General features: G+C 59.9%; 45 protein-coding genes, 1 tRNA gene and 5 pseudogenes (1 of these 51 only partly in view). 14 read left to right on the forward strand and 37 right to left on the reverse strand.

What is annotated here, in order from left to right:
* Positions 1–484: 484 nt before the first annotated feature.
* Entirely contained in the window at positions 485–1,057 is a 573-nt protein-coding gene (locus tag QF045_RS20875) for a nucleotidyltransferase family protein (RefSeq protein ID WP_306493820.1), read from the reverse strand.
* Positions 1,058–1,165: 108 nt separating this feature from the next.
* Here QF045_RS20875 and QF045_RS20880 point away from each other — a divergent pair, with 108 nt between their 5' ends.
* Positions 1,166–1,522 (forward strand): hypothetical protein, encoded by a 357-nt coding sequence (locus QF045_RS20880; RefSeq protein WP_306493821.1) that lies wholly within the window; start codon positions 1,166–1,168, stop codon positions 1,520–1,522.
* Between the two features lie 140 nt (positions 1,523–1,662).
* On the opposite strand, the pseudogene QF045_RS20885 reads toward QF045_RS20880, so the two are convergent.
* Positions 1,663–2,626, reverse strand: a pseudogene (locus tag QF045_RS20885) (LysR substrate-binding domain-containing protein).
* A 140-nt stretch (positions 2,627–2,766) separates the two neighbouring features.
* On the opposite strand from QF045_RS20885, the gene QF045_RS20890 reads away from it, so the two are divergent.
* Together QF045_RS20890 and QF045_RS20895 are read left to right on the forward strand one after the other, a co-directional pair.
* Complete coding sequence (locus QF045_RS20890; RefSeq protein ID WP_306493822.1) at positions 2,767–3,162, forward strand: RidA family protein; 396 nt, start codon at positions 2,767–2,769, stop codon at positions 3,160–3,162.
* 316 nt (positions 3,163–3,478) lie between these two features.
* Positions 3,479–4,423: a hypothetical protein gene (locus QF045_RS20895; RefSeq protein ID WP_306493823.1), complete on the forward strand. Its 945-nt coding sequence runs from the start codon at positions 3,479–3,481 to the stop codon at positions 4,421–4,423.
* Positions 4,424–4,521: 98 nt separating this feature from the next.
* Here the strand turns inward: QF045_RS20895 and QF045_RS20900 are convergent, their stop codons facing one another.
* The 10 genes from QF045_RS20900 to QF045_RS20945 form a co-directional block, all read right to left on the reverse strand.
* The gene (locus QF045_RS20900; protein ID WP_306493824.1) at positions 4,522–5,322 is read right to left on the reverse strand and encodes a GNAT family N-acetyltransferase; all 801 of its coding nucleotides are present in this window, start codon (positions 5,320–5,322) and stop codon (positions 4,522–4,524) included.
* A gap of 151 nt (positions 5,323–5,473) precedes the next feature.
* Complete coding sequence (locus QF045_RS20905) at positions 5,474–5,956, reverse strand: GNAT family N-acetyltransferase (protein ID WP_306493825.1); 483 nt, start codon at positions 5,954–5,956, stop codon at positions 5,474–5,476.
* Between the two features lie 152 nt (positions 5,957–6,108).
* Positions 6,109–6,549 (reverse strand): SRPBCC family protein, encoded by a 441-nt coding sequence (locus QF045_RS20910; protein WP_306493826.1) that lies wholly within the window; start codon positions 6,547–6,549, stop codon positions 6,109–6,111.
* 93 nt (positions 6,550–6,642) lie between these two features.
* The gene (locus QF045_RS20915) at positions 6,643–7,029 is read right to left on the reverse strand and encodes a nuclear transport factor 2 family protein (protein ID WP_306493827.1); all 387 of its coding nucleotides are present in this window, start codon (positions 7,027–7,029) and stop codon (positions 6,643–6,645) included.
* Between the two features lie 58 nt (positions 7,030–7,087).
* A complete protein-coding gene (locus QF045_RS20920; RefSeq protein ID WP_306493828.1) occupies positions 7,088–7,468 on the reverse strand; it encodes a nuclear transport factor 2 family protein in 381 nt (126 codons plus the stop codon).
* Positions 7,469–7,499: 31 nt separating this feature from the next.
* Complete coding sequence (locus tag QF045_RS20925; protein WP_306493829.1) at positions 7,500–8,243, reverse strand: SDR family oxidoreductase; 744 nt, start codon at positions 8,241–8,243, stop codon at positions 7,500–7,502.
* Positions 8,244–8,307: 64 nt separating this feature from the next.
* Entirely contained in the window at positions 8,308–9,411 is a 1,104-nt protein-coding gene (locus QF045_RS20930; protein WP_306493830.1) for an alkene reductase, read from the reverse strand.
* A gap of 55 nt (positions 9,412–9,466) precedes the next feature.
* A complete protein-coding gene (locus QF045_RS20935; RefSeq protein WP_306493831.1) occupies positions 9,467–10,048 on the reverse strand; it encodes a TetR/AcrR family transcriptional regulator in 582 nt (193 codons plus the stop codon).
* 58 nt (positions 10,049–10,106) lie between these two features.
* Positions 10,107–11,348: a cation:dicarboxylate symporter family transporter gene (locus QF045_RS20940; protein ID WP_306493832.1), complete on the reverse strand. Its 1,242-nt coding sequence runs from the start codon at positions 11,346–11,348 to the stop codon at positions 10,107–10,109.
* Between the two features lie 116 nt (positions 11,349–11,464).
* Positions 11,465–11,890 (reverse strand): VOC family protein, encoded by a 426-nt coding sequence (locus tag QF045_RS20945; RefSeq protein ID WP_306494932.1) that lies wholly within the window; start codon positions 11,888–11,890, stop codon positions 11,465–11,467.
* Positions 11,891–12,086: 196 nt separating this feature from the next.
* Here QF045_RS20945 and QF045_RS20950 point away from each other — a divergent pair, with 196 nt between their 5' ends.
* Complete coding sequence (locus QF045_RS20950; protein WP_306493833.1) at positions 12,087–12,965, forward strand: LysR substrate-binding domain-containing protein; 879 nt, start codon at positions 12,087–12,089, stop codon at positions 12,963–12,965.
* A 49-nt stretch (positions 12,966–13,014) separates the two neighbouring features.
* Here the strand turns inward: QF045_RS20950 and QF045_RS20955 are convergent, their stop codons facing one another.
* Positions 13,015–13,470 (reverse strand): helix-turn-helix domain-containing protein, encoded by a 456-nt coding sequence (locus tag QF045_RS20955; RefSeq protein ID WP_306493834.1) that lies wholly within the window; start codon positions 13,468–13,470, stop codon positions 13,015–13,017.
* Between the two features lie 151 nt (positions 13,471–13,621).
* Here QF045_RS20955 and QF045_RS20960 point away from each other — a divergent pair, with 151 nt between their 5' ends.
* The 3 genes from QF045_RS20960 to QF045_RS20970 all read left to right on the forward strand — a co-directional run bounded on the left by QF045_RS20960 (position 13,622) and on the right by QF045_RS20970 (position 17,027).
* Positions 13,622–14,878, forward strand: a complete 1,257-nt coding sequence (locus QF045_RS20960; RefSeq protein WP_306493835.1) for an MFS transporter — start codon at positions 13,622–13,624, stop codon at positions 14,876–14,878.
* Between the two features lie 96 nt (positions 14,879–14,974).
* On the forward strand, positions 14,975–15,871 hold the full coding sequence (locus QF045_RS20965; RefSeq protein WP_306493836.1) for an EamA family transporter: 897 nt from the start codon (positions 14,975–14,977) through the stop codon (positions 15,869–15,871).
* Positions 15,872–16,142: 271 nt separating this feature from the next.
* Complete coding sequence (locus tag QF045_RS20970; RefSeq protein ID WP_306494933.1) at positions 16,143–17,027, forward strand: DMT family transporter; 885 nt, start codon at positions 16,143–16,145, stop codon at positions 17,025–17,027.
* 48 nt (positions 17,028–17,075) lie between these two features.
* On the opposite strand, the gene QF045_RS20975 is transcribed toward QF045_RS20970, so the two are convergent.
* The 10 genes and pseudogenes from QF045_RS20975 to QF045_RS21020 form a co-directional block, all read right to left on the reverse strand.
* Complete coding sequence (locus QF045_RS20975) at positions 17,076–17,306, reverse strand: hypothetical protein (RefSeq protein ID WP_306493837.1); 231 nt, start codon at positions 17,304–17,306, stop codon at positions 17,076–17,078.
* Positions 17,307–17,462: 156 nt separating this feature from the next.
* A complete protein-coding gene (locus tag QF045_RS20980; protein WP_306493838.1) occupies positions 17,463–18,191 on the reverse strand; it encodes a hypothetical protein in 729 nt (242 codons plus the stop codon).
* 157 nt (positions 18,192–18,348) lie between these two features.
* Positions 18,349–19,803: an MFS transporter gene (locus tag QF045_RS20985; RefSeq protein WP_306493839.1), complete on the reverse strand. Its 1,455-nt coding sequence runs from the start codon at positions 19,801–19,803 to the stop codon at positions 18,349–18,351.
* 110 nt (positions 19,804–19,913) lie between these two features.
* On the reverse strand, positions 19,914–21,320 hold the full coding sequence (locus tag QF045_RS20990; RefSeq protein WP_306493840.1) for an amino acid permease: 1,407 nt from the start codon (positions 21,318–21,320) through the stop codon (positions 19,914–19,916).
* Positions 21,321–21,454: 134 nt separating this feature from the next.
* Positions 21,455–23,179 carry an OPT family oligopeptide transporter gene (locus QF045_RS20995; protein ID WP_306493841.1) on the reverse strand — a complete coding sequence of 575 codons (1,725 nt, stop codon included), beginning with the start codon at positions 23,177–23,179 and terminating at the stop codon, positions 21,455–21,457.
* A gap of 84 nt (positions 23,180–23,263) precedes the next feature.
* Positions 23,264–23,890 (reverse strand): glutathione S-transferase family protein, encoded by a 627-nt coding sequence (locus QF045_RS21000; protein WP_306493842.1) that lies wholly within the window; start codon positions 23,888–23,890, stop codon positions 23,264–23,266.
* A gap of 142 nt (positions 23,891–24,032) precedes the next feature.
* Entirely contained in the window at positions 24,033–29,756 is a 5,724-nt protein-coding gene (locus QF045_RS21005) for a membrane-targeted effector domain-containing toxin (protein WP_306493843.1), read from the reverse strand.
* A 91-nt stretch (positions 29,757–29,847) separates the two neighbouring features.
* Positions 29,848–31,905, reverse strand: coding sequence for a methyl-accepting chemotaxis protein (locus tag QF045_RS21010; protein ID WP_306493844.1), 2,058 nt, complete (start codon positions 31,903–31,905; stop codon positions 29,848–29,850).
* Positions 31,906–32,155: 250 nt separating this feature from the next.
* Positions 32,156–32,852, reverse strand: a pseudogene (locus QF045_RS21015) (tRNA (adenine(22)-N(1))-methyltransferase TrmK).
* Positions 32,853–32,865: 13 nt separating this feature from the next.
* Positions 32,866–33,576 (reverse strand): FadR/GntR family transcriptional regulator, encoded by a 711-nt coding sequence (locus tag QF045_RS21020; protein WP_306493845.1) that lies wholly within the window; start codon positions 33,574–33,576, stop codon positions 32,866–32,868.
* A gap of 338 nt (positions 33,577–33,914) precedes the next feature.
* On the opposite strand from QF045_RS21020, the gene QF045_RS21025 reads away from it, so the two are divergent.
* Both QF045_RS21025 and gudD read left to right on the forward strand, forming a co-directional pair.
* Positions 33,915–35,276 carry an MFS transporter gene (locus QF045_RS21025; protein ID WP_306494934.1) on the forward strand — a complete coding sequence of 454 codons (1,362 nt, stop codon included), beginning with the start codon at positions 33,915–33,917 and terminating at the stop codon, positions 35,274–35,276.
* An 18-nt stretch (positions 35,277–35,294) separates the two neighbouring features.
* Positions 35,295–36,621, forward strand: a pseudogene (gudD, locus tag QF045_RS21030) (glucarate dehydratase).
* A 68-nt stretch (positions 36,622–36,689) separates the two neighbouring features.
* Here gudD and QF045_RS21035 read toward each other — a convergent pair.
* Both QF045_RS21035 and QF045_RS21040 read right to left on the reverse strand, forming a co-directional pair.
* Positions 36,690–37,067 carry an addiction module antidote protein gene (locus QF045_RS21035; RefSeq protein WP_306493846.1) on the reverse strand — a complete coding sequence of 126 codons (378 nt, stop codon included), beginning with the start codon at positions 37,065–37,067 and terminating at the stop codon, positions 36,690–36,692.
* Positions 37,068–37,273: 206 nt separating this feature from the next.
* Positions 37,274–37,618 (reverse strand): annotated as a pseudogene (locus QF045_RS21040) (aliphatic sulfonates ABC transporter substrate-binding protein); the annotation flags it as partial.
* A gap of 49 nt (positions 37,619–37,667) precedes the next feature.
* On the opposite strand from QF045_RS21040, the pseudogene QF045_RS21045 reads away from it, so the two are divergent.
* Both QF045_RS21045 and QF045_RS21050 read left to right on the forward strand, forming a co-directional pair.
* Positions 37,668–38,902, forward strand: a pseudogene (locus tag QF045_RS21045) (acyl-CoA dehydrogenase family protein).
* Between the two features lie 184 nt (positions 38,903–39,086).
* Entirely contained in the window at positions 39,087–39,257 is a 171-nt protein-coding gene (locus QF045_RS21050; RefSeq protein WP_306493847.1) for a DUF2986 domain-containing protein, read from the forward strand.
* On the opposite strand, the gene QF045_RS21055 is transcribed toward QF045_RS21050, so the two are convergent.
* The 6 genes from QF045_RS21055 to QF045_RS21080 form a co-directional block, all read right to left on the reverse strand.
* Positions 39,229–40,224, reverse strand: coding sequence for a GlxA family transcriptional regulator (locus QF045_RS21055; protein ID WP_306494935.1), 996 nt, complete (start codon positions 40,222–40,224; stop codon positions 39,229–39,231). The genes QF045_RS21050 and QF045_RS21055 overlap by 29 nt on opposite strands.
* 4 nt (positions 40,225–40,228) lie before the next feature.
* Entirely contained in the window at positions 40,229–40,771 is a 543-nt protein-coding gene (locus QF045_RS21060; protein WP_306493848.1) for a cysteine hydrolase family protein, read from the reverse strand.
* A 126-nt stretch (positions 40,772–40,897) separates the two neighbouring features.
* Complete coding sequence (locus QF045_RS21065) at positions 40,898–42,109, reverse strand: YeeE/YedE family protein (RefSeq protein WP_306493849.1); 1,212 nt, start codon at positions 42,107–42,109, stop codon at positions 40,898–40,900.
* Between the two features lie 154 nt (positions 42,110–42,263).
* Positions 42,264–42,803 (reverse strand): GNAT family N-acetyltransferase, encoded by a 540-nt coding sequence (locus QF045_RS21070; protein WP_306493850.1) that lies wholly within the window; start codon positions 42,801–42,803, stop codon positions 42,264–42,266.
* A gap of 139 nt (positions 42,804–42,942) precedes the next feature.
* Positions 42,943–43,018 (reverse strand) — tRNA-Asn (locus QF045_RS21075).
* Between the two features lie 54 nt (positions 43,019–43,072).
* A complete protein-coding gene (locus tag QF045_RS21080; protein WP_306493851.1) occupies positions 43,073–43,975 on the reverse strand; it encodes a LysR family transcriptional regulator in 903 nt (300 codons plus the stop codon).
* A 100-nt stretch (positions 43,976–44,075) separates the two neighbouring features.
* On the opposite strand from QF045_RS21080, the gene lldD reads away from it, so the two are divergent.
* A complete protein-coding gene (gene lldD / locus QF045_RS21085; protein WP_306493852.1) occupies positions 44,076–45,215 on the forward strand; it encodes an FMN-dependent L-lactate dehydrogenase LldD in 1,140 nt (379 codons plus the stop codon).
* Between the two features lie 302 nt (positions 45,216–45,517).
* The gene (locus QF045_RS21090; protein ID WP_306493853.1) at positions 45,518–46,444 is read left to right on the forward strand and encodes a GGDEF domain-containing protein; all 927 of its coding nucleotides are present in this window, start codon (positions 45,518–45,520) and stop codon (positions 46,442–46,444) included.
* Positions 46,445–46,465: 21 nt separating this feature from the next.
* Here QF045_RS21090 and QF045_RS21095 read toward each other — a convergent pair whose 3' ends face one another.
* The 6 genes from QF045_RS21095 to QF045_RS21120 form a co-directional block, all read right to left on the reverse strand.
* Positions 46,466–47,239, reverse strand: a complete 774-nt coding sequence (locus QF045_RS21095) for a TenA family transcriptional regulator (protein WP_373424493.1) — start codon at positions 47,237–47,239, stop codon at positions 46,466–46,468.
* Positions 47,240–47,315: 76 nt separating this feature from the next.
* Positions 47,316–49,778, reverse strand: coding sequence for an EAL domain-containing protein (locus tag QF045_RS21100; RefSeq protein ID WP_306493855.1), 2,463 nt, complete (start codon positions 49,776–49,778; stop codon positions 47,316–47,318).
* A gap of 71 nt (positions 49,779–49,849) precedes the next feature.
* A complete protein-coding gene (locus tag QF045_RS21105) occupies positions 49,850–51,667 on the reverse strand; it encodes an ABC transporter ATP-binding protein (RefSeq protein WP_306493856.1) in 1,818 nt (605 codons plus the stop codon).
* Positions 51,660–52,295: a DsbA family protein gene (locus QF045_RS21110; RefSeq protein WP_306493857.1), complete on the reverse strand. Its 636-nt coding sequence runs from the start codon at positions 52,293–52,295 to the stop codon at positions 51,660–51,662. Before QF045_RS21110 ends, QF045_RS21105 begins: the two co-directional genes overlap by 8 nt.
* A gap of 3 nt (positions 52,296–52,298) precedes the next feature.
* Entirely contained in the window at positions 52,299–53,240 is a 942-nt protein-coding gene (locus QF045_RS21115; protein ID WP_306493858.1) for a rhodanese-related sulfurtransferase, read from the reverse strand.
* Between the two features lie 153 nt (positions 53,241–53,393).
* On the reverse strand, positions 53,394–56,303 hold the full coding sequence (locus QF045_RS21120) for an RHS repeat-associated core domain-containing protein (protein ID WP_306493859.1): 2,910 nt from the start codon (positions 56,301–56,303) through the stop codon (positions 53,394–53,396).
* 218 nt (positions 56,304–56,521) lie between these two features.
* Between QF045_RS21120 and QF045_RS21125 the strand changes: the two genes are divergently transcribed.
* Positions 56,522–57,671, forward strand: the beginning of a protein-coding gene (locus tag QF045_RS21125) for a Tc toxin subunit A (RefSeq protein ID WP_306493860.1). 1,685 nt of this gene lie beyond the right edge of the window; only the first 1,150 of its 2,835 coding nucleotides appear in the window; the start codon lies at positions 56,522–56,524; its stop codon lies beyond the right edge, outside the window.

The raw sequence follows: 57,671 nt of genomic DNA on the forward strand, positions 1-57,671 counted from the left end.
CCTCGCTAAAGCTCGACAGCTCCCACAGGGGATCGGCGGTGTTAAGGAGATCTTGGTTTACAGCGCCATCGAGACGAGCACAGTTCTGACCCGCAACACCGCTCGAATGTGGGAGCTGTCGAGCCCCGGCGAGGCTGCGAAGGCGGCAGCACAGTCAACCTCTTCATCGCCAGACACACCGCTTTCGCAGCCTCGCTAAAGCTCGACAGCTCCCACAGGGGATCGGCGGTGTTAAGGAGATCTTGGTTTACAGCGCCATCGAGACGAGCACAGTTCTGACCCGCAACGCCGCTCGAATGTGGGAGCTGTCGAGCCCCGGCGAGGCTGCGATGGCGGCGGCACAGTCAACCTCTTCATCGCCAGACACACCGCTTTCGCAGCCTCGCTAAAGCTCGACAGCTCCTACAGGGTACCGGCGGTGTCAGCGGGATCTCGGTTTGCAGGGCCATCGTGACAGGCGCAGTTCTAGACAGCGCTCGGCGGGTTATTCGGCTGGCCCCGGTGGCACGATCCTGAGCCAAGGCCAGCGCGCCTGATAACTTCGGGCCTTGTGCAAAAACAGCTCTGGCTCTGCATGCACGGGGTTAATGCGCAGCACGCCCTGCTCCACGTCCGCCAGCCCATACGGCGCATACACCTCCCCCGTGGCAATGTCCAAGGCGATGCACGTGCCCGCCACCAGGTAACGGTCCACCCCTTGCCTGGCCGAATGCAACTGAGGGTATGGCCGGCCAAATCGCTGCCCATACCAGAGGTGAACCCGCGCCTGATTTCTGACCTCCACGTTGACGCCCAGGTCCTGGAACAACTGCTCGGCTTTACGGATCACCGCATCCTCAGCCTCGTAGGACAGGTCCTGATCAAAGTAAAAAACGTCATAGTCCTTCACCCCCTCGTCCACCGGGCGATTCGCCTGATGGTTCCACACCGCCTGAAACAAACAGCCCGCCGTGAGCAGGCACTGCTGCACCCCGAGCGACGGCAAGCGTGCGGTAATCTCAGCGTTGACGGGGTTGGTCATGGCCAGCTGGAGTAATGTGTCGACGGTCAATGTCATGAAGATTCCTGGGGGATCTGTTCTACGCGCCTCGACTCTACCGCAGATCAGCCGCACCCACGACTCCAGTATGATGGGTGCCTGCACTCACAAAAACCGGAGCCCCAGATGCCGCTGACCCAACGCGACAGCGCCCGCCTCGACCGCCAATTGATCGCTACCCTTACTGAAGCCTGCGAAACCGCCAAGGCCGAAATTCCAGGCTTCGACTGGCTGACCCACACCGTCGACTACAGCGCCTTCCCCCAAAGCCTGCGCGTGACCTGGGTGTTCGACACCCGCGCCAACAAGGCACTCGCCCTCGCCACCGGTGCCGACCAACGCATGCGCGAGCTGACCGCCACGGCTTTGCATGCCGCCGATGTTCCAGCCGTGGCGATGGAGCGTTGCGTGCAGTTTGACTCCGAAGAAGAGTGCCGCGTGCAACAGGGGGGTGACTGGCGTGCGAGGCTGGCGCGTCGATAACCCAAATGCTCGAGACGACTGAAACCGATTCGAATGGCTAGTGATTGAATCGAATGATTCGGCGATGACTCCAGGCCAGAGGCGGTCATTCATGAGATACAGATCGCACCAGGCTCGCGCGCATGGCGGTTGCGCTGATTTCACTTTGACGTTTCTTGTTCGAGGGGCTTGGTCATCGAGCCCGTCCTTGCTCGAGCCACCGGCGCATGCTCGGCCATCAACTCTATCACCCAGTCAATAAAGACCCGCACCTTGGCGCTGACATGGCGATTGGGCGGGAATGCCAGGTACATGGGCATTGGCGTCATGTGCCAGTCCTCAAACAGCGGCAGCAACTCGCCGCTGAGCAGGTGCGGTTTGGCCATGTACTGCGGTAGCCAAAGCATGCCCAGACCCGCCAGGCCGGCGGCGAGGTACGCATTGCCGTCGTCGACCGTCAGTTGCGGGCGGCCCTGGGTCTCGATGCGTTCCTCACCACGCTGCATCGCGTAGGGCAAGGATTTGCCCGTACGAAACCAGAGGAAGCCCACCGTGCTGTGCCCGCCCTCCTCGATTTCATGGGGGTGCGCTGGCGTACCGGAGCGCTGCAGATAACTGGGCGCGGCATACATGCCGATGTTCAGATCGCCCACATGCCTTGCCACCAGGGACTGATCGATGATTTCGCCGCCACGCACCACGCAGTCGATGTTTTCGCCAATGATGTCGACAATCCGATCGCTCACGCCCAGGGTCAGCTGAATTTCCGGATAGCGTGCAAAGAAGCCCGGCAAGGCGGGTATCAGCAGCATGCGCGCAAACGGGCTCGGCACATCTACCCGCAGGCGCCCGCGCGGTGTCATCGACGCGCTGGACAGGCTGGTCTCGGCGTCGTCCATATCGACCAGTAACCGGATGACGCGCTCGTAGTAGGCCGCGCCATCGGCGGTGACGTTGACCTTGCGTGTGGTGCGGTTGAGCAAGCGCACGCGCAGCCCTCGCTTCCAGTTGCTGAACGAGCTGCGTCACGGTGGTCTTGCTCATGTGCAGGGTGGCTGCCGCCTTGGTGAAGCTGCCGGTTTCCACAACTCGGGCAAAGGCCTGCATTGCATCGAAACGGTCCATTTCACGCCTCACTGGGGTCTGGATAGTTTGGATTCTACAAACAGTCATGACCAGTGTTGCGCGTTTATTCAGGTGGCTCGTCTTTTTACACTGACTCCATCATAAACAGCGGGCCGCGTTGGCCCCGAAGGAGGTATGCAATGACCGGTAAACGTGACGTCGTGTTCCCCCCTGACCGCCATGCACTGTACGAGCTCCACCGCTACTCGCCGGCGATTCGCTCCAACGGTTTTCTGTTCGTCTCCGGTCAGGTCGGCAGCCGCAAGGATGGTTCGGCCGAGCCGGACCTCGCGGTACAGGTTCGCCTGGCCTTCGCCAACCTCAACGCGATCCTGGCCGAGGCTGGCAGCAGTTTCGAAGATGTGGTCGACACGACCATCTTCATGGTCGACCCCGCCTCGACATTCGAAACGATCTGGGAAGTCGTGGCCGAGTACTGGGGCGAAGCGCCCTACCCGACGGCGACCGCGATCGGCGTGACCTGGCTGTCCGGCTTCGACTTCGAGATCAAGGTGATTGCCAAATTACCCCATTAAACTCGGCGCAGCCGTTCTCCGGCCGTGAAAGGGAACCCTCTCGTTTTCAGGCGCTTTGAAGTAATGGGTATGAGGAAAATACTGACATCCCGCAAATGACAGTAGCGTCAGAAAACAGAGGGTCAGGCGAGCCCGGAAACCTCGCCTGGTTCGGGGTATTGGCACCGATGGTGACCGCATGGACGGAGGCGGTTATCTGGATGGGTATGCGTTCTTAGAAAGCAGGCCCTGCATAAGGTATTCTGCGCTGCATCAACCTCGCCCCCAGCCTACCGGCCCCTGAAGCGGTATTGAGCCGGCGCCTATGGATCTCTACATGCTAATCGGCCACCGCTTCGAACACCTCGCCAACGGCGATCTGCACATCCACTCACGCAACCTCGTGCAAAGCGCATTTTTGCTGCTGACCGGCGCAATCACCTTGATCCTGCCGGTGGCCTGCGTCGGTTTCTGGCTTACCGAATGGCAAGCGCAGCTGGCTGATCTGAATCCCTTGTCGACCCTTCTGTTAGTACTCACGCTGCTGCTGATGCCTGCCTTGGGCCTGTCACTGATGGTGTACATGGGCTCGCGCGAGTCGTTGTGCTTGTCACGCGTCGGCGGGAAAGGCGAGCGCCGCACACAGAACTTTTTCGGGCGCCGAGAGCGTGTGAAGTCGGTATTCAACCTCGATAACCCGCGTGCCCTGGAACTGCGTCGCCGCGAGCAGGCCGAGCCCAACTACACCCAGCTGTGGCTGGCAACGCGCGATGGCGGCGAGCACCGGTTGACCACCGATAACGTCCCGGTGGTGCCGGGCAGCAAACGCACCGACCTTTGGCTACGGACACTGGCCGACTACCTCGACGTGGCCGTGCCTGGCGAGGTCGTCATTGAATCGGCGGTCGGTAAGCCGGCACCCTATCGGCCGGCGCCAACGCCGGCGAAGATCGCCAGGCAGCGCAAAGCCAAAGGCCCCGTGCCTGCGGCTGAGTCGACCGAACAACTCGGCATTCCCGCGCGCGCCCTGCTCGCGCTGATAGGCACTTTCCTCGCAGTGCTGGAGCTGAATCAGGTCGTCGCACTGGTGCCGGCGGTGATCAGCGGGCGGTTGCGGATCAGCGGTTTCAGATCGGGATACACGACGTTCTACTGGGCCGAACAACCGGTCGCTTTTTCATTCAATGTGTTTTTGGGTGTGATCGAGGTGCTGATTATCGGGTTTATCGCCTGGCAGTGCCTGCGCACGGCGGTTCTGGGGCGGATGAAAGCCGATCCTTGAAAACGCGACAGATGGAACTGGTGACTGGCGCGTGGAGAGCCAGACGCAAAGAAACTCAAGCTGAAGGAAAATTCCCCACCGCCCTTTTTGCTTTTTGATCAGATAGTTGCCAAGCGATACAGCGCTTGAACATGGGACGTCGCTAGCCCAAAACGCTGCAAATTACGGCGACTTTGCGAGCTGGCGAGCGCAGTTGCAGCGATCACAACACTGCCATGTTTTTTCGCTTGCGCTATTCGATGACCGATCAGGGCTGCGTGATAGCCCAAACCTCGCGCACTTTTTTGTGTAGCCGCCGTCCCAAGGTAGGCAATTCCATTGCTGGCCAGGTACATCAGCGCTCCAGCAACAATCTGCCCATCCACTTCAAGCACGTAGATTTTAAGACGGTCATTTGACATCAGTCCCGCGAACGAAGCCTGGCTCATCTGACGATGCTCTGGTTTGGTATGAAACCCACTCGCATGAACGGATGCGAACTCAGGAAGCGTGTGTGAGGTGGCCTCTTCGATTTCGAATGAGTGTTGGTTCAAGATGACGTCATCGATAGAGCACGCAAGTTGCAGATGTGTCCACCCCCTCAGGCGCTCCAATCGCTCGCCGCCCACATGAGCGTGCTGCCCCAGCGTCGAGGCCGTTCCGATTAGAGGTGTTACGGTCGAATACGCTGCCGACTTCTTGAGTAAGCTCAGCAGTACCTCAGGACTTTCGGCACTGTCGCCGTAGATGCGATTGAGCATCGGGCTAGGTGAGGCCTTCACTTGAAAGCATGGAAAAGCCTCGTTGAAAAACACACGAGCACCAAAAGGGTTTCCACTTACCTGAGACAAGCTCTCAACTCGAGCACACAAATACTCGCTTTCTGCAGCCTCGATCGCTTTGGCCATCTCAATATCCACGTGCAGAGTCCTTTTCGCGTGATCATCAGGAGGTAGCGGTAAATCATAGAGACACGTCACTGACTAATGACGTAAATAACTGCCCTCTCCCGATAAGCCGCTATCGGCACCATGGCGCGTTAAAACCTACATCCCAGTGCATCGCATCCAACTACCGAGCGGGGCCAATCGGCGCAACGCTCTGTCGAACATAATAATTGTCGAATTCGCTGCTCTCGACGAATTGGAAGCCATGGCGAGTATAAAAGCGATTCGAAGCGCTTTCTTTGAGAGCACCCACTTTAACAGGGAGTGCAGCCGCATCCGCCGTTTTGAAAATCTGCATAAGAACAGCAGCGCCTATTCCCAATCCTTGCGCGCTGGGTCTCACATATAAGTGGTCGAGCAACAGTTCATTGTGGTGATGCTTGAGCACAACAAACCCAACCCTCTCTCCCGACACCTCGATGTGGTGTGTGCTGTGGGCTTCAAAACCGCTAAGAAACCGCTCGCGTGCGCGCACTGGATCAAATCGCCCAACACGCTCCAGGCTTTCGCGCATCGCCTCAATTCGAATGGCTACGAGATTGTCCAGGTCGCTCTGTTGGGCTCGGGCCAAAACAACCGGGAAATTTTGAGTGGGCGTAACGGGCATATTTTTGGGCTCGAACTACCGTCCTGGGCGGCCAGTATAGAGCTGCTGCAAAGCGAAAACGACGCACAGTGGTCATGCCACTGACGTCGCGATGCTGGTCCGTTGCATGTGACCACGGCTAAGCGACATACCCCACTGAGTCAGTTGTTTATTCAGCGCTGCTCAAGAAACAGCTGAAGGCTGTTGTGACCATCAACGATCAGTTGTCGAATGAGCGCTTGATAGTGTTCGCCAGTATTCAGGTTTTGCAGGTCGAAGCCTGCAGACCACTTGATGAACGTCTTGGATTGTCCTGTCAGAGATTCCAACTTCACGGTGGCAACATAGTTGTCCAAGGGCAATGGGGCCTCCTCGAAACAGTAGGAAAGCATTGTGTTGCGGTCATCGACCGCCAGCAGGCGCTCCCTGACAACTGCGCCATCGACCAGTTTGAGCTGGCGGATGCAGCCAACCATTCCATCAGGCTGATTGTCCTCAATACTGCTTTGGACAATTGATGGATGCCATTTATGAATCTCGCCAAATTTCTTCAATACGCTCCAGGCATGTCCTGTATCGCTGTCCAAGACAGCGGAAAACTCAACGACAGGCATTTTGTAGTCCCTTCAAATTGTCTATTTGTGAAAACATCCAGGCCCTCCTCAAATGCACCGTTCGAAGGGAAATGACGTGCAATCGGCGAACACTCACCCTTCGAACTGGTGATAAACCTTGGCGATGATCTTCCAGCCACCGTCAATTTTGATCAGGGTCAGGTAATCGTTGTAGTCGGCGCCGATGGCATCCTTCTCCATATCGACACGCACCACAGCTGTCGTGGGGGTGATAGCCAGCACGTCGAGTCGGGTGGTGATTTCGGGGGCATCACCGTTCTTTTCAACGAAATCAAACAGGTTCTTGATCGGGCCACCGAGCAGTTCGCCATTTGTAAACCCGTACATCACGGCATCTTTATGGAAGGCTTGGGCGACGTTTTCTGCGCTACCTGCACGTAGTCCTTCAACGTACTGATTCGCGGTGGCGATGACAGCGGTGTATTCGGACGTGGGTACTGCTTTGATGTTCTTTGACACGAGTCTCTCCTTTGGGCGAGGGCGAGGTACAACGCACCTCGCCAATGCAGTGGCGCGATTAAACGCTTGTATGCGTGTGGTAGATTTTGCTGACAATCGTCCAGGCGCCATCCACTTTCAGAAGGTTGAAGAAGTCGGTGAAGCGAAACCCTGAAATATTGTCGGTATCAACGCGAGCACTGGCTGCAGTGCCCACGATGTCTATGCGAACGATAGCGGCGGTGGCTTCGGGGGACGGACGAAAAGAGCTGTCGATAACGTCGTACAGGTTTTGGATCGCGCCGCCGACAAGATTGCCTCCATCGAGGCCAAAAATAGTCGCCTGTTCATTAAAGGCAGGCTTCATCAATGCGCTATCAGCTTTGGCGCCACCTTCGTTGTACTTGTTCAAAACGGCAATGATTGCGTTGTATTCCTGAACGTAAGTTGGGTTGCTCATGATCTACTCCTAATGAATGATTCCAATGACCTCACCAATCCTGACGAGTCGGTGAAATGATCAAATCGTTTACGGTGACGTTTTGGGGCTGGTTGAGCGCGTAAATCACCGCGCGGGCTATATCGTCAGGCGCAATGGCAATCCGGTTGAGTTCCTGAGCAGCCTTGCACCCTTCAGGATCGCTGACCTTGTCCGCCCAGCCGGTATTTATGACGCCGGGACTGACAGTGTTCACGCGGATGCCATGCTGTACGCCCAACTCCTTGCGCATGGATTCGGTCATGGCCTGCACGAAGAACTTGGTAGCGCTGTAAACCCCTGCCGAGGGCCCAACTTGGTGACCTGCAACAGAGTCCATATTGAGAATCTGCCCGGACTTCTGCTCCAACATGAACGGAAGTACCGCAGCAGTAGCGTTGAGGTAACCCTTGATGTTTACATCGATCATCTTTTCCCAATCCTGCACGGCCAGATCGACCCAATTGGAAAACAGCATCAAACCGGCGTTATTGACCAGAATGTCCACGGCGCCATAAGTGTCTTGCGCAAACTTGGCCAGCGCCCTGGTTTGATCCAGCTGGGTAACATCCGTGGTGTAGGCGACCACGTCACTGCCGGACTTTCGCAGTTCTGCAACAAACGCTTCCAACCCTTGCTGATCAAGCGCTGCAGCTACCACGCGAACCCCCTGCGCGGCGAGCGCGCGAGTGGTGGCGGCGCCGATGCCCGAAGATGCGCCTGTCACGATGGCAACTTTGTTTTGCAGGTAGTTCATGCTCAGAATCCTTCGTACTGTGAATGCTTTCGCGACGCAGCCGCGCCGACGCAGGGAGAACGACTCAATAGTGGGCGGTTGGCCAATCGGTATAACCCTTGGCGCCTCCGCCGTAGTAACTCTCACGTGGTGCAATGGTAAGTTCGGCGCCACGACGCAGACGCTCTACAAGGTCCGGGTTGGAAATGAACAAGCGGCCAAAGGCAACTGCATCGATTTTCCCTTGTGCGCGGCGCTCAATAGCCATCTCCAGGTCGTAGTTGTTATTACCGATGAAAGCCCCTTCAAACTGAGCACTCAGTGCGTCCAGATCGACACCTTCAGGAACCGTGCGGGAGGTTGCGGTGGCGCCTTCAACAAAGTGCAGGTAGGCCAGGTTGAATCGGTTGAGCTGCTGGATCAGGTAGCCGTAGGTAGCCATAACGTTGCTGTCAGGCGGCGTATTGCCTGCATCCGGTGTCACCGGTGATAAACGAATACCCACTCGGCCACTGCCCCAGATCGCGGCCACAGCTTGGGTGACTTCAAGGGTCAGCCGCGTTCTGTTCTCGATGGATCCGCCATACTGGTCGGATCGGTGATTGGTTGAATCACGCAGAAACTGGTCGAGCAGATAGCTGTTTGCAGAGTGGACTTCCACTCCATCAAAACCCGCTCGCTTGGCATTTTCAGCCGCATGCGTGTATTGCTCGATAATTCCCGGGATCTCTGAGGTCTCAAGCGCCCGAGGCATGGACACTTCCACCATGCCATTGTTGGTGTAGGTGGTACCTTCAGCCTTGATTGCAGAGGGTGCTACGGGGGCCTCGCCGTTTGGCTGTAACTCGACGCTGGAGAAGCGACCCACGTGCCAAAGCTGGCTGATAATTTTGCCGCCTGCCGCATGTACCGCGTCAGTGACTTTTTTCCAGCCTGCGACTTGTTCTTCTGACCAGATCCCCGGCGTCATTGCGTAACCGCGCCCTTGCGCCGAAATGTTCGTGGCTTCCGCAATGATCAAGCCTGCGCTTGCACGCTGGGCGTAATAGGTGGCGTGCAGTTCGTTCGGAACGCCATCATCGGCCATCCGGCTACGTGTCACCGGAGCCATGACAATACGATTTGCCAACTGGATGGCGCCCATCTGCGTCGGCGAAAAAAGATCGGTGTTAAGACTGTTATCAATCATGTTCAACCCTTAAATATTAGACCGGTCGTCTATAAAAATACTTAAAAAAAACGCCCTACCCCAGAAGGCGTTTACTTGTGATCAGTGCGGTTTCAAACGGAGCCGTAGTCTTCTTGACCTTGACCAACAGGGAAGCGCCAAGCCAAAGCTGGTAGAGCGACTCGGCCAAGGTCGCCGCGTTCTGCCCAGCCAGAATCGAACCATCCGCCATGCCCTGCTCAACACATCGCATGATGCGCTGGATGATCAGCGCGGTGCCTTCTTCCAGCACTGTGCGCATGTCCTCGGACAAGTCGCAGACTTCGGCACCCAGTTTCACCACCAGGCATTTCTCATCGGGATGATCGAATGCCTGGGTCTTGGCCCAATAATTCAGGTAGGCCAAGAGCCGCTCGGCGCCAGTGCCTTCTGCCGCCATCACGATGTCGACGCGACCGATGTATTCCTGAAAGTATTCTTCGAGCAGCGCCTGGCCGAATTCTTCCTTCGAGCGAAAATAGTGATAAAACGACCCTTTGGGCACGCCGGCGGTTGTCAGGACTTCCGACAAACCAACGGCGGTGTAGCCCTTGTTGGTCATCAGTGACTTAGCCACATCAATGATGTGCTGTCGCATATCTTGCATAGGTTTCTTCATAGGGAAGGCACTCTACACAAAACTAGACCGGTCGTCTAGAAAATCCGCTTTATCCCGCTCACCTGATCCTTGCAGGCTCCAGAGCTTCCCTTTCCCATTTGGCGATAACCAATGGCGCTACGGCATTACCCAGCACGTTTAGCGTGGTGGTTCCGCTGTCAATAATCCTGAAAATTCCAGCGATAAGTGCGACCCCTTCCAATGGAAGGCCAGCAGACGCCAATGTCGCGGACAGGATAATGATGGCAAAACCAGGCACTCCAGCAGCCCCTTTAGAGGTCAACACCATCGTGACCACAAGCAGGATCTGCTGAGAAAGGGACAAATCAATACCGTAGAGCTGAGCCACGAAAATGGTCGCCACGCCGAGGAAAATCGATGCACCATCAAGATTGAACGCATAGCCCACCGGCACCACAAAACTGACGATCCGACGTGGCGCACCGTAGCTCTCCAGTTTGCTCATAAGCTGCGGCATGACGGCTGCAGAGGCCGCGCTGGAAAACGCCAGAATCAGCTCGTTCCGAAAGTATTTGATCAGCTTGAATATATTCTCGCCGATCAGATAGCAGACCCCGCCGAGCACCACCAAGGCGAAAACAATCAGTGCCAGGTAAACCACACCGATCAGCTTGAGCAATGGCAACAGCGAAGCAAAACCAAACGTCGCAACCGTGGCGCCAATCATGCCGAACACACCTATTGGTGCATAAGCCATGACAATGGAAACCACTTTGAACATCGCGTCGGAAAGGCCCTGCACTACCGCGACTACCGGGGCACTCTTCTCGCGGGGCAGTGAGTTGAGCGCCATGCCCAATAATACGGCGAAGAACAACACCGAGAGTAATTTCGCTTCCGACATCGCCACGAACACGTTGTCCGGGACAATGTTCTGCACAACGACCAAGGCCCCCTTTGATGGCTCCATCGTTAGCGACGCCGCGCTATGAGTAATACCGGAAATATCGGTACCGTTGCCCGGCTCGAAGAGGTTGGCGAAACACAGCCCCAGTACAATGGCCAGACCCGTAATCGCGAAGAAGTAACTCAGCGATCTAATGCCCATGCGACCGAACGATTTGTTATCGCCACCACCGGCAATACCCAAAATCATGCAGCAGAACACAATCGGTACCACCACCATCTTCATCATCTTGATAAAGATATCGCCCAGCGGTTTCAGAATTTCCGCGCTGACCCACGCTTGATAGTGAGGATGCGTATTGAAATACCAACCGACGAGCACGCCAAGCAATAGCCCGGCAACGATTTGCCACACCAAGGGAATACGTTTCATGTCTAGCCTTCTTGTTGGAATGAAAGGTCTGCGTTTATTGGCAGTTGCTAGAGTCATGAGCTTCCAGCTCACTTGAGATCAAATGGCACAACACGGTTGTGCCATGGGTACTGCGGTTATTTGGCAAAGAGTTGGCTCATATCCTTGAAGGCCTTGAACTCGAGTGCGTTGCCGCAAGGGTCAAACAGGAACATCGTGGCCTGTTCGCCGACCTGGCCTTTAAAGCGTATATAAGGTTCGATCACAAACTCGGTGCCAAATGACTTCAGGCGTTCCGCCAGCGCTTCCCACTCTGCCCAGCCGAGAATGATGCCGAAGTGCGGAACAGGCACGTCATGCCCGTCGACCGGATTACTGTGCACACTTTCCTGAGACGCGGTTTTCGGGTGTTCGTGAATGACCAGTTGATGACCGTAAAAGTTAAAGTCGACCCATTGGTTGCTGGAACGACCCTCTTCCAGACCAAACACTTTTCCGTAAAAAGTGCGTGCGGCGGCGAGGTCGTAAACAGGGATTGCGAGATGGAAAGGTGAGAGGCTCATGAGAACTCCAAAGACTTTATTGTTGTGGTGGGCGTCGGGTGGCGTCATATCGCTCACCCTGGTATCGCATGACGTCCGCGTTTCACGACATTGGCATTCGTGCAGCACCAGTTGCCGGGAATGGGTCCATCGTAGTCCGGGTTTTCCAGCAAAAAAATCAATATAATTTTCTTAGAAACACAATTATTATTTGTGAATGATCAAAGAACTCAAAACACTTGTCGCCGTAGCGCGGGAAGGCACCTTCGCAGCGGCGGGGAACAAGATCGGCCTTACCCAGGCGGCGGTGAGCGCTCAGATTCAGCGCTTGGAGGCCGAGCTCGGTTTTGAAATATTCGACAGAAAAGGTCGCTCGGCCAGCCTCAATAGAATGGGCCACCAGATACTCCTGCAAGCGCAGGAGCTGCTCAGGCTCTACGACAGTCTGGGTTCCACTACAGTTGGACTTCCCGCCAGCGTCCTGGTGAATATCGGCGCTATTGCTTCCGTTCAGCGATCCTTTTTACCTGACGCGCTAGCCAAGTTTCATCAACAGTGCCCGCAATGCCGGACCCGTGTGATCCCAGGGCTTTCCATGGAGTTGGTCAACATGGTGGATGCGGGAGAAATCGATATGGCGGCGATCATTCGCCCGCCGTTTTCGCTGCAAAGCGATCTGCGTTGGACGACTTTGGCGCTGGAGCCCTACCGTCTGGTTATCCCGCGCGAGGTGCCTGGGGAGGATTGGTCAAAGCTGCTTTCCAACCAACCGTTCATTCGATACGACCGATCATCCTTCGGAGGCAGGCAGGTCGACCGATTCCTGCGGCACATGCATTTCACCCTGCGTGAAGTGTGCGAACTGGATGAACTGGAAGCGATTATCAAGCTGGTTGCAAACGGTGTGGGTGTCGCTTTAGTGCCGCAGACAGCAACTCATGAAGAGTGGCCAGCCGGTGTGCGGGTTCTTGATCTGGGACAGCACACCTTTCACCGTGACATTGGGCTTGTCCATCGAGCCCGGCAAAGCTTCACGGAACCGGTGCGGGTATTGGCTCAGCTGATTACTGAGCAGGTTTCATCAAGTTCGAAATAAAACCAGAAAAAAGATCCGTTGCTGTCGAGCCGCCGTTTCGACTCGCCTCTCAACCCCGGCGCTTGACGACCCGTCGATGGCAGTCGGCCGGGGCCAACACCTTGCCCGCCTTGGAACGCACGGCGATGGTCTCTACCGGCTCCGACAATTCACTGTCGAGCAGCACCGAGTAGCTCTCCCCTTTGTTGAACAAGTAGCGCTCCCCCCACTGGCGCATGCTGACGACGATGGGAAACACCGCGCGCCCACTGTCAGTCAGCACATATTCTTTGTAGGCACTGCCGTCGGATGCCGGCTGGATGTCGAAAATGCCCAACTCGACGAGCAGTTTGAGCTTGACCGTGAGGATGTTCTTGGCGAGACCAAGACGTTTCTGAAATTCACTGAAGCGGCGAACGTCATCGAACGCGTCGCGGATGATCATCAATACCCAGCGATCGCCGATTGCTTCGAGCGTGCGGGCGACCGGGCATTCGCTCTGCGCCAGTAAGTGCTGTCTGGCCATGGGTCTCCTGGAAGCGAGTCAGTAGGAAGTGGGAAAACGTTCTAACGTCAGACGAAAACGCTTTGCAAATGTGGTTGCATTTAACAACTTCGTTTGTTAAAAATCAACAAACTGGTTTTTATTCAAAACCACAAATCCCAAGGATGGAGTGATGCCGTTCAAGTCTCATGCCCCGGTAAAGATGGACATCGAAGCTGAAAAATCCAGCGGTGGGCACCCGCAAGCTCCGCAACCCCGGGACACCTCCACCCTCAGTCGCTATCAGACTTTTCTTTTTGCCATTACCTGCGCCATGTCGGTCGCAAACGTCTACTTCGCCCAACCTTTGCTGGAATCGATGGCTGCCAGCCTGTCGGTTTCGCCGGGGACGATTGGTGTTGTAGTCACCGCGACACAAGCCGGTTACGCCGTCGGGTTGTTGTTCATCGTTCCGCTGGGTGATGTGCTCAATCGCAAGAAACTTATCCTTACGCAAATGCTGCTGTCGGCGCTGGCCCTGTGCGCCGTTGGCCTTTCGCAGGATTGGGGCATGTTGCTCGGCGCGATGGTGCTGGTGGGCCTGATGGCGGTCGTGGTGCAAGTGGTGGTTGCCTACGCCGCTTCGCTGGCGAGTCCCGAGCAGCGTGGCGAAACCGTCGGCACCGTGACCAGTGGCGTGGTGCTGGGCATTCTGCTGGCCCGTTTCGTCTCCGGCGCAGTGGCTGATTTGGCCGGTTGGCGCGGCGTTTATTTTGTCTCGGCGGCCCTGATGATCGGCATGGCGCTGGTGCTGATGCGCACCCTGCCTGCCCCCAGCACGCCACCGGCGAACGGTGGCTACTGGCAATTGTTGCGCTCGGTGTTCCAGTTATACCTGACCGAACGCACATTGCGTGTGCGGGGCACCTTCGCCCTGCTGATCTTCGCCGCGTTCAGCGTGTTGTGGACCTCGATGGTGCTGCCGCTCAGCGCGCCACCGTTGTCGCTGTCACACACCCAGATTGGTGTGTTCGGACTCGCCGGTGTAGCCGGTGCCCTGGCAGCGGCACGCGCCGGACGGCTCGCCGACCAAGGGCTCGGCAATCGCACCACGGGCGTCGCGTTGGCACTGTTGACCGTGTCCTGGCTGCCTACGGCGTTCGTTGAACATTCATTGTTCGCCATGGTAGTGGGTGTGGTGTTACTGGACTTCGCCGTGCAAGCCGTCCATGTCACCAATCAGAGCCTGATCTTCGCCGCACGCCCCGATGCCCAAAGCCGACTGGTGGGCGCCTACATGTGCTTCTACTCGGTGGGCAGTGGCCTGGGTGCAATAGCCGCAACGTTTACTTATGCACACTTTGGCTGGGTTGCCGTTTGTGTATTGGGTGCGGCCATCAGCGCAGTCGCCCTGTTGTACTGGATTTACCTGGAGTTGACCCGCAAATAACTTTCCAACGTCAATCAAACTTCCTGCGTCCGCAAGTAATGGACGGCTCGACTTCTATGGCGTGACACCGACCTTCTTTATCAAGGCAGATAATCCATGAAACCACTGCACGTAATATTGGCTGTACTGATAACGGCAATCTGGGGTGTGAATTTCTCGGTGATCAAACTGGGTCTGGCGACCGTCGACCCGTTTATCCTGGCGGGTATCCGCTTCAGTCTCTGTGCGTTACCGGCGATGTTCTTCATCCGTAAACCCGACGTGCCGTGGCGCTACATCATCGGCTATGGCCTGGTGTTCGGCATCGGTCTGTGGGGCGTGGTCAATCTGGGGATCAAGGCCGGGCTGTCGGCGGGCATCGCGTCGCTGGTGCTGCAGTTCAGCGCGTTCTTCACCCTCCTGCTCGGCAGTTGGGTGTTCAAGGAAGCGCTGACCCGCTTTCAGGTGCTGGGCATGTTGATCGCCCTCGCGGGGCTGTTGTGCATCATCACGATCAGTGACGGTTCGGTGAGCCTGACCGGCGTGTCGCTGGTGCTGGTGGGCGCAGCGTCCTGGAGCGTTGCCAACATCATCAGCAAGAAGGCGAGCACCAGGGATGTCTTCGGCTTTCTGGTGTGGTCCAGCGCGTTCGCACCGATTCCGTTGTTCGCCCTCGACTACGCGGTAAACGGCAGCGCCGGCTACACGGCGTTTGTCAGTCAGGTGAACACGACTACCGTGTTGTCGATCCTGTTCCAGGTCTATCCCAACACGCTGTTCGCCTACTGGGTCTGGAACTCGCTGCTCAAAACCTATCCGGTCTCCACAGTGGCGCCGCTGTCTCTGCTGGTGCCGATCTTCGGCATGCTCGGCTCGGTCGTGGTGTTCAACGAAAGTGTGCCGGTGAGCAAGGTACTGGCGGTGGTGCTGATCGTACTTGGCCTGGCCGTCGGCCTCTATGGTCAGCGCATTTTCAACGCTGTTTTCGCGCGCCCTGCGCGTACCTCAATATGAATCGCCTCGATAACTCATACGACAACCCGAAGATTTGCCGCTTGGCCGGCTTTCGAGCGCCTGCCCCTTAAGGGCAGGTATTTCAGTCGATGTTCACACATCACCTTGCGCCTCCAAACCAAACACGTTACAAATCCCATCACCAAGTTGTACGACAACCTAAAAATAATCCCCATCCCTCGAGGATGGCGCCAACTGTTCGAGCCCCGCCATGACTCCCCCTGCCCCCGCCCCATTCTCCCGCCACATCGCCGTCCTCATCCTGCTCTGCATGGGCTCTGCCTTCGCCGGCAACCACATCGCCGCGCGCGTAGCCTTCGACGACGGCGCCGGTGTCCTGCTGGCTATCCTGATGCGCTCAGGTGGCACCCTGCTCGTGCTGGCCATTTTGGTCCTGTGGCAACGCCAAAGCCTGCGCCTTCCCCCAGGCGCATGGCGCTGGCAAGTACTTCTGGGCCTGCTGATCGCCACCCAAAGCCTCTGTCTCTATTCTGCCGTCGCCCGCGTTCCGGTAGCGCTGGCCCTGCTGGTCGCCAACGTCTTCCCGATTCTGCTGGCGCTGCTGACCTGGGCGCTCGGCGGCCCACGCCCCACCGCGCGCACGGCCTTGCTGATGGGCCTGATTCTGGTGGGCCTGGTGTTCGTGCTTGACGTACCCGGCCGCTTCGCCACCCACACCAGCCTCGGCCCGCAATGGCTGCTCGGCGTCACCCTAGCCTTTTGCGCCGCGTTCGTATTCGCCTGTGCGCTGTGGATCACCGACCACAAGTTGTCTCAAGTACGCGGTTCTGTGCGCAGCCTGCTGACGATCTTCATCGTATTCAGCAGCGTCAACATCGCGGGCTGGACCGGTGCGCTTGCCGATGGCTTGAACCTGCCGGCAACCAGCACCGGCTGGCTGGCACTGGCCACGCTGGTGGTGCTGTATGGCACCGGTTTTATCGTGCTGTTCATTTCAGTGCCGCGCCTGGACATGCCGCGTAATGCACCAGTGATGAACATCGAGCCGCTGGCAACCTTGTTGATGGGCTGGATCGTGCTCGACCAGATGCTCAGCGCCGGGCAGATGGCAGGCGGGGTTATTGTGGTCACGGGGATTGTGTTGCTGACTTATCGCACGTCGCCCGGGCCGACCGCCAAGGCGCAGGTGGCGTAATGCCTGGGTTTCGTATAGGGCACGAGTGATACCCCGCTGCAGCGGGCGCTACTTCAACTCGCTGGCCCGATTGCTCGCCGCATCATCGTAAGCCACATACAGCGACTCGGCGATCTGGCTTTTGATGGCCTTGGTGGACTCCAGGCCCAACACAAAACCTTCAGCCTTGCCGCCGGCGCGGTTGAGCTCCTCGTGGGTGGACGCGCCGGTGATGGCGTCGAGGAGTTTGGCGGCGTGGGGGCCGACGCCTTTGGGCAGGGAGATTTGGTCGATGGACATGGCGATACCTTCAGAAATGAAATCGGTAGCGCTTTTAACCACTGCCGGGAGCGGGCATGGTAAACCGGTTGGCGCAGAAAGGGGCTGCTTTTGGTCGTAGGCCAGTTCAACAACGGCCTACACCCCTGAATGCTTGTCTCCCCCTTACCGTAGCCTTCAGACCGTCACGTTGATCACCTCGCCCCCGCGCCGCTCAAACATTGCCCGCTCCGTCTCCTCAGTCGCCCGTTCGCCCTTGTAGGCCAACTGAGTGATGAACAGCCGGTCCTGGGCGCCCTTCAGGTTCGACGGGTCATGGGGCCTGAGCAAGGGCGCCAGATCAATAGTACTGGCGAAATTCTCGTTGGTCAGGCTGCGAAAACCCATGAGGCTGCCCGACGACGGCGAGCCGGCGTCGACCATGTCGATGGCGGCGTTGCGGTAGGCCACGGCGGCCGCTTGCAGGCCGGGGGCGCGGTTGAGCAGGTCGGTGAGGCGTTGGACATTCGCATCGCTCAGTTGGCCGGCCTTATCGAGTACTTTCAGGCGGCCGTCGGCTTGCACGGTAAACCCGTAATCGGTTCCAGCCAGGTCGGGCGCGGTGCTGGCCAGGGAGGCCTGGAATGCGTTGAACGCGCTTTTCAGCACGCCGTGTGCGCCATTGAAGCGGTCGACGAAGCGAGGCAAATCCGGCGAATCGGACCGGCCGACCCAGGTGTTGACCACCTCCAGTGGCGCGCTCAGGGTCTGGGCGGCTTCGCTGGGGTGGTAAATGGCCGCCGGGCCGGCGTTTGCCAGGGCTTGGGTGGCGACGTCCGACGGCGCCTGGGGCACGCGTTTCTGGTCGGAAGGCGCCAGGCTGATAGTGGCCGGGGCGAGATGGGCAGCGCTGACGGAAAGTGCCATTTTAATCGATCCATGATTGGCGGGGTCATACAGGTTATCGACGCGGATGAGGCAATCTTTAGACGCCCCCATTTGAACGTCGTTGCTGCCCAAAGCTACGCGTGTGGCGATGGCTCGATACCCACACAGCGCGATCATTTGGCGCTGGCACCCACCTTCAATCAGCCGCCTGCGACAACGGCCGCGCCACCCGTTCCAGCGCCTTGCGCTCCGCCGCCACGCCCCAGATCGCCTGCACTATCGCAGCGGCGCACATCAGCGCTGCCCCGATCAAATACCCCACGAACAAACTTCCACGCTGTTGCGTCTGTATCAATTGCCCAAACAGCGTTGGCCCGATGATCCCGCCTAGCCCCGTGCCGAAGGCATAAAAGACTGCAATCGCCAGCGCGCGTATCTCCAGCGGAAAGGTCTCCGCCACGGTCAGGTACGCCGAACTCGCCGCTGCCGAGGCGAAGAAGAAAATCACCATCCATGCGATGGCTTGCTGGGTCACGTCGAACCAGCCTTGCTGGAACGCGTAGCCGCTGAGCGCCAGCAGCACGCCGGAGATCGCGTAGGTAGAGCTGATCATCACGCGCCGGCCGACTACGTCAAACAACCGCCCCAGCAGCAGCGGCCCGCAGAAGTTGCCGAGGGCGAGCGGCAGCACGTACCAGCCGACGCGCTCGGCGGGCACGTCGTAGAAGTCGGTGAGCACCAGCGCATAGGTGAAAAATATCGCGTTGTAGAAAAACGCCTGGGCGGTAAGCAGCGTCATGCCCACCAGGGCACGACGGCGAAAGCTGACAAACAGAGTATGGAAAATCTCCGCCAGCGGGGTGTGGTCGCGCGCATGCAGGCGCAAGGCTGGGCCGTTGACCGGGGCCAGTGCGTGGCCTTGTTCGCGCAGGCGCGCTTCGATGCCCTCGACAATGCGCCGCGCTTCGTCCTGCTGGCCGTGGATCAACAACCAGCGCGGGCTTTCCGGTAACCACAGGCGCATCACCAGAATGATCAGGCCCAGCGCGGCACCGATGCCGAAGCACAGGCGCCAACCGAGGTCGCCGCCGACGATGTGCGGGTCGAGCAACACGATGGCGCCACCGGCACCCAAAGCGGCGCCCAGCCAGAAGGTACCGTTGATGGTCAGGTCGACCCAGCCGCGATAGCGCGCCGGAGTGAATTCCTGGATGGTCGAGTTGATCGCCGTGTATTCGCCGCCAATGCCCATGCCGGTGAGGAAGCGGAACAGCAGAAAGGTTTCCAGGTTGAAGGAAAACGCCGTGGCCGCGGTGGCGCCCACGTACAGCCAGAGGGTGATGAAGAACAGCTTGCGCCGCCCCAGGCGGTCGGTGAGCCAGCCGAACAACAGCGCACCCAGCACGGCGCCAGCGATGTAGACGCCACCGGCGAGGCCGATGTCGAAGTTGCTGAGGTTAAGGCCAGCGCTGCTTTTCAGCGCCCCGGACACCGAGCCGGCCAGGGTCACTTCCAGCCCGTCGAGCAGCCAGGTGATACCCAGGGCAAACACCAGCAAGGTGTGGAAGCGGCCCCAGGGCAAGCGGTCCAGGCGCGCGGGCAGGTCAGTCTCGAACAGCGCCCCTTGGGTGTCGGCGTGTGGTTGGGTCATGGTCACCTCCGTCCTTGTGCAGTGCCTCGTCAGTTATGAGTGAGCCTTTGGCGGGGGAGTTCAAAGTCGTCGCGCTGGTGTCCTTGATCCTCAGGGATTGGCGAGGCTTGTCAGGATTGCTCCAGCGCCACCGGCTTGACCGCCTGCCCCTGCTGACGCGAGGTGACCAGGCCAATAAAGGAAATCACCAGCGCCAGGCCAATCGTCGAGGACACTTCTGCGCGGTGTTCCGGCGTCACCATCATCACGGTCAGCGCCGCGCAGATGAACGCGATGACCAGATAGGTCAGCCAGGGAAACAGCCACATGCGCAAGGTCAGTTCGACGTTCTGCCGGAGCAGCAAACGCCGCATACGCAATTGCGAGACCGCGATCACCAGATACACCAGCAACGCAATAGCACCGGAACTGGCGAGCAGAAACTGGAACAGCCCGGCAGGCATGAAGTAGCTCAGCAGCGTCACCCCGGCTCCGATGATGGTGCTGGCAATCACCGCCGCCCTCGGCACGCCCGCCACTGACGTGTGTTTGAGGGCACGTGGCGCATCGCCGCGTTTACCCAGGGAGAACAGCATGCGCGAGGAGATGTAGATCGAGGAGTTCATGCAACTGGCGACGGCGATCAGCACCACCACGTCGACCATGAACTTGGCGTTGGGGATGTTCATCAACTCCAGCGCACGCTGGTAAGAGCCCACGGACGCCAGCAGCGGGTCGTTCCACGGCACCACGGAGATGACGACCGAGATCGACAACAGGTAGAACACGCCGATGCGCCAGATCACCGAGCGTGTTGCCTTGGCGATGTTCTGCGCCGGGTTACTCGACTCAGCCGCGGCAATAGTCACCGCCTCGGTACCAATGAAACTGAACATGATGGTAATGAAGGCCCCCACCACCGCCGACAGGCCGTTGGGGGCAAAGCCGCCGTGCTCTTGCATCAACCGGCTCAAGCCACTGGCTTGGCGATCAGGAATCCAGCCCATCAGCACGTTGAAACCCAGGCCGATAAACCCGACGATGGCGATGACCTTGGCCATCGCGAACCAGAACTCGAACTCGCCATATTTGGCAACGCTGAACAGGTTGGTGATCACCAGCAAAATGATCGACAGCAACGCGAACAACCAGGCATCGATCTGTGGAAACCATTGATTGAGCACATGCCCGGCAGCCAGCGCCTCGATCGGAATCACCAACACCCAGAACCACCAATACAACCAGCCGATGGTGAAGCCTGCCCAGCGTCCAATGGCCTGGTCGGCATAGGTGGAAAACGAACCGGTGTCCGGGCGCGCCACCGCCATTTCGCCGAGCATGCGCATCACCAGCACCACCAGCAGGCCGGAGCACAGGTAAGCCAGTAAAACCGCCGGCCCCGCTGCCGCGATGGCATGCCCGGAACCGACAAATAACCCCGCGCCGATAATGCCTGCGATGGACAACATGGTGACGTGCCGCGGCTTGAAACCCTGCGCCAGCTGACCGTTGGAATCGTTGCAGTTGAGGCTATTCATTGTTTTTGTTGTTCTCGGGCGACTAGTGCCCTTCACCTTAAGTGCGCTGGACACGGCCAAAGTAGCCTGAGCGCGCCATCATCGTGTCTGATCTCGACATTTGCCCACACTCATAGCGCGTGTTTCTCACGCCATTAATGGATCATCTGCCACAACGACGCGCCGACTCCGGTAATGCTCTCCCCCGCAATCAAACCCGCCGCTGCGGTAATTGCGAAGCGCTCCGTCACGCTTGGCCAACGACAGCTGACCAACCAGGTGATGACCGCACCCAGCGCCATCATCAGCGACACCGACGCCGGCAATACAAACGCCAACCCCAGGGCCGCCGCGCTGGGCAGGTAGCGGCTGCGATGGGCGGGCAATGTGCTGTCGAGCACGCCCAGCACGACGCCGATCAGGGCTGCAATGCCGATGGCCCAGCGAATGCTCGGCGACAGTGAGTCCAGCCCGTGGGTCAGGGTTTGCGCCACGGCTTTCCAGGTGGCGACGGCCGGCGCCGGCCACTCTTCGGTGAGCAGCATGGTCTGTGGGTCGGGGATCAGCGCCAGGTAGGCGAATACACCGACGATGCTGCCGACAAAAATCCCCAGGATCTGCGCGATCACCTGCTTGTGGGGCGTGGCGCCAATCGCCTTGCCCACCTTGAAGTCGTTCATCAGGTCCGTGCATTGCCCGGCCGAACCGCCGGCCGTGTTGGCGCTCATCAGGTTGATCGGCACCTGCCCCGGCGCGGCGATGCCGAAACTCAACTGGGACAGTTGCCCAATCGCGCCGATCGGCGGAATGCCAGTGGCCCCCACCACCCGCGCCGCCACGGCGGCCAGGCAGATCGCCAGGGGAATGGTCAACAGCGCCATCCACAGGTTGATCCCGAACAACAGCGCCTGCAGGCTCACCACCAACCCGATCGCCAGCACAAAGCCTGCGGCTGGACCGGGTTTGGGAACTGTCCATGGCGTGCCACCGTCAGCCTGAGTGGAGCGATGCAACGCCCACAATCGAATCGCCAAGGAGGCCAGGGTGGAACACACCATCAAGCTCACCCCTGGCCAGAGCAGCCACTCCACCAGCGCGGCGAATTGCGGGCCGCTGCTACCGGGCGGGAGGTTCACCAGCCCTTGGGCCAACAGCCATGGGGCCAACCCGCCCCAGGCCAGCAAGGCGCCGAGCAGCAGGGTCAGGCCCACGCGGATGCCGATGATGCCACCAAACCCCAGCAGCAACAGCGAAGGGTCGGCGGTAAACGTCAGCCTTTCAAGCTGCGCGCTCGGCGACCAGCGTGGAAAGGCCCAGAGGAAGGTGTCCACCCACTTGACCAGTCCTGACAGCACGGCGGCGCTGAGCAGCACTTTCAAGCGTGTCGCGGCTTCGCGCCCGTGGTTGTAGATATGCAGCAAGGTCTCCAGCGTGGCCATGCCTTCGGGAAACTTCAGTGCCTTGTCATTGAGCAATGACGGCCGCAGGTACCAGGCGATCCAGATGCCGAGGAAGCTCACGGAAAACACCCAGGCGATCATCGGGATCGCCTCCAGCTGGTTGCCGGTGAGCAAGGTGTAGGCCGGGATGGGCGCGACCAGCCCGCCGGAAATGATCGACGCGGCGGCCGAGGCGACGGTCTGGTTGATATTGCTTTCGTGCAGCGTCCACGGCAATGCAGCCGACGAGCGCTTGGCCAGGCCCTGCCAGATCGCATAGCCGATCAGCAACGCGATGATCGACATGTTGAACGACCAGCCGATCTTCAGGCCGGCGTACACATTAGAGGGGGTCAGCAGGATGCCGAGCAGCACCCCGGTGATGACGGCTCGCCCGCTGAGTTCGCGCTCTACGGGGTTGGTTGACGAGATCGGATGCATGCAGATTCCTTTCGACCAGAAGACAGCGTCACTTGATAAGTGAACGCTGCCTGGCGTGAAGGTTCAGCCGCGCTTCAAGTGCCTCTATTTTGCAAACGCATACTCGCCGCCCTGCTCCACCGCCTTGCGATAAGCCGGTCGTTGCTGGAGCGTGTCCACCCAGGCCGCCAGGTTCGGATACGCCTGCAACTTGCCCTGGGCCTTGGCAATCTCGCCGATAAAGCTCATCTGAATGTCCGCACCGCTGAGCTCCTCACCCGCCAGGTAGGCGGTTTTGCCGAGCACGTCATTCAGGTAGCCAAGGTAGTTGGCCAGCTCCGATTCAATGCGTGGATGCAGCGGCGCCCCGGCTTCACCCAGGCGCCCGACGTAGAGGTTGAGCATCAGCGGCAGCATGGCCGAGCCTTCGGCAAAGTGCAGCCATTGCACGTATTCATCGTAGGCGGCGCTGGCCGGATCGGGTTGCAGTTGACCGTTGCCGTGGCGGCGGATCAGGTAGTCGATGATGGCCGCCGACTCGATCAGTACGCGGGAGCCGTCCTCAATCACCGGCGATTTACCCAGGGGGTGAATGGCCTTGAGCTCAGGTGGCGCGAGGTTGGTTTTCGGGTCGCGCTGGTAGCGCTTGATTTCGTAGGGCAGGCCCAGTTCTTCGAGCAGCCAGAGGATGCGTTGGGAACGCGAGTTGTTGAGATGGTGAACAGTGATCATGGGCGCTCCGCTGAACAGGTGTGGGTTTGTGTAAAGGAAGACTACACCGTCACCGACGCGTTCAGGTTAGTCATGATGATTGTGTCCACCCAAAATTCCGGCCCCCCACAACGTAGAGGGCAGGACCAAGAGAGACCGGCGTTTAGGCGACGGCGGTCAACTTCACTTCCAACGTAAGTGCGTTGCTCAGCTCTTCCAGCGTCAGATAGGCTTTATCCTTCAGTTGCGGCCAGCGCTCAATGAAAAACAATCCCCTGTCGTTGATCTGAATAGGCGTGGTGATAAGTTCTCCACTATTGGAACGGTGGACCAGGTTGGCCTGGGTCCTGGAGGGCTGTTCGATATGGAAACTGCCGATCGCCCTGAGCCGCGTGCGGTCTGGTAGAACCCTGGCTTGAGGAGGCGGAGTACCGGCAATGCCGACGTCTACTTTGAAATCACTGCGCGCGGCCGGGGTGCCACTTTCGCCGCGAACGGCATTGAAGATTTCCCAACCGCCTGGATGCAGGGGGCGCGCACTGTCGGGAGCGACGTCACGAACCGTCAGGCTGACCGCATCCTGCAATTGGGCGATACCTGGCACGCCCTGGAACATATCGGAGTGCGCGCTGCCCATAAACGCAACCCATCGATGAGGGCCCAGTGCCGCCTGATCAGCTTTGATCACCTCATTGGCGAAATAACTGAACATGCTTGCACGAGGGTCCGTTCCAGGCATACCTCTAAGGTGATAGCTGGCAATGCAATCAAGTGCCCTGACGCGTATGCCGTACTTGTTTGCGACACTGACCACATGGGTGTAATTGGCCTCGCCCGCATAGAGGTGCATATGCCCTATATCCTGGGACCTCAAATAACCTTTCAGGCTTTCCGGCATTTTCTGTGTACTGAAAAAGCTCTCCAGTTCTGCCTGATGCAGATCAGTCAGCAGGTGTTCCATGTACAAGGTCTTTACGCCCTGCTTCTTCAGTAATTTCATATGGTTGATCAGGAACTGTTTGCTCGAACTGTGGCTGTGAGATTCGCCAATGATTAGCCCCCACTTCTGCTTGTAGAGTTTCTCAATAAACATCTCCTCACTGGTCGCCGTGGCAAGGTCGGAGAAATCGCCGCGCGCCGGTGGGACGTAAGCAGCAAAAGCCTTTTTGGCGGTTTTCTCCAAGCGAGCGCGGGTCCGTATGAACGCCTCGAACGCCTCTTTATCCTGGCTGTCGTGTAGCGGGACGTACTCGGGATCGAAGCCTTTCCTCGACTGCCTTATGTCTTCCAGATTGCGTTTGTAGATCGCGGGCAGATCAAACTCACTGTAATGGGACACTGCAGCGGGGGACCGTACCGTCATCGAAGGGCCGGCAGTGGGCAGCGTTTGAGAGGCCGGGGCCATTGTCAGCTTGTAGTCAGCTCGGGACTGCGCGGCGGAAGCGGTATCGAACTGCACACCGACGGTTTGGCCCGGCGCAACGTCGTCCACGCGCAGGGCAATGACGTTCTGCAGATCAGCCAGGCCTGGTATCTCTTCAGCACGCCCTATGCGGTTGTGATCGACCAAGGCGATCCAGCCTTCATCGGGATCGCTTGTCGCAAGCGCTTTGTGGGAATAGAAGTTTCTGAGTTTGCTGCTGCGCGGGATAAATCGTTCTCCGCCGCGCAGTTCCAACACGTGTTCCATATGATAGGAACTCGACGCGTCCACGCCGTCGATTGCAACCTTGTGCTTGCGCGCTTCCAGCATCAGCTTGCGGTAGGTGAACGGGGCATCCTTGCCCCAGCCCAGGGCTTTATCGACCCGCATCAGATGGTCTGTGACGCGTCTCAAGGCGTGGGCGACATCGCCTTTGACTTCCCCGTTGATAATAGTGAGTTTGCTGCGAAAAACATCGGCCGGCAGGTTTTCGATGTACACACGCTTAAGCCCCTGCTCGGTCAATGCCTGCATATTTTCGATCAGCAACTGCTTACTGGCGACGCCAGCGTTGGAAGCACCAATGATCAGACCTTTTTTAAGGGGGAACACAGTGGCAAGCACGGTGGCCGGGCTGGCGTCGGGCGCCAGTACCGGCAAACCTTCGCGACTCGGGCGCGCCGGGGGTGAGGCGTAGAAGGCTTCGGCATCCTGGGTCAGTTGTTTCACCTGGTTGGGGTAGCTGTCGCGCAGCGGCTTCAAGTCGAGATAGGCCCCTTCCCGGGCGCTCCGCGCAATGACTTCGTCCGGGTAATTGGCGAGGCTTTTGGCGAAATCAGGGTCAAGTGCCGCTCTGAAGTATCTACCTTGCGCAGGTGAACTCTCGTACAGGGCCAGTGGCTGTTCAACGTCCTGGGAGAGTCGCTGATACTTCCTGCGCCCTCCGCCCGCAACACCGGAACGTATCCAACGGCCTTTGGTATTGCGGTTGACCAGACGTGCGGTTGAACGCATCTGCCCAGTGAGTGGGTCATAGCTGTACAACACGTAACGCCCCAAGGAATCCGGGGTGTTCTTCACCCAGAAATCCTTGGCCTCAAATAGCACGGGTTTCATATCGACAGGGATGCGCGGCTGAAGCTCTTTGAGCAGCGCGGCGTGTTTTTGCGCTTTAAGGGTCGGCCTGATGGAAAGGGCGTTGAACGGGCCTTTAAAGGCTGGACGGAAGTCGAACAACAGGGCGCCCCCCAGATTGGTCAGGTAGCCGATGAAGTGTTGCAGGGCACCGTCCTTGTCGCCTTGCTCAAAGGCACTGATGGCGAGCATCGCATCCTTGAACGCCAGCAGGCCACCCAGGCTCAGGCTCAACACCGGGAAGGGAATGGTGGCAATGGCGGTGACCAGTTCTACGCAAGTCCAGAGAATGCCCATGATCATTTGAGTGCGGTTAACCGTGGTGGCGACCACATCATCTATTTTGCGCTGCAGCACGCTGTTGTAGAACTCATGACGCAAGTCGCTCAGAGGTGCAACGCGGTCTATCGGCTCATGGCGGGCGGGGCTTGGCGTCGTGCGGTTTATCGTCTCCGGCAGCCCCTTGCGGGCAGCGTCCAGGAAGCCGGTGACGCGGGCCTTGCCTCTCACCGCCACCCGGTCAATCAGATAACCCGAAACGCCATCGACTTTTTTCAGCCAATAGTTGAACAGCTTCGCCTCACGCACCTCGATGCCGTCGGGGGCGTTAGGGGTGTACAACAGCACCGGATTGTCCGCATGACTGAACAGATAAATGCCCATCACCCATTCACCGTCGATCACCAGCCGATGGACCTTATAGCGGTTGCGCGTCGCGACGGTGGTATCGCCAAGGCTGTCGATGGCGCGTTCCAGCCAGGCCAGGTCGATACGGGCGATGTGGCCGCGCAGGCAGCCGTCCAGCGCCGCATATTTTATCTGCAGTTGGTTGATCGCCAGCGTGGCATTGCGCCGTTCGGCGTAGCCGGGGCTGCTTGCGCTTTGCAAGCGGCTACGTACTTCGTCGGTGTAGCGCTGGCCGATCCACACGCCGGTGACCGAGCGAGCAACATTCTGCGGGGTCAAGCGGCTCAGGTCGACGCCGTCAGGCCCGCTGAAGGTGGCCGAGGTGGAGAACTTCGAGTCGATGAAGCCGACGTTATCCTCGTAGCCGTCTCTGTACAGCCTGGTATAAGACAGGGCACGCGGCCTGCCGCCCAGCAGCGGCCAAGGGGCTGTAACGTAAACAGTGTCCGGGTCGATATAGTTCTGGCGGCGCCCCAGCAGTCGGTTCAGGCTGAGCGTGGCTTGTTCATGCAGATAGGCGTTGAAGGTGATGAAGTTCGCTTCGGAATCAGGCCTGGCGTTGTAGACGCGCAACGCACCCACGGCGTCCTCGCTCAGGCTAGTCAACCGCGCCCGGTCGGCCGCCGGGGCCGAGCGATACCACAGCGGGGTACTGTGTTCATAGTCGTCCATTGCTGCGTTTTGCGAATGAACAACCATGGCATCCAGGCAAACCGCATGGGCGCACAAAGGCCCGAAGGTCACCTCTTCGTGTTCCTTCATGTCGGGCTTGAACCCCAGCCCGGCGAGGAACGCCCCCATCTTCGGGCGAAAGCGCAGAGGGCACTGCTCAAGCAGGTAATCAATCATGGTCCGGTCGTTGTAACGGGTCTTGTCATCGGCCCAGGCGATGATATGCGCCTGGCATTCGCGCTCAGTGGCGAATGCGATGAACTGCTGTTCGCGAGGCGAGCCGGGGGTGCACAACAGCAGACGTCGGGGTTGCTTCCCGTCTTCCTGTTCGCGCAGCAGCCACAGGTCTTTGAGTTGCGCACCATGCAGCAGCACGGTTTGTGCGCACACCTGTGGATTCGTACCGGCTCGCAGGTCTTCGAACAGCTGGTAATCCGCCTGGACCAAGTCGCCTCGCAACCTCGCGACGTAGGCCAGCAATACCAGGCGCTGATCGAACAGGTCACGGGCCGCCTGCTTGATGGCCGGCTTGACCTGCATGTCTTTTTGCAGCGCCCCAAACTCCAGGCGCGGCCGCAGGTCCGGCTCGCGGAGCATGTCGAGCAGGCTCTGCGCATTCAGGTCGGCATGCTCGCCTTGGAGTGCAGCCCCCGCATACGTGAGCGTGGTATTGGCCAGAAAGTCCGAGCCGGGCAGCTCGTCACGGCTATGCAATCCCCAATAGCACAACTGCACGAGGCTGTGCTGTTGCTCGTAGGTGCCGACATTGGCGACTTTACGTCGGGTGGTGACGTGCAGATGCTGGGGATCCAGGCCATGCATCTCCAGTGCTTCGTCCAGGTACTCTGTGAGCTGAAAGTTGGCCAGTGCCTGGGGCGAAGCGGCAGGGCCCAGTAAATCGACCAGGGTATTGCGGGCCTGATTGTAAGCCTGGATGTATCCACTCAGGGTCTGCTGGCCCGTCGCGTCTGCGCTGCGGTACCAGTCAGGCAAGCTGTTGTACACGCTGCGCTCCAGCAGCCGTTGCTGCCTGAACGCCAGGCGCAAGGACAAATCCGGGAGCGCGGCTTTTACCGCAGTGTCCAGCGCGGCCATCAACCGCGCGGCATCCTGCATCGGGTTGTCGATTAGGCTCAAGGCCAGGTCGATGTCCTGGCGGCGTTTGTCGAGCAGCGCATCGTAGGTGTGCTCAAACAGTGGCTCGCCTTCGAGCGCCCGCAATTGCAAAGGCCAGATACCCGCTGCGTCCAGCGCCTGGTAACGCACCGGCAAATGGCGGCAGACCTCTTCGCGCCCCGCCGGCACTTTCATGATCGCTTTCAGACCCATGTCGAGTTCTGCCAGAGAAGCGAAAGGTTCCAACCCTCGGTTCGGCGTGAACAACAGAACCTGACCCAGGTCCTGCCCTGACGTGAGGTCATCCACGACAGGGCTGGATTTGCGTGTGAGGACGAAGGCCCCGGCAAACTCCACGGTTTTGTCCTGGTAACTGAAGGTCAGCGAATACATGCCAGGCCGTAAGGACGGGCCTCGAGAGCAGTCTTCAATCATGCGTTGTTCGGCGGGAGACAACAGGTAATCACGTACGTCCAGGGCAACCTGCTGTTCCAAGGCAGCAAGGCCGGCCGTCTGCGCGAGATAGCTCCGACGGCCCAGGCCGTCGACCGTACTGGTCTCGTCCAGTTTTTGCAGGTCGTTGTTCAAGTTGGCTTTAAGCCTGGCGAGCAGCGCTTTGCCGGTCTCGTGGGTGAGGTCTGTCTCGGTCAAGGCCTGGAACAGGCTGCGTGACTGGCTCAAAAGCTGTTCATTCGCGGCAATCAGGGTGGTGTTGAGCTTTTCCAACGCCAGCAGTTCTGCGGGCAATTGGACGGGTAGTCGGGTTTGGCTGCGCAGGTCAGGTTCGATTTCAAACAGGTGTGTGCGCAGTTCCTGAAGCGTCAGTTTGGGTAACGGATCATTTGGCGTACTCATGGACGCTGTCCTCATGCTGATGGGGTGAACCCTCAGCATGAAGCGCGGCCCGTGCGTGGCAGCGGTAGATATTCAAGGGGGTGATTGAACGTCAGCCCAAGCGAAACCGCGCCGTATTGTCACTCAGCGCCTTGCTGCCTTTACTCAAGGTATCAGCCGCCTGGTTGACCGCCCGCGCGCCTTCCAGCAAGCGCCCTGCCGCCTGATCCACTTGCTGGATATTGCCGCTGACCTCATCGGCAGTCGCGGCTTGCTCCTCCACCGCCGCCGCAATGTGCGCCAGCGTGTCGGTGACGTTTTGCACCGCGCCGGCGATCTCGCCCAAGCGTGTGCCCAGGCCGGTGACGGACTCGGCGTCGGTCAACGCCTGGTCGCAGGCTGCGCCCATCAGCGTGACGGCCTGGCTGACCGTCGCGCGCAGGCTGTCTACCGTGCTGGCGATTTGCGCGGTAGAGGCCTGGGTGCGTTGCGACAGGCTGCGCACTTCATCGGCCACCACGGCAAAACCCCGGCCCTGTTCGCCAGCACGGGCGGCCTCGATGGCGGCATTGAGCGCCAGCAGGTTGGTTTGTTCGGCGATGCCACGAATGGTGTCGACCACCGATTGAATCTGCTGGCCCTGCTGGCTGACCTGTTCCAGGGCATTGGCGGTGTCGGTCAGGCGCTGGTTGAGTTGCTGGATGCTCGCCGTGGTGCGCTGGCTGTCGCGGCTGCTGTCTTCGGCGATACGCCGGGTGTGCTGCGCGCTGCCCGAGGCCTGTTCGCAGCTTTTAGCGACGCCCATCGACGTGGCGGCCAATTGGGTGGCAGCGGCGGCGATCTGGCTGATCTGGTGCTGCTGGTCTTCAACTTCGGTGAGGGTGCTGCCCGATTGTGCGTTGAGGGTGAGCACGGTGGCGCTCAGTTGCTGGGTTTCATGATTGACCCCGAGCAGGCTGGCGCGCAGTTGCACCACGGCAACGTTGAGCGCCGTGCTGATGGCGGCCAGTTCGTCGCGGCCTTCCACCGCCACTTCGACGCGCAGGTTGCCGTCACGCAACGACTCGGCGAGCGTGGTAATGCCGCTGGCGCTGCGGCGGATCGACGCTTGCAGGCAGATGAACAGGTACAACGCGGCCAGCGCCAACAGGCTGAACGTCGCCGCCACCGGGACGAAGTGTTGCAGCGAACGTTCACGGTAGTAACTCAGGCGTGCGTCGAGCGAATGCAGCGACTGGCTGCGCAATGCGCCCAGTGCTGCAAGCATGGCGTCGACGCTCTGGTCGAAGGCCGTGGCGTCGAGCTTGATGGTGCCGCCGAATACGCCGTCGTCCAAGGCCTTCAGCTCGCTGTCCAGGCGTTGCAGACTGGTTTCGTATTGCACCATCCAGGGTTCCAGGCCGGGATATTGCCTGGCTTTGAGCGCACCGGCTGCCTTGACCAACTGGTCCCGCGCATCACCGATGCGGCCGCGCAGATCGCGCATCTGCAAGCGGCTTTGCAGGGTGAACTGGCCCGAGGCAATCGAGGATTGGCCGACGCTGGCCGTGCGCCCGATACGCTCGATCAGGTCCGGTGTGTGCTGGGTGGAAATCTGCATCAGCAGGTAGGTTTCCAGCCATGGGTCGAGGATCAGGCCGGCGTCCAGGGTGATCTGCTCCCGCAACGATTGCATCGCGGTCAGGGCGGCGGTGAAGCGGTCGTAGCCATCCGGCCACCAGCCGACGGTGCGCAGGGCCTGGGTGTCCATGCCCTTGACCGCGGCCTGCAACGTGTCGAACCGCGCCAGGGTGTCGGCGCTGGCGTTATGGGTTTTGAGCGCATCGCCCAGGGTTTGCAGACCTTGCTGAATCAGTGGGCTGCCGGCATCCACCTTGTCCATCGCGGCCTGGGCGGCAGGGGTTGGAGTGTGCAGGATGTCCACGGATTTCCAGCGGGCGGCCAGGTTGCGTTGGGCGCCCAGTTGCGCATCGAGCTGGTCCAGCGCCAGCAGTTGGTACACGCCGGACTGTTCGCTGGAAATGACCGCGAGTTTGTCGTGGTAATCCTGGCCAATCATCCACAGGCTCCCAGCCAACGGCAGCATGAACAGGCAGAACAGCACCTGGAACTTGCGCGCGAAACCGAACCGTCCAAGCAGGCGGATACCCGGTGATAAAAGTCTTTGCATGCCCTGCAGCTCCCCTGAACGAACCCATACTTCACAGCCTGGAAATGACTAACGGCAAAATGCCATGTCATTGATTAGTCTGGCTCTAGCAAGATATGGGCCGTGAGGTGCAAGCGCGGCGACACGCGCCATGGCGCCGCGAAACTGGCCAGAAGTGCGCGAAAATGGGGCAAAAGCACTCAGTGTCGGGCACGTCCTGTAACCGCCGGGGACACAACGCCTGGGAGGCGAATGCAGGACATAGCGGTTTTCAGGCCAGCACGTGATTAATCCATTGGATGTGCCGGGCAATCTCTTGCAGCTTTTCTTCCGGCACCGACTGCCTGGCCTTCTCGAAACTGGCCAGTGTCTTTTGTTTCTTGCGCAGCAGGCGTTGCCACTTCGCCACGAACACCGGGCTGCGCACCTCTAGATGCAGCGGCCCGAAGTACAGTTGCTCCTCGGTGTAGGTCACCGGCCCGGTACGCTCGGCGACAATGATTTCGTAATAGAAGCGGTTTTCGTGCAGCAGCTCTTCGTGGACGATTCGGTAGCCGTTATCCATCAACCAGTGGCGCAACGCTTGCTCGCCGCCGTTGGGTTGCAGGATCAGGGCGTTCCTCGCCGCTCAACTGCGCGTTGCCGCTGTCGAGAATGTCGCGAATCGTCTCGCCGCCCATGCCGCACAGGCTGATGGCGGTGATGGCGTCGTCCGGCTCGATGGCGGCCAAGCCATTGGCCAGGCGTACCTGAATACGCTGCTCCAGGCCGTTATCACGCACGGTGCGCTGAGCCGCATGAAACGGCGTAGCCGCGACCTCCCCCGCCACCGCCAGGGCAATCACGCCACGACGCAACAATGCCACGGGCAGGTAAGCATGGTCCGAGCCGATATCGGCCAGGCGCGCGCCGGCCGGTACCAGCGCCGCCACACGCTCCAGGCGCATGGACAAGGTGTGTTCGTTCAACGGTGGTTCCTTTTCATTCTCCGGAAAATCGGTCCCGGCTGTTGGTCAGGTGCAGCACCATTGCCGCCCGCGCGGCATCCGGGTCCTGACGCTTGATCGCATTGAAGATCGCCTCATGCTCAAGGTTCGCCAGTTGCCCCAGCTTGGCAAAATCCGCCCCGCCGCGCTCGGCGCCCACCACCAGGGTACGGGGGATCATCGCAGTGCCCAGGTGCTGCATGATTTCGCTGAAAAACGTGTTGCCGGTGGCCTCGGCGATCAGTTGGTGAAAGCGCTTGTCTTCTTCCACACAGCTGTCGTTACTGGCAAGCGAGGCCTGGTAATCGTCCAGCGCCTGGCGCATGTGCGCGAGTTGCGCGTCGGTACGGCGCAGCGCGGCCAGCGCCACGGCTTGCACCTCCAGGCCCAGGCGCAGTTCGAGCATGTTGCGCACGCTGGCCACCGTGTCCACGTGCAGGCGCAAGCCTTGCTGGGGGTGCTGCGCCAGCACGAAGGTGCCGATGCCGTGGCGCGTCTCCACCAGCCCGGAAGCTTGCAGCTTGGAGATGGCTTCGCGCACCACCGTACGGCTCACCCCGTGCTCGAGCACGATGGTGGATTCGGACGGCAATTTTTCACCGGGCTTGAGCTGCCCGAGCAGGATGCACTGGGTCAGTGCGTCGACCACGCCCTGGGCCAGGTTGGTGGAGCGTTTGCGCACGGCGGGTGCGTTTTCAATGGGCATTGCTAGGGTCCACGGGGTTGGGCTGAGGGGAGCTTAACACCCTGCTGATGGATAGCGCCGAGTTGATTCATAGCGGCATCAACTTGTATGACAACCAACCTATATGCCGATGATGCCGGTCGCGTATCGCAATTTTTTTACCCAGCAGCCAAGGCCTTAAAGTGCCTTAAAAAAGAGCTTAACCCTCGATTAATAACTAAAAATCGTAGCTGTGTGGCGTCTTTATAAGAACAAATACACGCGCCAGTGCATTGCGATTTCTAAAAGCTCACTTGTATGATGTCTGGCAACAAGACACACCAACCCGCATAAAAACAAATCAGGGGGAGTTTTGAATGGTGAACACTTCAAGCCATGCACCTGCCGCACCAGAAACTGATTCGGTGCTCACCCGCGCCGTGAGCAAAGTGAAGGGCCATGTGCTCCCACTGTTCGTGATCATGTTCATCCTCAACTACATCGACCGGGTCAACATCGGCTTCGTGCGCACACACATGGAGCATGACCTGGGCATCGGCGCGGCGGCCTATGGCTTCGGCGCCGGGCTGTTCTTCATTGGCTACGCCATCTTCGAAGTGCCGTCCAATATGCTGCTGCAGAAAGTCGGCGCGCGCATCTGGCTGACCCGCATCATGTTCACCTGGGGCATCGTCGCCACGCTCATGGCGTTCATCCAGAACGAAACCCACTTTTATATCCTGCGCTTCCTGCTCGGCGTGGCTGAAGCGGGCTTCTTTCCGGGGGTGATCTACTACTTCACGCGCTGGCTGCCCGGGGTGGAACGCGGCAAAGCCATTGCGATCTTCCTCAGCGGCTCGGCGGTTGCATCACTGATCTCCGGCCCGCTGTCGGGTGCGCTGTTGCAGATCGAAGGTTTCGGCTTTCACGGCTGGCAATGGATGTTCGCCATCGAAGGCCTGGCCTCGGTGGCGCTGGGCTTCTTCGTATGGTTCTGGCTGGACTCCAAGCCTCATGACGCCAAATGGCTCAGCCGTGAGGAACAAGACACGCTGGTGGAAGCTATCGACCAGGAACAGCGTGATCGCGAAGCCCTGACTACGGTCAAGCCAACCCTCGGCAAGCTGCTCAAGGACCGGCAGATCCTGCTGTTCTGCGCCTTGTATTTCTGCATCCAACTGACGATTTATGCCGCGACATTCTGGCTGCCGAGCATCATCAAGAAAATGGGGGACCTGAGCGATGTGCAGGTCGGGTTTTTCAACTCGATTCCTTGGCTGATCTCGATCATCGCCATGTACGCCTTCGCCTCGCTGTCGGGCAAGTTCAAGTTCCAGCAGGCCTGGGTTGCCGCCGCGCTGCTGATTGCTGCCGTCGGCATGTTCATGTCCACCACTGGCGGGCCGATCTTTGCCTTCGTGGCGATCTGCTTTGCCGCCATCGGTTTCAAGTCAGCCTCTTCACTGTTCTGGCCAATCCCCCAGGGCTATCTGGATGTGCGCATCGCCGCCGCCGTGATCGCGCTGATCAACTCCATCGGCAACCTCGGCGGCTTTGTCGCACCGACCACGTTCGGTTTTCTGGAGCAGACCACCGGTTCGATCCAGGGCGGGCTCTACGGCCTGGCGGGCACCTCAGTGCTGGCGGCGATCCTGGTGTTTTTCGCCAAGACTTCGCCTTCTGCCGTGCTGACCTCGCCTGACGCCGCACCCACGCGCGCCGCCATCAGCAAACCTCTTTAAGTCACTCAGGACCTTGCCATGACCACTCCCATCGTCACCGATTTCCACGTCATCCCCGTCGCCGGCCACGACAGCATGCTGTTGAACCTGAGCGGCGCCCATGGGCCTTTTTTTACCCGCAATATCGTGATTCTCAAGGACAGCAGCGGCAATACCGGCGTGGGTGAAGTGCCCGGTGGCGAACGCATTCGCCAAACCCTGGAAGACGCGCGCAGCCTGGTGATCGGCCAGCCGATCGGGCAGTACCAGCGCATCCTCAATCAAATGCGCACCACCTTTGCCTCACGGGATGCCGCGGGTCGTGGGCTGCAAACCTTTGACCTGCGCATCACCATTCACGCCGTGACCGCGATGGAGGCCGCCCTGCTCGACCTGCTCGGCCAGTTCCTTGAAGTGCCGGTGGCAGCCCTGCTCGGTGAGGGCCAGCAACGCGATGCGGTGAAAATGCTCGGTTATCTGTTCTACGTCGGCGACCGCAGCGCCACCGACCTGGCCTATCGCAATGAAGCCGACGCCGATGACGACTGGTTTCGCCTGCGCCATGAAAAGGCCCTGACCGCCGACGCCGTGGTGCGCCTGGCCGAAGCCGCCAAAGCGAAATACGGTTTCAATGACTTCAAGCTCAAGGGCGGCGTACTGAGTGGTGACGAGGAAATCGAAGCCGTCACCGCCCTGGCCGAGCGCTTTCCGGATGCGCGTATCACCCTCGACCCAAACGGCGCCTGGTCACTCAAGGAAGCGATCCGCCTGTGCCGCGACCAGCATCACGTGCTCGCCTATGCCGAAGATCCCTGCGGTGCCGAAAATGGTTACTCGGGCCGCGAAGTCATGGCTGAATTTCGCCGCGCCACGGGCCTGAAAACCGCCACCAACATGATCGCCACCGACTGGCGCGAGATGGGCCATGCGATCCAGTTGCAATCGGTGGACATTCCCCTCGCCGATCCGCACTTCTGGACGATGCAAGGCTCAGTGCGCGTGGCGCAGATGTGCAACGAGTGGGGCCTGACCTGGGGTTCGCACTCCAACAACCACTTCGATATTTCCCTGGCAATGTTCACTCAAGTGGCGGCCGCCGCGCCGGGTGACATCACGGCTATCGACACGCATTGGATCTGGCAAGACGGCCAGCGCTTGACCAAGGCGCCACTGCAGATTGAGGGCGGTTACGTGAAGGTGCCCGCCAAGCCTGGCCTAGGCGTGGATATCGACATGGACGCCGTTTGCCCGCGCCCACGAGTTATACAAAGGCATGGGGCTGGGGGCACGGGATGACAGCGTGGCGATGCAGTTCCTGATTCCGGGCTGGAACTTCGACAACAAGCGTCCTTGCCTGGTGCGGTAGGGCTGGATGTGGGAGCCATCGCAGCCTCGCAGGGGCTCGACCGCTCCTGCAGTCAGCGCCGTGGTCGCTTATTTGCCAGCGGCCACGGGTTTTGCTACCGACGCTTTCTTGCGCGCAAGCGGCCGCACGGTCAGCTCTACCCCCAACGCTGCCATTAACTTCTGGACCGTCTCATAGCGCGTTTTAGAGCCGCCCTTGAGGGTTTTATACAAACTCTCCCGATTGACGCCCGCAGCCTCGGCCACTTTGTTCACGCCTTGGGCCTTGGCCACTTCGGCAAGGGCTTTCATGAGGATGTGCGGGTCTTGAGCCTCCATGCTATGCGCAAGGTAGGCGCTGATAGCCTCGGGATCGTCGAGGAAGCGCGAAGCTTCGTAGACGCTGGTCCCGGAGGTATCAAGGTCGAGGATCGGCATGTCCTCGGGTTTGAATTTCGATTCGCTCATTTCATCTACCTCTCAGGGCATCGAGCCATGTATCGAACTCCAGCGTCTTGCCAATCGTATTGATCACAAAGCCAAATGTAGCCTACTGGCTACTCCCTGTTGATGCCAGCGAATTTTTTAGTGCGGTGTAGGCCGCAAGAAAAAACCCTAGTCCAGCAACCAGCTGAGCAGCCGTTCGATACTATTAGCGCTTGTTTCACTCGCGTTTAAAGCGCCCGATCAAACAACGGCGTCACGTCATACCGCTGCTTGAGCATCTGCGCATCTACCAGAAAATCCGCCGTGGCCTGGGCTTCGCTGATGATCGTGGGCGAGATTGGCAGCACCTTGATCGCGTCGCGCTTGAACCACACCTTGGCGATGTCCGGCGCGGACTGGTTGGCCTTGGACCAGGCCTCGGCATATTCGTCGACGTGGGTGCTGCTCCAGACACGGGCGCGGGTCAGGCGCGCGATAAAATCCTTGATGATCGCGCCTTTCTGCGCCAGCGCCGGTTCATACGCGACGATATACGTGGGCGCGCTCATCAGGCCCTTGGCATTACGGATCACCAGACCACTGGACCCCAGCACCTGAGCCACTTTCAGCAAGGTCCATCGCATGTCGACTCCCGCTTTGAATATCTGGGGCATCGCGCCCTCCGCCCGTTACGAACAACTGGCCGCACCGTTTCGCCCGCTCTTTGCGCAGATCCTTGCGCAGGCTGCCGAAGCGGATCAATCGCGCGGCAGCCTGGCCGCCGTCATCGAGCAACTGAACGCACTCGGCCTGCCACGCTGGCGTCTGCCACAAAGTTATGGCGGCCATGGCGCGACGCTGGTTGAACTGTCGCGCTGCTGGCCGAGCTGTCCGCCGCAGACACCAATATCACCCAGGCACTGCGCGGGCACTTTGGTTTTTGCGAGGACGTGCTCAGCGCCAAAGATGTCCAGTGGCGCGCCAAATGGCTGGACCGCCTGAGCCAGGGCGCCCTGCTCTCGCCCGGCAGCACCGAAGTGGGCAGCCAGGCCCGTGGCGATTTCGACACCCGGCTCTACCGTGATCAAGCCGGCGCACTGCGCATCAGCGGCAAAAAGTTCTACACCACCGGCGCGCTCTACAGCGACCTGATCAGCACCCTCGCCACCTTTGAAGACGGCAAGACCTACAGTGTGGTGGTCGACCTCAAAGCGCCCGGTGTGCAGATCATCGACGACTGGAACGGCTTCGGCCAACGCCTCACCGCCAGCGGCGCCTGTGTCTTCGACAATGCCTTAGTGGAGGACGACCTGCGCCCCACGGACCAGCGCTTCGGCCACGGCCAGTCGTTCTACCAGCTGTACCACTTGAGCACCCTTGCCGGGATCGCCCGCCGTGCCGCGTTGAGCGGCGCCGAAGAACTGCGCAAGCGTGCGCGGACCTTCACCACCGGCAATGCCGACACGGCGGGCCGCGATGTGCAATTGCTGCAAGTGATCGGCGAAGTCGCCAGCCAAGCCTATGCGGCTCACGCCATCACTCAGCAAGCGGCGCAGCGGCTGGAGCACACCGCGTACGCAGTGATCGCCGCTCAGCAAGCCCTGCCGGCTGACGACCCGCAGGTGGCACTGGCAGAGCTGGAAGTGTGCCTGGCGGTGAATCCGGTGGTGGATGCGACGCTTGCCGCCACCACCGCACTGTTCGATGCCCTCGGCGCGAGTGCCACCGCCAGTGACAAGGCGCTGGACCGGCTGTGGCGCAATGCGCGCACCTTGGCGAACCACAACCCGCGGGTGTACAAGTCGCGGATCGTCGGCGATTACCTGGTCAATGGCGTGCTGCCGCCGGGACAATGGCGGGTGGGCGTGGCGCCGTGACTGCCAGCTGACATGGCGCGCGTGATAGGTAGAGCGGGAGGCCAGCACATGACCAAAACTGCCAAGCCCCATCTGATCCGAGACGACGTGGTGGTCCTACGGATAACCCAGTTTCTGGCACGTTGATCGGGCCAAGCTTTTGAAGCTGGTATCATCCGCGCCCTCACCCACCAGGCCAACACCCATGAACCGCCAGAAAAAACTCCAGCAACTCTTCAAGGCCAAAGCTAAAAAGGCCAGCGCCAAACTGGCGCCAAAAAGCAAAGATAAATACGTCAGCAAGGCCGACCGTTTGAAGCTGGCGGCCGAGGCCGACCAAACGCCGGTTACGTCCCCCGAGACGCCTGCTGAATAAGGCGCATCGCTGAAGGCGTGCCCGCTTCGTATTTGCCCCAGATACGCCGCAGATGGCGCGCCGAACCAAAGCCTGCGCGCTCGGCGACGGTTTCGATATCCAGGCTCGACTCGACCAACAGCTCGCGGGCCACGGCCAGGCGCAGGCGGTGCAGGTAATCCAGCGGGCTGATGCCGACATGCTCGTGGAACAGGCGCGCCAGATGGCGACTGCCGGTGCAGGCCAGGTCCGCCATGCGGCTGACGGTCCAGGCTTCGCAGGGGGCGCAGGCGATAGCGTCCTGCACGCGGTGCACGGCCGGGTGCAGGTGATTACGCCCGGTTATCCATGGCGATAGCTGCGGATCACTGCCGCTGCGGCGCACATACACCACCATATCCCGCGCCACGGCGCACGCCAGCCGGGGCCCGGCGCGCTCGGCGACCAGGTGCAGCATCATATCGATGCCGGCGGTGATCCCGGCACTGCAACTGACCGGACCGTCAGTGACGTAAAGGCGGTTTTCCAGGACCCGGGCCTTCGGCGCCAGCGCCTGGAGGGTGGCGCACAGCGCGTGATGCGTGGTGCATTGGCGCCCGTCGAGCAGCCCCGCGCGGGCGGCCGTCAGCGCGCCGGCGCACACGCACATCAACCGCTCGCCGGACGGCGCGAACACATTCTGCAGCCACTGCACCAGGCGGTCGCTGGCTGATTCAAAGGCTTGCTGGCGTGTTTTCTCTACCTTCATGCTGGAGCCGACCAACACCACCAGGGTGCCCGGCGCCAGGCTGCTCGGCAAAGGTGCCAGGCCCGTCAGCGGCAAGCCGATGGAGCTATGCAGCGACGCCACCGGGCTGACGTACTGCAGCTCGAAAGCCACGGCCGCCGGGTCATCGACCTGCGCGGCCAGGCGCAGCACTTCGGCAGGGCCCGCCAGATCGAGCATCAGCACATTGGGCAACAGCACGAACAGCACCGGCACGCTCATCGGTTCACCCCGCCAATGCCTGGGCGACGGTGACGATGCGCGCAAACCGATCCTCCAGGACCAGCTCCGTTCGCTCGCGAATCTGCGCCGGGGTATAGACGCGGCCGCTGCGTACGTGGGTCATAGCAAAAGTCAGCGTGGCCTCACTGACGAAGTCGACATTAAAACCGCTGTCCGAGGCCTGCCGCGTCGTGGTTTCACAGCACTGTTCGGTGCGAATACCACTGATGATCAACGTGGTGATGCCCCTCTGCGTGAGGTGCGCGGCCAACGCCGTACCGGCAAAAGCGCTGTGGTAGCGTTTGTGGATGACCAACTGCGGATCGATCGACAGTTCGCTCAATGCCCTGACGTTGCCCGATGCCATCGAAAAATGCCCCTGGTCTTCCACATGAAAGACTTGTACCACCGGTATGCCTTGCTGAACACAACCGTCGATGAGCGCCTGCTGGTTTGCCAGGTAATCGGGCAGGTCATTTTCGGACCAGTAGGATGAATGACGAAAGGAATGCTGGGCGTCGATCACGATCAGGGCTTTGTGGCGCATGGGTGGTCCTTCCTGACTTACGTTGCGATGAATGATGCAAGCCATGGTAAGGACCGGGCCGGATGCGCAACAGGCGCGAGACGGACCGGTTCAGGACCGATTCGGACATGCGACCTTCGCCACTCTTCAGCAACCACTCAACGCGACCTGGGGCCGTTCGCCAGCGAAGAAGAACGGCCGCAGGCGCACGCCCACACTATTGCCGATAAACGCTGCCACCAGCCACAGCCAGCCATGCAGGCTGCCCGAGGCGATCCCGCTGAAGTAGGCGCCGATGTTGCAGCCGTACGCCAGGCGCGAACCATAACCGAGCAACAGCCCGCCGATGACCGCCGCGATCAACGAGCGTGCCGGAATCTTCAAACTCGGCGCGAAACGCCCGGCCAGGCCAGCGGCCAACAACGCGCCAAGCACGATGCCGATGTCCATGACGCTGGTGATGTCTTCCCAGACCGGTGCAGCCAGGGCCTTGGCGTTGCCCGGCATTTGCCAGAACGCCCAGCTGGCGACGTCCACACCCAGCCCACTCGCCACCTTGGCGCCCCACAGCGCGAACGCCGAAGTAATCCCCCATGGCCGCCCGGCCAGGGCCAGCGTGGCATAGTTGAGCAGGGCCAGGCCGATTGCCCCCCACACCAGCGGCCAAGGCCCGCGCAGGAAGCGGCGCAGGCCTTGATGTTCGCTACTCACGCCGACTTCAAGCTGGCCGTGGCGGCCCTTCTCCAGGCGCACGGTCACCAGCGCAATGATCGCGAACACCGCCAGGCTCAGGACCAACGCCGGCAGTACGCCGAAGCTTTTGACGATTGAAACGGGCGCAAATGACGGCAAGGCAAACCACCAGTCAACATGATGAGTGGCGATCAACGAGCCGCAGATAAAGAACAGCAGGGTCACCAACATGCGCGCATTGCCGCCGCCCACGGTGAACAGCGTGCCCGACGCACAACCACCGCCCAATTGCATGCCAATGCCGAAGATAAAGGCCCCGAATACCACCGACACCCCAGCCGGCGCCACCAACCCGACCACCGGCTGGCCAAACAAGGTTCCCGCCCCCAGCGCCGGGAAAAACAGCACCACCGCCACCGCCAGCATCACCATCTGCGCCCGCAACCCGGCGCCGCGCCGGTCCTTGATAAACACCCGCCAGGCCGAGGTAAAACCAAAGGCGGCGTGGTACAGCGTCAAGCCCAAGGCGGCGCCGACGATCAACAGCAGAACCTGGCGGATACCCACCGCGTTTTGCAGGAACAGGGCGCCTGCTACCAGGACGATAAAGGCCACCAGGGGCGCGACTGGCTTGCGCGCCGGCGTCAGGGAAAGAGAGGTGCTCATGGGGATCTCGATGTGTTTGAAGGTGACCAGTATAAACCCGGAGTGATTGCGACCGACTTAGTCAGTATGTTTGGAAATACCAGACGGCTTAGCCAGTCAAACTCGTGACTCGTGACAGCCAACAGATAGCGCCCTCTCCCACCAATGTGAACTTTTATCGAAGATTAATCAGCGATCTCAGTACATGGTCTTCCCAAGCATCAGCAATTTTTAGGTAGGCTCGGGCGTAGCCCTCCCTTTCAAACCCCAAGGACTGTAGAAGGCGCTCGCTTCGCACATTGCTCGGCAAATGGTTGGCCATAATTCGATGCAGGCCGACTTGCTCAAAGCAGTAATCGTTGGTGATTTGAAGTGCTTTTCTCATCAAACCTCTGCCTTGGGCAGCTTCTGCCAGTGAAAAGCCGAGGTTGCATGCTTGAAAAACGCCCCTCACGATGTTCGTGTAATTACAGCGCCCCAGAAGCTCTCCACTCTCAGGTTCCAGCAGGAGAAAAAAAACGGCCCCTGCGGCTTGCATACTTTCAAGCTGCTCCTGGACCCTCGCCCTAGCGCTCTCAGCGGTGAAGTACTGCTCATCCCTTAGCGGTTCCCAGCGTTGCAAGTGACCACGATTCGCTTTTTCGTAGCGGTTAATCAGCTCACAGTCGTCACTCGTTAATGCTCGAAGAAAAAATCCTTCACCTGAGTACTCCATACGCCCTCCAACCCATTGATGACTGAGTTTAACGAATCGAAGGATTAAAGGTGGCATCACGAATTGCGCCATGCATCTGGATGGCTTGGTCAAATCCAAGGCAAAAAAAAGCCTGCATCGCTGCAGGCTTTTCTCTATCTGGCTCCACGACCTGGACTCGAACCAGGGACCCAATGATTAACAGTCATTTGCTCTACCAACTGAGCTATCGCGGAATGCGCCGTATGTTACTGATTAAAAAGAAGAAGTCAACCCTCTTCTGACGTGCGTCACGCCTGCGCAGGATGATCGGTCGAAACCGCCTGCTCCTTGGCCAGTTCCAGCCAGGCTCGCGCTGCCGGTGGCAAGTGGGCGCTGGCGCGCCAGGCCAGGGCGATGTGCCAGTCGGTGTGTGGCTCGTTCAAGGGGATCAGTGCGATGCCGGCGTGTTGGTGTTTGTGCGCCAGCATCCGTGGCAGGAAGGCCACGCCCAGGCCGGCGGTGACCAGGTCGACAATAAAGTCGATCTGCCCGCTGCGTGCCGTCACTTTGGGAACAACGCCCTTGCGTTCGCAGGCGGCGAGGATTTTCGCGTTGAGGGCAAAACCCGCTTCGAACAGAATGAACGGTGAGTCCGCCAGGTCGGTGAAGTCAATGCGTTTGCGGCGCGCCAATGGGTGGCTGACAGGCAATACGGCAATCAACGGTTCGTTGCGTACAGGCTGATAGTCGAAGCCCTCGTCTACCGGCAGCAGCAAGGCCGCCAGGTCGACCTCCCCTGCTTCGAGGCATTCGCGCAGTTTCTTGCTGCCGTATTCGGTGAGCTCGATGTCGATGTCGGGGTAGCGTGTGCGGTAGGTGGCAAACATTGCAGCGAACAGTACGCCACACCCCACCGGCGGCAGGCCGATACGCAGCACCCCGCGCTTGAAGCCGCGCAGGTCGTTGATCTCCACCATCAGGTCATGATGCTCGGCAAGCAGTACCAGGGCGCGGCGGTAGGCAATTTCGCCAGCGGCGGTGAGTTCGTTCCTATGGCCGAGACGGTTGAGCAGCGGTGTGCCCAATTCTTCCTCAAGGGTCTTCACCGCCTTGCTGACGGTGGACTGGGTCAGGGACACCACCTCGGCCGCCTGGGAAAAACCACCCTGGCGTACCACTTCGACAAACGCTCGCAGGGTTCGCAGGTTCATCAGTATTCCTTAAACGACTGGGTGGCAGCGATAAAAGTTGTTTTTATCATGCCAGAACTTTGCTTATCGTGGAGCACTTTCCCGAGTGGAGCCCACGTGCATGATTATTTCGTCCGCATCCGATTACCGCGCGGCCGCCAAGCGCAAGTTGCCGCGCTTTTTATTCGACTATATCGATGGTGGCGCCTACGCCGAGCACACACTGCGCGCCAATAGCTCGGACCTGGCAGCAATCAGCCTGCGCCAGCGCATCTTGCGCAACGTGGACAACCTGAGCTTGAAGACCACGCTCTTCGATCAGGAACTGGCCATGCCGGTCATTCTCAGCCCGGTCGGCTTGACGGGCATGTACGCACGCCGCGGTGAAGTACAAGCGGCCAAGGCTGCGGCGAACAAAGGCGTGCCTTTCTGCCTGTCGACGGTGTCGGTGTGCCCGATTGAGGAAGTGGCTTCGCAAAGCCCACAGTCGATCTGGTTCCAGCTGTACGTGCTCAAGGATCGCGGCTTTATGCGCAATGCCCTGGAGCGGGCGCAAGCGGCGGGAGTTACCACACTGGTGTTCACTGTCGACATGCCAACCCCCGGTGCCCGTTACCGTGATGCGCACTCGGGCATGTCCGGGCCGTATGCGGCGCAACGGCGAATGTTGCAGGCCGTGACCAAGCCGCAATGGGCCTTCGATGTGGGCGTGATGGGCCGTCCCCACGACCTCGGCAGTATTTCCAGGTACTTGGGCAAACCCACGCACCTGGAAGACTACATTGGCTGGCTGGCCAGCAACTTCGACCCGTCGATCAGTTGGAAAGATCTGGAGTGGATTCGCGAATTCTGGAAAGGCCCGATGATCATCAAAGGCATTCTGGACCCGCAGGACGCCAAGGATGCCGTGAGCTTCGGCGCCGACGGCATCGTGGTCTCCAACCATGGCGGGCGCCAGCTCGATGGCGTGCTGTCCACCGCCAAGGCGTTGCCGCCGATTGCCGAGGCAGTCGGCGATGACCTCACGGTGTTGGTGGATTCGGGTATTCGCTCCGGGCTCGACGTGGTGCGCATGCTCGCGCTCGGCGCCAAGGCCTGCCTGCTGGGGCGCTCTACGGTGTATGCGCTGGCGGCCGACGGCCAACATGGCGTGGAAAACCTGCTGGATATCTTCGCCAAGGAAATGCGAGTGGCGATGACGCTGACCGGCGTCACCTCCATCGCACAGATCGACCGCTCCACACTGGTAACCGCGTCATGACCCTCAACCTTAGCCAGAGAAATGACGCGACTGAACGTTGACTGCTTTTCGAACCCTGGCAGTCGGTTGATTTATATAGCTAATTATTAATTCAAACGATTTGGCACGAATCTAGCTCTAACCCCACTCAAGCAGGTCAAGCGATGACAAGACGTGTGGCAGTGCACTGGGCTTATAACCCAGCACAAAGCGGTTTAGACTGTTTCCAATGTTTTACGGAACTGAAGGAACAGTAAGACGCTTGGCACATGCCACTCTCATCCCGCCTGTAAGACAGTCAAGTGCTTAGAGGCCGCCTAATTATGAAAACACCGACCCAGACCAACGCAATTGACTTCGACAGTGCCAAATTGCAACGCCTGGGATTCGGTCAGCCGTCCCTTCGTCCCCATCGCCCCACCAGCCTCGGCCAGCTTCGCCAGCAACTGGGCCAGCAATTGCAGACCAGCCTGGAACCGGAGCGCATCCTCGCCCTGTTCTTCCGTGAAGTGCAACACCTGGTGCCGCTGGATGCCCTGCATTACCGCCATGCCATCAGCGACCTGCGCCTTGAGTTCGGCCATCGCGGCCATCATTCGGTGAGCTACACCTTGAGCCATGAGGGTGAGCACTTGGGCGAGCTGATATTTCGCCGCAACCAACGTTTTCTGGAAGAAGAACTCGGCCAACTCGAATCCCTGCTGGCCACGTTGCTCTATCCCATGCGTAACGCCCTGCTCTACCGCACCGCCACTCGCAGCGCGTTACGCGATCCCTTGACCGAAACCGGCAATCGCGTCGCCATGGACCAGACCCTGCAACGGGAAATTGACATGGCTCGGCGCCACATGCACCCGCTGTCCCTGTTGATGCTGGACATCGATCATTTCAAAAGGGTCAATGACACCCACGGCCATACGGCTGGCGACAGCGTACTGCGCGCCGTGGCCGCAGCAATCAAAAGTCAGTTGCGCAACGTGGACATGGTGTTTCGGTTCGGCGGGGAAGAGTTTCTGATCCTGCTTTCCAATACCGGGCGCGATGCGGCGCGGATGGTCGGCGAGCGCCTGCGCCAGGCGGCCCAAGCCCAGGATTATTGGGTGGAGGGTAAGCGGGTCGAATTGACGGTCAGCCTGGGCTGCTCGACGTTGCTGGCGGCGGAGTCGGCTGAAAGCCTGCTGCGCCGGGCCGACAATGCGTTGTACGTGGCCAAGCGCGAAGGCCGCAATCGCTTGGCCATGGCGGGGTAGAACCCCGCCATCACCGGTGCCTCACGCCTCGCTGGCGACGCGAGCCTGGCGCTCACGAACGAGTGACGGCGCCTTTTCCTTCTCTTGCTCCAGGCGCATGCAGCTTTCCAGGAACAGATACATATAGTCGTAGCTCTTGCACACCGCCTGGCGCAACTCCACCTGCAGTGACTTGCTCGGGTTCGTGCCGGCCAGCGTGCAGATGATTTCCAGGGCTTCCCAAGGGTGCGCGTCATCGTACTGGGCGTGCATCTTCAGCCATTTCATCGCGCGCTTGCGTTCTTCCTCCGGGAAGGCGGCGGCATACACCCCCGTGGAACAGACCACGGCGGACCACTCCCCGGTCGCTCCCTCGATGGCGTAGTTGGTGGCGGCAATCGCGACAATCAGCGAATCGGCAGAACTGGTGTGCCAGCACCAGTGACTCAATGCGTGCAATTCCGGTGGCACTTCTTGTGCCTGCAGCTCGTCGAGGCTGACGCCGTGGGCATGCGCCCAGTTCACCCAGTAATCGGCGTGGTTCAATTCCACGCGAATGTTGCGCATCAGCCAACGTCGCGCCATGTCCTCCCCAGGATGACGGGCAAACTTGGTCTTGGTGAGGTTTTGTGCCATGTACAAGGCAAACTGCTCCACCACTGGCCAGCCACCGATCAGGTAGTGGCGCATGGTCTTGGCGCTGAGCGCGTTATCGCGCATGCGCTGGTACAGTTCGTGTTCGACAACCCGACGCTTGCTCTCGCTACAGTCCTGGATCAGTTGCTGCGCCCAGGTTGGGTAACTTGAGGCTTCCATAAGCGGGCCGGTTCTGTTGAATGCGTCGATCACTGTAGGGCTCCTTTTTAAGTGTGATGTACAGACCAGCAAAGTTTCAGCGGAATGTGCCGGGCGCCTTGAATAACAGGGGCTGTGGCCGCACGGGTCGGCACTGCAGGCTATCAAAGGTAAACAGTTGCGGACGCTCGATCAGATAGCCTTGAGCGTAGTCCACACCTATCTCAAGTAGCGCCTGTTCGATCTGCGACGTTTCAACAAACTCGGCAATGGTGCGTTTACCCATGACATGGCCGATGTGATTGATCACTTCGACCATGGCGCGGTTAATCGGGTCGTCCAGCATATCCTTTACGAAACTTCCATCGATCTTCAGGAAGTCTACAGGTAAATGTTTGAGATAGGCGAATGAGGACATTCCGGCGCAAAAGTCATCCAAGGAAAAATGGCAACCTAACGCTTTGAGTTCATTAATAAAACGAATCGCGCTGCCTAAATTGGCGATGGCGCTGGTTTCAGTTATTTCAAAACAAATCATTTCCGGCGGAATACTGTAAGTGCCGAATTTCTCACGTAAAAACCCGAGAAAATCATCATCGCCAATAGTTATTCCTGACAGATTAATCGCACACATGGCCATAGGTCGGCCCGGACGCTCATGCATGCAACGCGCGATGATCTTGAAAACGTTTTCCACCACCCAGCGATCCAGGGACGTCATCAAGCCGTAACGTTCGGCCGCTGGAATAAAACTGTCGGGCAGAATGATCCGCCCCGCTTCGTCGTGCAGCCGCAGCAGGATTTCGACGTGCCCATTGCCCGCCTCGGTATGGCCCAGCGGGGAGATTTCCTGGGCGTACAGGCAAAAGCGATCCTCTTCCAGCGCCATGTGCAGGCGCTGCACCCAAGCCATCTCACCAAAACGCAGGGACAGCTCCGAGTCATCGGCGTGATACACCTGCACCCGGTTGCGCCCCTTTTCCTTGGCCATGTAGCACGCCATGTCGGCGGCGCGCAGGGAAGTTTCCAGGGTGGTCGGGGTTTGTGAGATATGCACCAGGCCGATGCTGACGGTGGTCATGAACGGTCGACCCTTCCACACAAAATGCAGGCTCTGCACGGTGTGGCGCAGGCTCTCGGCGATCTTTTCGGCCACCGATGCCGGGCAGTTCTCCAGCAGAATGCCGAACTCATCGCCACCCAGCCGCGCCAGCGTATCGCCTTCGCGCAGGTCCGATTGCAGCAGCGCGCAGATGTGGCGCAGCAACTCGTCGCCCGCCGCGTGGCCGCAGGTGTCATTGACCAGCTTGAACTGGTCCAGGTCGAGGAACATCAGGGCGTGGCGGCCGTTTTTCTGGCGCGCCACCTGCTGCAGCACCTGCTCCAGGCGGTATTCGAATTCGCGGCGATTGGCCAGGCCGGTCAAGGCATCGTGGGTCGCCTGCCACGAAAGGTTGGCGATGTACTGGCGCTCCTGAGTCATGTCATGCAGCACCAGCACCGCACCACTGACCTTGCCAGCGCTGCGAATCGGCGCGCCAACCAGCGTCACTGAGACCGTACTGCCGTCCAGGCGCTGGATCAGCTTGGAATGGTCACTGCCGCCACTGAGGTCGCCGGTGATGATGTGCTCGATCAGGGTAAAGCCGTCCGGCTCGGCGTTTTCATCCAGCAACTTGAACAACGCCGCCAACGGCAGGCCCTGGGCCCGGGCCGAGGTCCAGTGGGTCAGCGCCTCAGCGGCGGGGTTCATATAGGCAATCGCACCGTCCACGTCGGTGGTGATGACCCCGTCGCCAATCGATTCAAGGGTGATCTGCGCCCGCTCTTTTTCCGCCTGCAGCGCATCGGCGAACGCATGGCGCTGGGCGAGCAGCTTGTGCGTGCGCAGCAGCGCCAGGACGATCAGGCCCAGCGCCGTGGCCAGGTTGGTGATCAACAACAGCCGCAGGATCATCCGCGACCCTTCACCCAAGGCATCACTGAACGCCTTGGCGGCCGGTGTCACACCTTCGTTGATCGCGGTGATGCGCGCCTTCCACTGGCGCACATCATTGGCATTGACCCTTTGCGCAACGATGGCACCGTGCATTTCCCGAGCGAGGTCATCCAGTTGCAACAAGTAGCCGTCACCCACCGTCCACAGCTCGATGGCTTTTTCCAGGTAGCTGAAATGACGAAAGTTGAGGTACAGCCAGATCAGGCTGGAGACGTCGTCGGGGTGGTTGCCCCCCTTGATGATGCCTTGGCGGGCGGCGGCGATGTCCGGTGTGGGGCGGTCCAGCGCGATGCGCAATTCATGCCCGCCTTGCGGCACGGCAATGGCCTGCTGGTACTTGAGGTAGGTGCTCGCCTCGCGATCATCGGCGTAGAGGGTCAGGTAGTAGATGGCATCCTTCTGGCCCTTGGACCACAGGCTTTCGCCTGCCACATAGCCACGCACCGCCGAAAGCACGTAAAGACTGACGCAGCCTAACAATGCCTGGAACAGCACAACGGCGATAAAGGGCCAGACAATGCCCAGCAGCCGTGGCGTTCCGAGAGTCCGCTTTTGCTTCATGAAGTCCCTTGCACATGCACAGCTCAATACGCACGCGAAAATCCGCTCCCGATCGCCCAGCCTAAGCTAAATCACCGCACTTGTTGCAAGTGTCCATACAATTTGGCGTACAGCCCGCCGTCGGCTATCAACTGCTGATGGTCGCCATCCTCTGCGATACGCCCGCCATCGAACACCAGCACCCGATCAGCCTGTTTCACCGCTGAAAGCCGGTGGGCGATAATCAGTGTAGTACGCCCGCTGAGAAAGCGCGCCAGCGCCTGGTGCAAGTTGTACTCGGTGGCTGCATCCAGCGCCGAGGTGGCTTCATCCAGAATCACCACCTTGGGCTCGGCCAGCACCATGCGGGCGATGGCCAGGCGCTGGCGCTGGCCACCGGAAAAGCGCACGCCAGAGCGGCCAACTATGCTGTCCAGACCCAATGGCAAGGCTCTGACGGTAGCGTCCAGCTGAGCAATCTCCAGTGCCTGCCAGCACGCCTGGTCCGTACGTTCGCGGCCCATGGTCAGGTTGGCGCGCACCGTATCGTTGAACAGCGCCGGGTGTTGCAGCACCACCGCGACGTTTTCGCGAATGGTCGCCAGGCCGACCTCCTGCTGGGTCGCGCCGCCAAACCGAATGGTGCCGGCCTGCGGCGTGTAGAGGCCCAGCAACAGTTGCACCAGGGTACTTTTGCCGCCGCCGCTGGCACCGACAATTGCAACCTTCTCACCTGGTGCGATGACCAGATTCAATTGGTCGAGCACCAAGTCGTCGCCATAGCCGAAGTCCAGGCCCCGCACTTCGATGCCCACCGTCGCACGCTCGCTGAACGGATCGGTACCACCCGCGTATTGCGGCTCGTCGGCGCGGGCCAGCAGCTCGTTGATGCGCGTCAACGCACCGCCCGCCGCGTAGTAGGCGTATTGCAGGTTGAGCAATTGCTCCACCGGGCCGATCATGAACCACAGGTAGCTGAACACCGCGAGCATCTGGCCGATGGACAGGTCGGAAAACAGCACGGTGAGCATCGCCGCTGCGCGAAAGATGTCGATGCCGAACTGGAACAGCAAGCCACTGGCACGGCTGGAAGCGTCGGTTTTCCATTGCGAATGAATGGCATAGTCCCGCACTTCCTGGGCCCGCTGGCCCAGGCGCCCGAGAAAAAAGCCCTGACGGTTGCCGGCGCGCACTTCCTGGATAGCGTCCAGGGTTTCGGTCAGCGCCTGGGTGAACCGCGACGTGCTGTCGTTTTCGAGTTTCTTCAAGTGTTTGACGCGTTTGCCCAACTGCACCGTGGCGTAGATCACCAACGGGTTGAACAGCAGGATCAGCAGCGCCAGTTGCCAATGCATCCACACCAGGATGGCCGATGTGCCGACCAGCGTGAGCATGGCCACCAGAAAACGACTGAGGGTTTCGCCGACGAATTTGTCCAGGGTGTCCAGGTCGGTGACCAGGTGAGTCGTCACCGTGCCGCTGCCCAGGCTTTCGTATTCGCCGAGGGAAATGCGCTTGAGCCGTTCAATCAGCCGCACGCGGATGCGGTAGACGATGTCCTTGGCCAGTCGCGCAAACAGCCGCGCCTGCACCACGTTGAATACCAGCGCGCCGCAGCGCAGGGTCAGGGTGATCAGGAGCATCAGGCCGATATAGCCGGCGGCCTGCTGCCAGCCCAGCGGCAAGGCGTGGTTCATCACCTTGAGCGCGGTATCGCCATGGCCCAGCAGCACTTCGTCGACCAACAGCGGTAGCAGCAAGGGAATGGGTACGCTGCACAAGGTTGCGAGCACGGCGACGCTATTGGCGATCCACAGGGATTTCTTGTGACGCAGGGCCAGGCGGCGAATTTCCGCCCAGGTCAGACGGTCGGTACGCCTTGATTCAGGGGCGTCAGGCTGATCATGCACAGGCAGCTCGCTCCAACCATCGGCCCAGCAAGGGCGACAGCTCGGACAGCGGCTGGTAACCATTGGTCAGCAGGGCCAACTGACCATTGCGCTCGGCGAGCAAGGTCGGGAAGCCGGCAATGCCCAGGTCCTGCACCCACGTAAAATCGGCGGCGGTGGCCGCGTGCTGCTCGGCGCGGTCAAACTCGCCAGCAAACTCGATACGCGGAATGCCAGCCTGCTCCGCCAGTTCCACCAGCACGTGGGCGGAGGTGACGTCGCGGCCCTCTACATAGAACGCTTGCTGGATCAGCCCCAGCAGCCTCCAGGCGCAATCGGGTGCCAGGCTGCGCGCCGTGACGATGGCACGGCACGCAGGCTCGGTGTCATAGACAAACCCATCAGGCAACGCACCCTCGCGCTTGAACGGCTGGCCGGTGGCGTCGGTCACCGCCTGCCAGTGCTCAAGGATATAGCGCCGGGTGGTCGGCTCCAGCGCCGCGCCGCTACCGGTGCGCAAGCCGCCCACCACCAGGTGCAACTCCACACCGGCCGCCTGGGCCTGCTCAACCAGCGCCTGCGCCACCGGGGCAAAGCCCCAGCACCAGGAACACATCGGGTCCATTACATAGAGCAGGCGCGCGGGCATGGTTCAGGCCTCGGAAGGGGTTTGCTTGTAGTTGAAGCCAATCGGGTGCGGCATATTGCGGGCCTTGGCCAGTTCGATCTGCTTCTGTCGATCGATGGCGCTACGCCGGGTTTTCTCCGGCAGCTTATCCCAGCAATGCGGGCAACTGATGCCGGCCACGTAGTGCTCGGACGCGCGGTCTTCGACGCTGACCGGTGTGCGGCAGGCATGACATTGATCGTAGTCGCCTTCGCTCAAGTCGTGGCGCACCGTCACGCGGTTGTCGAAAACAAAGCAGTCACCCTGCCACTTGGTCTCTTCCTGCGGCACCTCTTCGAGGTATTTGAGGATGCCGCCCTTGAGATGATAGACCTCATCGAAGCCTTCGCTGAGCATATAGCTCGAGGCTTTTTCGCACCGAATGCCACCGGTGCAGAACATGGCGACTTTCTTGTGCCTGGCCGGGTCGAAGTTGGCTTTGATGTAGTCGGGGAATTCGCGAAAACTGGTGGTTTTCGGGTCGATCGCACCTTCAAAGGTACCAATTGACACCTCGTAATCGTTGCGGGTGTCGATCAGCAACACTTCGGGGTCGTTGATCAGCGCATTCCAGTCCTTGGGGTCAACGTAGGTGCCGACCTGCTTGTTCGGGTCAACGCCTTCGACGCCCAGGGTCACGATTTCTTTCTTGAGCTTGACCTTGGTGCGATAAAACGGCTGGTCGTCGCAGTACGACTCTTTGTGGTCGATATCGTCCATGCGGGGGTCGTTCTTGAGCCACGCCATCAGGCCGTCGATGCCTTCGCGGCTGCCGGAAACGGTGCCGTTGATGCCTTCTTGGGCGATCAGCAACGTGCCTTTGATGCCGTTGTCGACCATCGCCTGCAGCAATGGCTCGCGCAGGGCGACGTAATCTTCGAGGGTGACGAACTTGTACAGTGCCGCCACGACGATCGGTTGAGTCATGGGTGTTCTCTCCAGGTGGCTACCCTCGTAAAGGGTGAACCGGATGCAAAAGGACGCCGGCCAGGCGGCGCGGCGCGCATTCTAGCAAAACCATGCAGCCACCGCATCGACACGCAGTCGCTGATATTCCCCGGCCCCTGGCGGCAATCGGCCTCAGCGGTGCGGGTTGCGTATGCCCTCCACTCGGTACCGCTGGCCCCCGAGATGTTTCAACATCAAACGATAGGCGCCGCGTCCACGCGAAGCGGAGTAGCCATGCAAATCCGCAGACCACAGTTGATCGCTGTGAGAATGCCAATGAACCGCGCGCAAACGCCCTTCGCCCAAGTGGCTGAGGGTAAGGGCAATACTGCGGCCCTCGCGGCTCAATGGATCGATACTTCCAAGCGCCTGAGTATCGATCTGCATCCGTTGGGCAGCGGCTCCCGCCGTCATCGGCGCCAGCATCGACAGTTGGGCAGGCGCTTGCCGACCACCGCGTGCGCGGCCGGAGCCGGCAACCTGTGTCGTCGCCCCAACTTCGAACGCGCTTGGCCCCGCCTGCTGACCACTTGCGGCAGCGGACTCAAGCCCTGGTTTTCGCAGCAGTACCGCGGCATAGCCCATGCGTTTCAATTCAGGCATCGGATTACGACTGCCCTTCAGTATTTTTTCGACGTCTCCCGGTTTGTCCACAGGCCCCGCGTAACCGTAGACATTCTTCTGAGGTGACGTAAAGACGTAGAGGGAAATCCCTTCGTCCGTATGGCGGCGCCCATAGGCAAAATTCACCATCCGCTCCGTTTCTTCGTGAGTCAATTGCGCCTGCTGCGCCAACGTGATCGCCATCTCCGAAACATTCCTGGCGAATAGTTCTTCTACCTGTTCCACGGCCCTGGCCTGGGCCTGCGGTTGCATCTGTTGATAGACGCTCAGACGGACGGCGCCAAACAGTGCGCCGCCCACCAGGCCCCCAACGGAAGCCCCCATCGCCGCATTGCCAAGCAGCGTCCCCGCGGCCAGGCCCAGCAAGACCAAAAGCAGGAGGGTTATCATAGCGAGCTCTCGTACGACGTTCTCCACGGCAGCGGGCTGCAGCCCCATTGAGTCCACGAACGTGATCGGGTTGTTGAACGCCATGAGATAGGGATTGAGCTGTGCACCATTTCCTGCGGGGTCAGGGTTTATCCATCGCTGCAGCCACGGGGCGTAATAGCGGAAACCGTAATAATACAAACCGCTGGCGTCACGCTCTTTGCCTGAATATCGGCGAGTCTTGTAGCTGCCCTCCAGCGCGTTGCGCGATGCCCACCATGCCGTCCCTCCGTACGGAAAATAACTTTCCTGGCTCAACAACTGGGCTTGTTCGCCCAGCTCCAGTCCCTGACTCGATTGCTGATCCGTGAGGCAAAAACGCAGGGTTTCATCGGCCGCTCCCTCATCAAGTCCCAGCTCCCATTGCAAGACCTCAACCGTGCAACGCGCCACTTCAAGGCGCACCACATTCAGCCGGCGCAACGGTCGATGACGAATTTCCAGGCCGGGCAAGTAATACACGCGCGCGGTCTGCCGACTGCCGGCCACCTGCTGATGCGTGAACTTGAGCGCCCGCTGGCCGTCGCCTGCATACCCATAAGCCTCCTCGTCCGGGTTGCCCTCCTCTCGCAGAATCGTCGTGACGTTAGTCAGTTGATTACGCACGTTCCACGTCATCGGCAGGCCACGCACCAGTTGTTGCTGATTGCCGTTGGCATCAAACCCCTGCACCAACTCAGCCACCGGATGTTCACTGGACAGCGCACGATTGCTGCCGCTTGCGACCTGCATGTCACGGGTGTAACCGACGCCACTGGAGGGCACATGGCGCAGCCGTGTCAGGTTGCCCCCCTCGTCATAGGCATAGTGCTGGGTGTAATTGCGCCATAAACCGGTATCGGTCGAGCCGAACGAAATACGTGGGGGCAGTGCCTGGCCGATGGCAGCGGCGGTACTTTCCCGGCCCGTGGCCTGGGTCAGTTGGTACAGCGAGTCGTATTCATAGCGATATGAAGCCTCCACTTGCGTGTTGTGGCTCCATTTCGTCGGTTGCGCTTGATCCTGCAGGTTCGAAATGTTTCCCACGGGATCATAGTCGTAGTTCAAATCCTGCAGCGGCGCCGCCGGCTCATTTTTGCGGTACGCCGTCAGCCGGTCCATACGGCCATCCTCGGCGCGGTACGCGGCCATGCTGGTCACGCCATTCCCCAGCACGGCCGCTTCCACCTGACCGGCGGCATTGTAGGCGTAGCGCTCTATTACGGTCTTGCGCGTGCCACTTTTCAAGGTGAGGTGAACATTCTTCGCCTGCCCGTCCAGCCCATAGGCGAACTGTCGGGCATTGCCCTTGGCGTCGACCTGCTCCAACGTGCCGCCAAGGGCGTCAAACCTCCAGCGAGTGGTGTAATGCACGCTCTGCAGTGGCTGGTCCTGATCGGCCTGGGCAAGCGGCCAGTCAACATCGCCTGGCGCCTCGCGAAACCGCCGGGTTTGACGAAGCATCTGCCCGGCAATCCCATACGCGTCGCACACTTGGGTGCCTGCCGGGTCGGCATGGCGTACCAGACGGCCACTGCGGTTAAGTGCGCGATCCTCAGGCGTTGGCATGGCATACACCAGGCGCTCCACACACCGGGGTCGCGCTTCGCCGGCAGCTTGTTCGAACACCGCTACCGGACGCTGCAAGGCGTCGTAGTCGTGGCGCTGATAGGCACCCCGCCCGTCCCAGGCATGCAGCAGTTGCCCCGCTGGCGCCGCCAGCATCAGCCGCAGGCCGGCGTCCACATCATCGCTGCGGATCAGCGTACCGGACAGGCTGTACACCGACACTTGATTCGCCTCGGTCAACGGTTCGCGTGATTTCAGGGTCAGCAGGCGCGGATCCCACTGCTCAAGCAACAGGCCACTGGCCCCATAGACGTGCCGCCTGACGCGGGTTGATGGCGCTGTCTCAGACGTAGCGCGCAGATAGTCGACGCTGCGCACGGTCAACCCACGGGGGTCGACCGCAACAAGCGAGGGCGTGTTTCGATGAAGGGAAGCAGACATGATCAGATGCCCTGTATTTGCACAATGGTCAGCAAAGCCTAGGGTTCATGTCTCGCGCCGAGGTGGTAGCGGCGTATGGACGCCTCAATCGGCGGGGGGCCGGCGATGCCCGTAAATGGCTATACCTGTAAATAGCTATTCCTGACCCCGTTAACCTGCGTGATAGCGTTTTTCATTGCCCGCTGGACCCATCGGCGGCCGTGAAGGAACGTATAGATATGCAAGCCGACAGCAGCTCCTTGCTCGACCAACTGATTGATCACACACACCCTCCCGCCCCTGGTCGGGACGATTTCAAGACCGCGTTGCAGCGCCTCAACATGCATTCGGTATTCGATATTGTGCAACTCAGCGAAGAGGCCTTCGCTGAGCAACTGACCACCTGCAACGATGACGACGCTCACGCGGTGTATCGCAAGGCTCAAAGCGCTGCCGCGCAACTGGAAACGTTGTTTCGCGAACAGCAAGTCTCGCCGGACCGCCCTGCCCTGCGCCATAAACGCCATGTCGCCGCCGATACCGGTGCCACCTACCAGGCCTTGTTCAAGGAAGACTGGGAACGGTTCTGCGCCAGTTCGTCCATAGCTGCGGTCGATTCGCCGGCGGCCTACCTGCGTGCGCTTTATCTGTTCGCCCTGCAACTGGAAAAAAATGCCAAAGGGGCAGACGCGATCACCTTGTCGGACCGGCGTGCGGACCTCAAGGACTTGGTGATTGACCAACACAGCGCCGCGGACCAGGTGCCCATGTTGTCAATCGTCAATCAGACCTTGCTGCGCACTATCGCGGGCGCCAACGACAGCGACGCCTACACACTCCTGAGCAAGACCTGGTACCCGTTTTCGCTGCCGTATCATTTCCACCACCAGCAATGCCGGCTGGGCTTGTCGGGCGACAAGCCGATGTTGGGTGAGTTGAACTATCGCATCAGTCGCCAGTTGCCGCTGGCGCGAGAAACCAGCACTTACGGGAAAGTCGTTACCCAAAACAATGAGGTCCAGTGTCTGTTATCCGGGTTGAGCCCTGAACAACAGGCAATGCTGAAAAATGACGGGGTAACGCCGCAGGATGCGCAAACCTTCTATCTCAGGTACTTCAACTGGACGGCTGAGACGGGGCCGGAAAACGTCAATGACTTTCTGCGCCACACGCAACTGGATGCCGAACAACTTCAAGCGCTGCTGGCGCAACAGACACAAGCACCGCGCCAATCGCCTTACTGCAAGCAGGACACCGGCCTCACTTACGGTGCCTGTTACATCAACGGTGCGACGGGCCCTGCCGCTGCGCTTACCCCCGCGATCAACCTGGACAACGGCGCCCCCGCCAAGCTGGTCAACGTGAGCCTCGAACGCTTCGACAGGCTGC

It is taken from the genome of Pseudomonas sp. W4I3, assembly GCF_030816195.1.
Lineage (GTDB): Bacteria > Pseudomonadota > Gammaproteobacteria > Pseudomonadales > Pseudomonadaceae > Aquipseudomonas.

Bases quoted from the DNA above. Each gene is read 5' to 3' on its own strand.
- QF045_RS21110 (WP_306493857.1), bottom strand. From the start codon at position 52,295: ATGCCCGCGCGCCTGCTCTATGTAATGGACCCGATGTGTTCCTGGTGC.
- QF045_RS21090 (WP_306493853.1), top strand. From the start codon at position 45,518: ATGAAAACACCGACCCAGACCAACGCAATTGACTTCGACAGTGCCAAA.
- QF045_RS20905 (WP_306493825.1), bottom strand. From the start codon at position 5,956: ATGCCCGTTACGCCCACTCAAAATTTCCCGGTTGTTTTGGCCCGAGCC.
- QF045_RS21115 (WP_306493858.1), bottom strand. From the start codon at position 53,240: ATGACTCAACCGATCGTCGTGGCGGCACTGTACAAGTTCGTCACCCTC.
- QF045_RS21050 (WP_306493847.1), top strand. From the start codon at position 39,087: ATGAACCGCCAGAAAAAACTCCAGCAACTCTTCAAGGCCAAAGCTAAA.
- QF045_RS20970 (WP_306494933.1), top strand. From the start codon at position 16,143: ATGGGCTCTGCCTTCGCCGGCAACCACATCGCCGCGCGCGTAGCCTTC.
- QF045_RS20990 (WP_306493840.1), bottom strand. From the start codon at position 21,320: ATGAATAGCCTCAACTGCAACGATTCCAACGGTCAGCTGGCGCAGGGT.
- QF045_RS21070 (WP_306493850.1), bottom strand. From the start codon at position 42,803: ATGGAGTACTCAGGTGAAGGATTTTTTCTTCGAGCATTAACGAGTGAC.
- QF045_RS20935 (WP_306493831.1), bottom strand. From the start codon at position 10,048: ATGAAGAAACCTATGCAAGATATGCGACAGCACATCATTGATGTGGCT.
- QF045_RS20940 (WP_306493832.1), bottom strand. From the start codon at position 11,348: ATGAAACGTATTCCCTTGGTGTGGCAAATCGTTGCCGGGCTATTGCTT.
- QF045_RS20950 (WP_306493833.1), top strand. From the start codon at position 12,087: ATGATCAAAGAACTCAAAACACTTGTCGCCGTAGCGCGGGAAGGCACC.
- QF045_RS21080 (WP_306493851.1), bottom strand. From the start codon at position 43,975: ATGAACCTGCGAACCCTGCGAGCGTTTGTCGAAGTGGTACGCCAGGGT.
- QF045_RS20925 (WP_306493829.1), bottom strand. From the start codon at position 8,243: ATGAACTACCTGCAAAACAAAGTTGCCATCGTGACAGGCGCATCTTCG.
- lldD (WP_306493852.1), top strand. From the start codon at position 44,076: ATGATTATTTCGTCCGCATCCGATTACCGCGCGGCCGCCAAGCGCAAG.
- QF045_RS20980 (WP_306493838.1), bottom strand. From the start codon at position 18,191: ATGGCACTTTCCGTCAGCGCTGCCCATCTCGCCCCGGCCACTATCAGC.
- QF045_RS21035 (WP_306493846.1), bottom strand. From the start codon at position 37,067: ATGAGCGAATCGAAATTCAAACCCGAGGACATGCCGATCCTCGACCTT.
- QF045_RS21060 (WP_306493848.1), bottom strand. From the start codon at position 40,771: ATGCGCCACAAAGCCCTGATCGTGATCGACGCCCAGCATTCCTTTCGT.
- QF045_RS21010 (WP_306493844.1), bottom strand. From the start codon at position 31,905: ATGCAAAGACTTTTATCACCGGGTATCCGCCTGCTTGGACGGTTCGGT.
- QF045_RS20920 (WP_306493828.1), bottom strand. From the start codon at position 7,468: ATGAGCAACCCAACTTACGTTCAGGAATACAACGCAATCATTGCCGTT.
- QF045_RS20955 (WP_306493834.1), bottom strand. From the start codon at position 13,470: ATGGCCAGACAGCACTTACTGGCGCAGAGCGAATGCCCGGTCGCCCGC.
- QF045_RS20930 (WP_306493830.1), bottom strand. From the start codon at position 9,411: ATGATTGATAACAGTCTTAACACCGATCTTTTTTCGCCGACGCAGATG.
- QF045_RS20985 (WP_306493839.1), bottom strand. From the start codon at position 19,803: ATGACCCAACCACACGCCGACACCCAAGGGGCGCTGTTCGAGACTGAC.
- QF045_RS21095 (WP_373424493.1), bottom strand. From the start codon at position 47,239: ATGGAAGCCTCAAGTTACCCAACCTGGGCGCAGCAACTGATCCAGGAC.
- QF045_RS21065 (WP_306493849.1), bottom strand. From the start codon at position 42,109: ATGAGCACCTCTCTTTCCCTGACGCCGGCGCGCAAGCCAGTCGCGCCC.
- QF045_RS20960 (WP_306493835.1), top strand. From the start codon at position 13,622: ATGCCGTTCAAGTCTCATGCCCCGGTAAAGATGGACATCGAAGCTGAA.
- QF045_RS20875 (WP_306493820.1), bottom strand. From the start codon at position 1,057: ATGACATTGACCGTCGACACATTACTCCAGCTGGCCATGACCAACCCC.
- QF045_RS20880 (WP_306493821.1), top strand. From the start codon at position 1,166: ATGCCGCTGACCCAACGCGACAGCGCCCGCCTCGACCGCCAATTGATC.
- QF045_RS20895 (WP_306493823.1), top strand. From the start codon at position 3,479: ATGCTAATCGGCCACCGCTTCGAACACCTCGCCAACGGCGATCTGCAC.
- QF045_RS21020 (WP_306493845.1), bottom strand. From the start codon at position 33,576: ATGCCCATTGAAAACGCACCCGCCGTGCGCAAACGCTCCACCAACCTG.
- QF045_RS21100 (WP_306493855.1), bottom strand. From the start codon at position 49,778: ATGAAGCAAAAGCGGACTCTCGGAACGCCACGGCTGCTGGGCATTGTC.
- QF045_RS20910 (WP_306493826.1), bottom strand. From the start codon at position 6,549: ATGCCTGTCGTTGAGTTTTCCGCTGTCTTGGACAGCGATACAGGACAT.
- QF045_RS21000 (WP_306493842.1), bottom strand. From the start codon at position 23,890: ATGATCACTGTTCACCATCTCAACAACTCGCGTTCCCAACGCATCCTC.
- QF045_RS21055 (WP_306494935.1), bottom strand. From the start codon at position 40,224: ATGAGCGTGCCGGTGCTGTTCGTGCTGTTGCCCAATGTGCTGATGCTC.
- QF045_RS21005 (WP_306493843.1), bottom strand. From the start codon at position 29,756: ATGAGTACGCCAAATGATCCGTTACCCAAACTGACGCTTCAGGAACTG.
- QF045_RS20945 (WP_306494932.1), bottom strand. From the start codon at position 11,890: ATGAGCCTCTCACCTTTCCATCTCGCAATCCCTGTTTACGACCTCGCC.
- QF045_RS20975 (WP_306493837.1), bottom strand. From the start codon at position 17,306: ATGTCCATCGACCAAATCTCCCTGCCCAAAGGCGTCGGCCCCCACGCC.
- QF045_RS20995 (WP_306493841.1), bottom strand. From the start codon at position 23,179: ATGCATCCGATCTCGTCAACCAACCCCGTAGAGCGCGAACTCAGCGGG.
- QF045_RS20965 (WP_306493836.1), top strand. From the start codon at position 14,975: ATGAAACCACTGCACGTAATATTGGCTGTACTGATAACGGCAATCTGG.
- QF045_RS20890 (WP_306493822.1), top strand. From the start codon at position 2,767: ATGACCGGTAAACGTGACGTCGTGTTCCCCCCTGACCGCCATGCACTG.
- QF045_RS21120 (WP_306493859.1), bottom strand. From the start codon at position 56,303: ATGTCTGCTTCCCTTCATCGAAACACGCCCTCGCTTGTTGCGGTCGAC.